The 57,671-nt window shown below is 61.2% G+C and carries 48 protein-coding genes and 1 tRNA gene (1 of these 49 cut by a window edge); 15 read left to right on the forward strand and 34 right to left on the reverse strand.

The features are described from left to right. Positions 1–99 precede the first annotated feature (99 nt). A tRNA-Gln gene (locus QP045_RS00685) sits at positions 100–173 on the forward strand. Positions 174–327: 154 nt separating this feature from the next. Here the strand turns inward: QP045_RS00685 and QP045_RS00690 are convergent. From QP045_RS00690 to QP045_RS00715, 6 genes are all read right to left on the reverse strand, one after another. Then, positions 328–1,431 carry a DNA-methyltransferase gene (locus tag QP045_RS00690; RefSeq protein ID WP_422513026.1) on the reverse strand — a complete coding sequence of 368 codons (1,104 nt, stop codon included), beginning with the start codon at positions 1,429–1,431 and terminating at the stop codon, positions 328–330. 150 nt (positions 1,432–1,581) lie between these two features. Beyond that, a complete protein-coding gene (locus tag QP045_RS00695) occupies positions 1,582–1,863 on the reverse strand; it encodes a hypothetical protein (protein WP_422513027.1) in 282 nt (93 codons plus the stop codon). Between the two features lie 492 nt (positions 1,864–2,355). Further along, positions 2,356–3,435: a hypothetical protein gene (locus tag QP045_RS00700; protein ID WP_422513028.1), complete on the reverse strand. Its 1,080-nt coding sequence runs from the start codon at positions 3,433–3,435 to the stop codon at positions 2,356–2,358. A 344-nt stretch (positions 3,436–3,779) separates the two neighbouring features. Further along, positions 3,780–4,043: a hypothetical protein gene (locus tag QP045_RS00705; RefSeq protein WP_422513029.1), complete on the reverse strand. Its 264-nt coding sequence runs from the start codon at positions 4,041–4,043 to the stop codon at positions 3,780–3,782. Positions 4,044–4,052: 9 nt separating this feature from the next. Continuing rightward, positions 4,053–4,604, reverse strand: a complete 552-nt coding sequence (locus QP045_RS00710) for a hypothetical protein (protein WP_422513030.1) — start codon at positions 4,602–4,604, stop codon at positions 4,053–4,055. A gap of 18 nt (positions 4,605–4,622) precedes the next feature. Continuing rightward, the gene (locus QP045_RS00715) at positions 4,623–5,930 is read right to left on the reverse strand and encodes an ATP-binding protein (RefSeq protein WP_422513031.1); all 1,308 of its coding nucleotides are present in this window, start codon (positions 5,928–5,930) and stop codon (positions 4,623–4,625) included. A 167-nt stretch (positions 5,931–6,097) separates the two neighbouring features. Here QP045_RS00715 and QP045_RS00720 point away from each other — a divergent pair, with 167 nt between their 5' ends. From QP045_RS00720 to recJ, 12 genes are all read left to right on the forward strand, one after another. Beyond that, on the forward strand, positions 6,098–6,604 hold the full coding sequence (locus tag QP045_RS00720; RefSeq protein ID WP_422513032.1) for a hypothetical protein: 507 nt from the start codon (positions 6,098–6,100) through the stop codon (positions 6,602–6,604). Between the two features lies 1 nt (position 6,605). Continuing rightward, positions 6,606–9,083: a hypothetical protein gene (locus tag QP045_RS00725; RefSeq protein WP_422513515.1), complete on the forward strand. Its 2,478-nt coding sequence runs from the start codon at positions 6,606–6,608 to the stop codon at positions 9,081–9,083. Positions 9,084–9,426: 343 nt separating this feature from the next. Further along, positions 9,427–10,365, forward strand: coding sequence for a hypothetical protein (locus QP045_RS00730; protein ID WP_422513033.1), 939 nt, complete (start codon positions 9,427–9,429; stop codon positions 10,363–10,365). Positions 10,366–10,378: 13 nt separating this feature from the next. Beyond that, positions 10,379–10,747 (forward strand): hypothetical protein, encoded by a 369-nt coding sequence (locus QP045_RS00735; RefSeq protein WP_422513034.1) that lies wholly within the window; start codon positions 10,379–10,381, stop codon positions 10,745–10,747. Positions 10,748–11,694: 947 nt separating this feature from the next. Further along, positions 11,695–12,132, forward strand: coding sequence for a hypothetical protein (locus QP045_RS00740; protein WP_422513035.1), 438 nt, complete (start codon positions 11,695–11,697; stop codon positions 12,130–12,132). A 287-nt stretch (positions 12,133–12,419) separates the two neighbouring features. Further along, positions 12,420–12,617, forward strand: a complete 198-nt coding sequence (locus QP045_RS00745; protein WP_422513036.1) for a hypothetical protein — start codon at positions 12,420–12,422, stop codon at positions 12,615–12,617. Positions 12,618–12,641: 24 nt separating this feature from the next. Then, positions 12,642–14,213, forward strand: coding sequence for a hypothetical protein (locus QP045_RS00750; RefSeq protein ID WP_422513037.1), 1,572 nt, complete (start codon positions 12,642–12,644; stop codon positions 14,211–14,213). Between the two features lie 94 nt (positions 14,214–14,307). Beyond that, positions 14,308–14,841 carry a hypothetical protein gene (locus QP045_RS00755; RefSeq protein ID WP_422513038.1) on the forward strand — a complete coding sequence of 178 codons (534 nt, stop codon included), beginning with the start codon at positions 14,308–14,310 and terminating at the stop codon, positions 14,839–14,841. A gap of 103 nt (positions 14,842–14,944) precedes the next feature. Further along, positions 14,945–16,840 carry a GspE/PulE family protein gene (locus QP045_RS00760; protein ID WP_422513039.1) on the forward strand — a complete coding sequence of 632 codons (1,896 nt, stop codon included), beginning with the start codon at positions 14,945–14,947 and terminating at the stop codon, positions 16,838–16,840. Positions 16,841–16,843: 3 nt separating this feature from the next. Then, complete coding sequence (locus tag QP045_RS00765) at positions 16,844–17,263, forward strand: hypothetical protein (RefSeq protein ID WP_422513040.1); 420 nt, start codon at positions 16,844–16,846, stop codon at positions 17,261–17,263. A 31-nt stretch (positions 17,264–17,294) separates the two neighbouring features. Further along, positions 17,295–18,464, forward strand: a complete 1,170-nt coding sequence (locus QP045_RS00770; RefSeq protein WP_422513041.1) for a type II secretion system F family protein — start codon at positions 17,295–17,297, stop codon at positions 18,462–18,464. An 83-nt stretch (positions 18,465–18,547) separates the two neighbouring features. Beyond that, positions 18,548–20,263, forward strand: coding sequence for a single-stranded-DNA-specific exonuclease RecJ (recJ, locus tag QP045_RS00775; protein WP_422513042.1), 1,716 nt, complete (start codon positions 18,548–18,550; stop codon positions 20,261–20,263). Here the strand turns inward: recJ and QP045_RS00780 are convergent, their stop codons facing one another. After that, positions 20,264–20,632 carry a hypothetical protein gene (locus tag QP045_RS00780; RefSeq protein WP_422513043.1) on the reverse strand — a complete coding sequence of 123 codons (369 nt, stop codon included), beginning with the start codon at positions 20,630–20,632 and terminating at the stop codon, positions 20,264–20,266. Positions 20,633–20,723: 91 nt separating this feature from the next. Between QP045_RS00780 and QP045_RS00785 the strand changes: the two genes are divergently transcribed. Next, positions 20,724–21,674, forward strand: a complete 951-nt coding sequence (locus QP045_RS00785) for a TonB family protein (RefSeq protein ID WP_422513044.1) — start codon at positions 20,724–20,726, stop codon at positions 21,672–21,674. Here the strand turns inward: QP045_RS00785 and QP045_RS00790 are convergent, their stop codons facing one another. The 21 genes from QP045_RS00790 to QP045_RS00890 all read right to left on the reverse strand — a co-directional run bounded on the left by QP045_RS00790 (position 21,675) and on the right by QP045_RS00890 (position 49,355). Next, the gene (locus tag QP045_RS00790) at positions 21,675–22,025 is read right to left on the reverse strand and encodes a hypothetical protein (RefSeq protein ID WP_422513045.1); all 351 of its coding nucleotides are present in this window, start codon (positions 22,023–22,025) and stop codon (positions 21,675–21,677) included. It abuts the gene before it with no gap. Beyond that, on the reverse strand, positions 22,022–23,032 hold the full coding sequence (locus QP045_RS00795) for a hypothetical protein (RefSeq protein ID WP_422513046.1): 1,011 nt from the start codon (positions 23,030–23,032) through the stop codon (positions 22,022–22,024). The genes QP045_RS00790 and QP045_RS00795 overlap by 4 nt, the downstream gene beginning before the upstream one ends. 226 nt (positions 23,033–23,258) lie before the next feature. Beyond that, positions 23,259–23,882, reverse strand: coding sequence for a single-stranded DNA-binding protein (locus QP045_RS00800; protein ID WP_422513047.1), 624 nt, complete (start codon positions 23,880–23,882; stop codon positions 23,259–23,261). A 328-nt stretch (positions 23,883–24,210) separates the two neighbouring features. Further along, complete coding sequence (locus QP045_RS00805) at positions 24,211–24,933, reverse strand: DsbA family protein (RefSeq protein ID WP_422513048.1); 723 nt, start codon at positions 24,931–24,933, stop codon at positions 24,211–24,213. Between the two features lie 325 nt (positions 24,934–25,258). After that, positions 25,259–26,065, reverse strand: coding sequence for a hypothetical protein (locus QP045_RS00810; RefSeq protein ID WP_422513049.1), 807 nt, complete (start codon positions 26,063–26,065; stop codon positions 25,259–25,261). 100 nt (positions 26,066–26,165) lie between these two features. Further along, on the reverse strand, positions 26,166–30,158 hold the full coding sequence (dnaQ, locus tag QP045_RS00815; protein ID WP_422513050.1) for a DNA polymerase III subunit epsilon: 3,993 nt from the start codon (positions 30,156–30,158) through the stop codon (positions 26,166–26,168). Positions 30,159–30,199: 41 nt separating this feature from the next. Continuing rightward, the gene (locus QP045_RS00820) at positions 30,200–31,555 is read right to left on the reverse strand and encodes a DNA cytosine methyltransferase (RefSeq protein WP_422513051.1); all 1,356 of its coding nucleotides are present in this window, start codon (positions 31,553–31,555) and stop codon (positions 30,200–30,202) included. A gap of 104 nt (positions 31,556–31,659) precedes the next feature. Next, positions 31,660–32,094 carry a hypothetical protein gene (locus tag QP045_RS00825; RefSeq protein ID WP_422513052.1) on the reverse strand — a complete coding sequence of 145 codons (435 nt, stop codon included), beginning with the start codon at positions 32,092–32,094 and terminating at the stop codon, positions 31,660–31,662. A 140-nt stretch (positions 32,095–32,234) separates the two neighbouring features. Beyond that, entirely contained in the window at positions 32,235–32,615 is a 381-nt protein-coding gene (locus tag QP045_RS00830) for a hypothetical protein (RefSeq protein ID WP_422513053.1), read from the reverse strand. 47 nt (positions 32,616–32,662) lie between these two features. Continuing rightward, entirely contained in the window at positions 32,663–33,016 is a 354-nt protein-coding gene (locus QP045_RS00835) for a hypothetical protein (RefSeq protein ID WP_422513054.1), read from the reverse strand. A gap of 36 nt (positions 33,017–33,052) precedes the next feature. After that, positions 33,053–33,436 carry a hypothetical protein gene (locus tag QP045_RS00840; RefSeq protein ID WP_422513055.1) on the reverse strand — a complete coding sequence of 128 codons (384 nt, stop codon included), beginning with the start codon at positions 33,434–33,436 and terminating at the stop codon, positions 33,053–33,055. A 14-nt stretch (positions 33,437–33,450) separates the two neighbouring features. After that, on the reverse strand, positions 33,451–36,135 hold the full coding sequence (locus QP045_RS00845) for a cobaltochelatase CobT-related protein (protein WP_422513056.1): 2,685 nt from the start codon (positions 36,133–36,135) through the stop codon (positions 33,451–33,453). A 36-nt stretch (positions 36,136–36,171) separates the two neighbouring features. After that, a complete protein-coding gene (locus QP045_RS00850; protein ID WP_422513057.1) occupies positions 36,172–37,659 on the reverse strand; it encodes an AAA family ATPase in 1,488 nt (495 codons plus the stop codon). Between the two features lie 182 nt (positions 37,660–37,841). Continuing rightward, positions 37,842–38,120, reverse strand: coding sequence for a hypothetical protein (locus QP045_RS00855; protein ID WP_422513058.1), 279 nt, complete (start codon positions 38,118–38,120; stop codon positions 37,842–37,844). Next, a complete protein-coding gene (locus QP045_RS00860; protein WP_422513059.1) occupies positions 38,117–38,392 on the reverse strand; it encodes a hypothetical protein in 276 nt (91 codons plus the stop codon). The genes QP045_RS00855 and QP045_RS00860 overlap by 4 nt, the downstream gene beginning before the upstream one ends. Positions 38,393–38,577: 185 nt before the next feature. Further along, positions 38,578–40,230 carry a DEAD/DEAH box helicase gene (locus QP045_RS00865; protein ID WP_422513060.1) on the reverse strand — a complete coding sequence of 551 codons (1,653 nt, stop codon included), beginning with the start codon at positions 40,228–40,230 and terminating at the stop codon, positions 38,578–38,580. A gap of 91 nt (positions 40,231–40,321) precedes the next feature. Next, positions 40,322–44,137 carry a strawberry notch-like NTP hydrolase domain-containing protein gene (locus tag QP045_RS00870; RefSeq protein ID WP_422513061.1) on the reverse strand — a complete coding sequence of 1,272 codons (3,816 nt, stop codon included), beginning with the start codon at positions 44,135–44,137 and terminating at the stop codon, positions 40,322–40,324. A gap of 66 nt (positions 44,138–44,203) precedes the next feature. Further along, complete coding sequence (locus QP045_RS00875) at positions 44,204–46,015, reverse strand: ParB/RepB/Spo0J family partition protein (protein WP_422513062.1); 1,812 nt, start codon at positions 46,013–46,015, stop codon at positions 44,204–44,206. A 216-nt stretch (positions 46,016–46,231) separates the two neighbouring features. Beyond that, positions 46,232–47,776: a sigma factor-like helix-turn-helix DNA-binding protein gene (locus tag QP045_RS00880; RefSeq protein WP_422513063.1), complete on the reverse strand. Its 1,545-nt coding sequence runs from the start codon at positions 47,774–47,776 to the stop codon at positions 46,232–46,234. A 305-nt stretch (positions 47,777–48,081) separates the two neighbouring features. Then, positions 48,082–48,786 carry a hypothetical protein gene (locus QP045_RS00885; RefSeq protein WP_422513064.1) on the reverse strand — a complete coding sequence of 235 codons (705 nt, stop codon included), beginning with the start codon at positions 48,784–48,786 and terminating at the stop codon, positions 48,082–48,084. A gap of 29 nt (positions 48,787–48,815) precedes the next feature. Then, positions 48,816–49,355: a hypothetical protein gene (locus QP045_RS00890; protein ID WP_422513065.1), complete on the reverse strand. Its 540-nt coding sequence runs from the start codon at positions 49,353–49,355 to the stop codon at positions 48,816–48,818. 760 nt (positions 49,356–50,115) lie between these two features. Between QP045_RS00890 and QP045_RS00895 the strand changes: the two genes are divergently transcribed. Next, positions 50,116–51,588: a hypothetical protein gene (locus tag QP045_RS00895; RefSeq protein WP_422513066.1), complete on the forward strand. Its 1,473-nt coding sequence runs from the start codon at positions 50,116–50,118 to the stop codon at positions 51,586–51,588. On the opposite strand, the gene QP045_RS00900 is transcribed toward QP045_RS00895, so the two are convergent. The 6 genes from QP045_RS00900 to QP045_RS00925 all read right to left on the reverse strand — a co-directional run. Beyond that, entirely contained in the window at positions 51,576–52,181 is a 606-nt protein-coding gene (locus tag QP045_RS00900) for a hypothetical protein (protein ID WP_422513067.1), read from the reverse strand. The genes QP045_RS00895 and QP045_RS00900 overlap by 13 nt on opposite strands. 288 nt (positions 52,182–52,469) lie before the next feature. Further along, on the reverse strand, positions 52,470–53,405 hold the full coding sequence (locus QP045_RS00905) for an HpcH/HpaI aldolase/citrate lyase family protein (RefSeq protein ID WP_422513068.1): 936 nt from the start codon (positions 53,403–53,405) through the stop codon (positions 52,470–52,472). Continuing rightward, positions 53,402–54,508 carry a cysteine protease StiP domain-containing protein gene (locus tag QP045_RS00910; protein ID WP_422513069.1) on the reverse strand — a complete coding sequence of 369 codons (1,107 nt, stop codon included), beginning with the start codon at positions 54,506–54,508 and terminating at the stop codon, positions 53,402–53,404. Before QP045_RS00910 ends, QP045_RS00905 begins: the two co-directional genes overlap by 4 nt. A gap of 220 nt (positions 54,509–54,728) precedes the next feature. Next, on the reverse strand, positions 54,729–55,511 hold the full coding sequence (locus QP045_RS00915) for a sucrose-6-phosphate hydrolase (RefSeq protein WP_422513070.1): 783 nt from the start codon (positions 55,509–55,511) through the stop codon (positions 54,729–54,731). Continuing rightward, a complete protein-coding gene (locus QP045_RS00920; RefSeq protein WP_422513071.1) occupies positions 55,508–56,890 on the reverse strand; it encodes a phosphoribosyltransferase domain-containing protein in 1,383 nt (460 codons plus the stop codon). The genes QP045_RS00915 and QP045_RS00920 overlap by 4 nt, the downstream gene beginning before the upstream one ends. Before the next feature lie 24 nt (positions 56,891–56,914). After that, a protein-coding gene (locus QP045_RS00925) for a phosphoadenosine phosphosulfate reductase family protein (protein WP_422513072.1) crosses the window boundary here: on the reverse strand, positions 56,915–57,671 show its 3' portion. It continues 317 nt past the right edge of the window; the window shows 757 of its 1,074 coding nt (coding positions 318–1,074); its start codon lies off the right edge, out of view; it ends in the stop codon at positions 56,915–56,917.

Here is a 57,671-nt window from a genome sequence, read left to right on the forward strand (position 1 = left end):
AGCGCTATCCATAATCCATATGATCGCCGCCATGGTCCGCATCGCACGACAGCAACGCGTCTCGCTCTGAACGACGTCCACTTCGGGCGTCGTCAATGATGCCCTGTCGTCTAGTGGTAGGACACCAGATTTTGACTCTGGTAACGGCGGTTCGACCCCGCCCGGGGCATCCAACGCCTTCCATTCGTGAATTCGCCCTTCCTCTAATCGGCAAGAGCGGGCTCTGAATCCGTTCATCGAAGTTAGCCTGACAAGGTCAAACTCACGGCTTGGGAAGAACGCATTCGGAATGCCCGGCAGGCGTCCACGCCGATGAGCAGCCAGAGGTCACATGAGCTGGAGTTGATCGACAGGGCTGTAATCGATCCTGCGAGCGTCCGCCTGCCAGATCGCGATGCTGTCGTCGGTTACGCCTGGCAGTGGCGTGACAGACTTCATCGAGACGGCGGAAAGCCGCGTCTCGCGGATGTCCTCGTAGAAGAGATCGCAACCACTGAAGGCGCGGCCGTTCTCTCGACAGGCAACGTGGGTGGTGCCGGATCCGGAGAACGGATCCACGACAAGGTCGCCCGGGTTCGAGTAAAGCATCACGGCCCTCCGGGCGAGCTCGAGCGGAAACTGCGCCGGATGACCAGTCTTCTCGCCGTTGTTGTGGCCGATGTTTGGAATGTCCCAGACGTTCGAAGGGAAGGCCCCGAACGGGTGACCGCTGAGGTTCCCCTTGTTCGGCCCCTTGAAAGCGCGCTTGCCAGGCTGTTTCTGTGGAGTTCGGGCGGGTGTCGGGTTAAACACTTCGATGGGCCCCTTGCTCATGACGAGCGCAGTCTCGTAGCGCTCCGAGACCCTGCGCTTGGGGGTCAAGCCGTGCGGCACCACCCAGGCTATACGGCTCTGAAAGTCCAGGCCCGTCCGGCGAAGCGCGTCGTACAGGAGCATGTCCAACGGGACGATCGTGTCAGTCTCGTCACGCGTGGAACCGAGCTGGAGGAACAGCGTGCCTCCCGGCTGGAGGATACGCGACGCCTCCGAGACGACCTGCATTAGCCAGCCCATGAAGTAGACGTGCCGCATCGCGTCCGCGCTCGCGCCGTTTCCATAGGGCTTGCCCAAGTTGTAGGGACAACTGGTTAGGACCAAGCGGGCGCAGTCGTCGGGCAGGGCGTTCAGATAGTCGAGCACGTCGGCTGTCGCGGTCTGGTCGATCAGCTCGAGGAGCATCTCGTGCTGCCGGGCCTTCCGGTCTGCCGCTCGCTCCTTGATACGCGCCTCGTTCTTGCGCGCGCCGGTACGCATCGCCAGCTTCCAGATCCGTCCCCGTGACCACCCATGCTTAAGGCGAACATCGTCATAGGTCATCGTGGCAAGGTCGCCGACGACCTCACGTTCCTTGGCGGTGAGCCCGTCAAGGATCTCAGAGGGAATGTGCTTCAAAGTGCCTCCTCAGCCGGGATGCCGGTCTAGTTTCGTGTCGGGTCGTCCCGCATGCCCGATGCCGCATCAGGAAAGGGGACCGTCCCCAGTGATCTGTTTGGAAGGAGATAGTGAGCGGTGTGATCTGGCGTTCACATCCGCCTCGCGACCTCACCTCGTCGGGTGGTCGTCCGGGTCCGGGAGTTCGCGCCCGTGGAGATCATAGCCGCTCTCCGCAGCGTCGTTGGCCAAGTCCCGCACTGCGTCGTCGATGCCGCTGCTGCCGTCCAAATCCCAGACCCCGAGGCCGCCGAACTCGTTCCTGACATGAATGTAACGGTCTCGAAGGTCTCCACGAAGCGATCGGCCACTGTTGAAGGTGATTTGGGCACCCATGTTCAGAAGTTCTGCGAGTGTCGTTGAGGCGGTGGGAAGCGTCACGTCCTTGGTCATCTTGTTTCCTTCTTGATGGTGCGTCTGGTTGAACTTTGCCTCTCCAGGGAAACCTGGAAAATAGATGCCCTCTGTCACGGGGCGCCGCGGTAAAGCGGAAACAAGGCGAGTGGACCGACCGATGCGCATCTTGGCATGCTGGACCGAAGCGGAGACGCGAACTCCGGAAGGAGCTGAACGTCGGCCCACATGCGAAACCGGTCGCATATGCTTCTCGTTCTTGGCTAGCTGGTCGCGCTAGCTTCAACGATATTCCGGCTAGCTTACTGGAGATCAGGGGTGCGGATGCGCGAGGGGTCCGGCCCAGTTCCGTGCCCACACGGAGGCTATCGCGGCAAGCCATCCAACAGGACGGCTGGGAACGCGGGGAGCGGTGACTTTCGCACCCCTCGTCGCGTGTCTAACCGGCCATGCTCACCGGCACCGGTGGCTTTCGTGATCTTGCGATTGTCGGAGGAAAGCGGAGCGCCCCTCGGAGCCCCGTCGTTACGATCAGGGTGTGATGCCCTCGTCCCGCGCGGTTGCTTCGAGATGGGCATGAACCTGGCTTCGGAAGGCCATCTTGGCCCCGTGCGTCACCGTCTCGGTGTTTCCGTCCACCGGTATTTCTTTTGCATGATCGCCGGCGGTGTCGCGTTCCTTGCGGTTGTCGTCATGGTGCGCGTCGAAGTGAGTGTCGATCTCGACCTTTCGGCCGTGGAGCATCATTTCCGTGTGGACGTCCTGCTCGTCCCACTGGGACACGGCGTTGTCCAGGTTTAGTGCATGCTCGGCGCCGACGATCGCCATATCGCGTGCTTCGGTGTCGAAATCGATCGATTGGCGGCGGCGGCGGCCGGTCGCGAGCAGCGCTACGCCGTCTTGGAAACCGAGCGCCTGGTCATCAGCGGTGGGCGCTTCCTGCGCATCGGCGCCGCCGCCGCCGTCGCCGGAGTGCAGGGAGCATCCTTCTTCGAGGGCAGGATGGTGAGGGGCGCCGGCGCCGTTGGCGATCTGGCGGGCTTCAAGCATGCCTGCCCCGTCCAGAGCTCTCCCTTCATTCGTCTCCGTCCGGGACCTGGAACCATGAAGGACGTTTGCCTCGACAAGCCCCTTGGCGAGCGACAGACCCAGTGAGTTCGCGTTGAACTCCTCGCCAGCCGCGAGCTTGACGATGTCGCCTCCCGGAACGAAGTCGATCGCGTTGACGCGTACGCCGCCCACTTCCATCTCCCCGGCACCGGCAAGGCGCTTGGCGAGGTAAGTGTGCCCCTCCTCGCTTGTGAACTGCTCGAGCGAGATGGAGCGGTCTTCTGCCTGTTCGGACAGAAACGCGCCGACGGGACGATCGAGAAGGGAGCCACCTTCTGGTGGGCCGGAAATGATCGTTGCAGCGTTGGGCATGGCATGGCTGGGAAGCCCGTCAACCGAGCTGCCGGCCGGAGCGGCGCCATGCTCGAACACGCCGGCATCAGCAGTCATGTCGCCAACCGGAACCGGTGACACGCCAAGAAATCCCTTGGTCATCAGTTGGCTGATGATGTCCTGGATCTCGCTCGGATGAACGACGTTAAGCTGCTGCGGGTTGGTCATTGTGGTTCCTCGCGTGCACGCTGCCATTGTGAATCAGGATGGGGACCACCTTTTGGGTGGATTTGCGTCCCCCAGCCCTGACGACGATCAGACGTCGCTCGCACCGGACATACGGCACCGCTCGCTCGCTCCGCATCAGGTGCACCGGGCGCGCCCCGTCGAGAACGATGCCATCGTCCGCTGCAATGAGGCGGTTCGGGTCAACGCTGTGTGGAACCACGAGCAGGATTACGCCTGATGATGCGACGACGAGATCCCAGGAAGCAATCTGGGGCAACGTGATCGAGTGTCGGGACATGCGAGGATTCTACAGATAGCTGCGCAACGGCTACAAGGAGTTTCGCTCAGGTTCCAAGATATTCCCGCGAGACCTTCAGCCGCGCCGCCGGCATTTGCTTACCCGCGTGTTCGTGAGTCGGGTAATCGATGATAACCCAGGCGGTCTGTGCAAGCGCGGCTTCCAGATCGCCAGGCGATAAGGGCTTCGTTCCGAGATGCGGGACGACCGAAGTGTGTCCGACAAGCACGATCTCCGCGCCAAAGGTCGATCGATTGATAGACACAATCGACCCATCACGGACGTCGGTGATGGCATAGACGTGGAGCATACAGTCCTTTCAGTGGCGCGTGGTTGCGACGCCGGCGCAAATTACACCCAGGTAACCTTCGGGTGAAACGGGGAGGATCTCGCAGGCGGGGTCCCTGCCCGAAAGATGGGCATGCAGCCACCGCGGGTCAATTCCATCCGGGTAGGCGGGATGGAAGCAGATCCCATGACCGTCCGTGATGATGCCGATCTGCCGCGGGATGGCGGTCCGGGGCCACCGACGTACGATATCGGCAAACATGTCCAGGAGGTGGTGGGTGATCATTCGGGATACGGCCTGCCCCCTCTCGGGTTTGCCTGGCTCGTACGGTAAGCAGGTCAGAACACCGTCCTGCTGGGTCCAGGAATGCAAGGAGATGGTCCGACGCCGGTCTCCGGGGTTCGAGAGCACCACGGACAGGAATAGCGCGTCCGTTGCATCGATCGCGGCCGCCAGCGGTACCATCGCCCGGGACGCCGAGCGGACGCCTGCGGTCCGCATCTCCGGCAGTCTCTTCCAAACGGAGGGCGCGTTCCCCGCCGCTACTGCCTGCGCCAGCTTCATTTTTTCCCTCTTGTTCATTGTCTGGGGTCTGCGTCTTCAGGCGAGAAAGATTTCAGTGAAGTCGTTGCGCTGGTCGCCAACGATCTTGCACTGTACGAGCGCTGTGCGGCGAGGCCGGATGTTCTCGATCAAACGCCCATCGACGCGCAGCATGCGCGACATCTGCGAGATGTACATCTGGTCTACACCGAGGACGATCTTAAGTCCGACGTTTGCGAGCACGTCGTCGGAGAAGTGATTCAGCGACTGGCTCGCGAACATAAGACCAATGCCGAACTTACGAGATTCGCGCATCAGGATGTTGATGATATGGTCGGGATCTTTGTCGAGGAAGATGCTCGCTTCGTCGATCACGATGTAGTTGTTGGGGACATCCGTCTGGCCTCGCGCTTTGGCAGCCTGCCAGATCTCGTCGAGAAGAATTTCCACGAACATCTTCTGCTCGTCACGCCCCAAAGCCTTGATGTTGTAGCGGTGCACAGCCGCCATTTCATCCAGCGGGGGCGGGGCGTCCTTGAAAATGCCGGACTTGTCGAGGATGTCGATACGATCAAGTACGGTCTCGAGGACCTCGGCGCTTGTGTAGCGCAGGAGGTCGTTGAGCTCGTCGCCCGTCCGGACCGCGCGAACATATTTCGTGTAGGTCTCGATCGCCTTCAGAACGGCCTTGTCCAGCGCCGGATCGAGGCCTTCATCCTCGGTGCCGTGGCTCTTTAGCGCCTTCTTGTGCATCGCGCGCGCGACTTTGTTGAGCTCGTTGAGCGCCGTATTCGCCTCACCACCAGCCCCGGTTTTCAGCTCCTTGAGCTTATAAGCCGTGAACTTCTTGAGATCGGAGATGTTCGGATACACGCCGTGGTGAAGGGAGCGCCCTCGCACGTTGGGATTAGTCAGCGGGTTCCAGGTGCGCCAATCGTTCGCGTCGAAGCCGTTGCGACGGTAAAGATCCTCGAGAAGGCGCGTGAGGGCGGCGGACTGGCGCGGCCCCAAGGTCTGCGAGGTGCGAGACAGCATCGATCCAAACGCTCGGATGCGCTTGTTGACGCCACCGGAGTAGCGGTCAGGGTTGATCTTCAACGGATTCAGTCCGTATGGCGAAGACTCAGAGAATAGCGCGTCCTGTTCACCTGGGATGGTGATATCGCCGTGGACATCAATGATATGCACGCGGGCGCCATAACTTGAGACGACCCCCTCGATCAATTTACGCAGCCGATGCGTTTTGCCCATGCCGGACGATCCTACGACCAGACTATGGCCGTTGATCGCCTTTTCCGGGATCCATGACACCGCTTCGCGCCTGCCGCCTGCCGCGACCATGCTAGTTCCCAGCAGGATTGACACGATCTGTTCCCCATGATGGCCCGCAGTGGACCGGCCTCGCCGGCAGTTATAGGATGATCGAGCAAATCATCCAAATGCCCCATCCGAAAACTACTTTGCGGATATTGCTTCCTTTCCTATAACCCTTGGGCGAGGCCCTCGGTGGGGCCGTTTCGATGGAGTTTCTCGTGAGGACTTATGCCTTGACCGGGGGAGGGCTCGTGGCCGCCCTGTTCCTGTCTGCGACACCGGCTGCTGCACAGCAGAACCCCTTTGTCCCGCCGTCGTCGGGCGGACTGTCCAAGGCGCAGGTCCAGGCGATCATTCGCGCCGAGGTTGCCCGCCAGGCAGCCCAGGGCGGTGCGACGTCGCAGCAGAACAATGCGGACGGTAGCGTCACCGCCCACATGAAGGGGCCGAAGCCACCACTCGCTGCTTCGGGCGGGTCCGCTGTCGACGGTGTTCCAACTCAGAACGGAGGCGTGCCCACCGGCGTCTCGACTGCGGCTGGAGGCAAGCCTGGAGACATGGGAGGGAATGATCCGGTCTCGGCGCTTCTCTCGGCTGGTGGCGAGTTCGTCGGCTGCGTCAGCGCCACTCCAGTCTTCAAGGACAAGGAGGGACGTCGAGCATACTTCACCTCCAAAGAACTAAAGGCCTCCAATGAAGCCAAGAGGATCGCGCGCTGTGGCTGATATGAACCGCGTGCGGCATTTCGCCCGCACCTCCGTGCTGGCAATCAGCATGGCATCCATCGCGATTTCGTCTGCGGCTTCGGCTGGAGAGCGGAATCGTAAGACCTCCACCAAGTTCGCTCAGGTTGTGGAGCCGACTTCGTTTGCTGAGGCTGAACGCGGCTATGATGGCATGTTCGCCAACCGTCCGGCGGTCCAGCGCGTCCGCGTCCCAGGGCAGTTCTTCGTGTCCAAGCCGCGGGACGGGAGCATCCCCGCTTCGCTCATGAACAAGAAGGTCGAAATCGACATTCGGTCGACGACGCCGCGCCTCTCCGACCTCCAGACCATGCTGGAAATCCAGGGCGTGGCGATGGCGATCGACTGGCGATCGCTTTCGAACGTGCCGGACCCCGACGCCAAGGTCGGAACGTTTACTGCCGCTTCGCGCTATCAGGCGCTGACCAATTCTGCCGGCGGCAACTCCGGTGGCCAGAACGGCGGTGGTTTTGGCGGCGGCCTGGGCGGCGGCCTGGGCGGCGGCATGGGCGGCGGATCGTACGGCAACGGCTTCGGTGGCTCTTACGGGGGCTTCGGGGGCGGCATGGGCGGGTCGGGTGGCGGTTCTACGCCGAATATCACGATCGTCGGCTCGGCCGGTGGTGGCTCATCGGGCAGTTCCGGCGGTGGCCAGAACGGGGGCCTGGCAGGCAGCGGTCAGTCCCAGGGACAGGCTGATGAGATCCCGTCGTATCCGAACCCGCAGGGGTCGGGTTATGGCCGGTCGAAAGATGGTGGCGAGGCGGGGGATGACAGCAAGTCGCCTCGCTTCATGGATCGCGTCCTTCCGTTCCGCTACTTCAGCGGCACGGTCGGCGAACTGGTCAAGCGGCTTGAAAACTCCGGTGCGCTGGCAGTGTGGTATGACAACGGTCTGATTGTCGGGGAAACGCGTCGTTACTCCGTCGCGATCATGCAGAACATCGACGTCAGCCAGTCGGTGGTGAACGAGCTTATCCGTCTGGGTGCGCGCGACGTCGTCGGATCGATCGGCGCCGGCCAGATCTTCTATGCAGCGCCCCCGCGCGTAAATGCTGAGATGATCGAGCCGTATCTGCGGCGGGTATCGACAAATCTGTCGGAGATCACGCTCCAGGTCGCGCTGGTGACGGTCGCCATGACGAAGAACGCCGAGCGCGGCTTCGACTGGTCTGCGTTCAATCTCCAGCTGGGGAACGGCACGGCATCGGCCGGCGGCAACGAAGGCAGCCTCACCCGCAACACGGGCAATTTCAGCAATAACGGCTTCCAGGCGACGTTCGGAGTTGGTCTCACCAACCCCCTCTCCGTTGCTGGCGCGATCCGCTTCCTTTCGCGAGTGGGTGACACCTCGGTCACTCAGAACGTCGAGCTCCGGACCTTGTCCGGGGCGCCGGTGGCGCTCCGGTCGGGTGAAAACATCCCGTATGTTCAGAACGTCGGTTCGAACATCGTCGGTGGCGTCGGTGGCGGTGGCATCTCGGGCAACACCCAGACAGCCTCGTTGGGCACCGGCATTACGCTCAACGTGGATCCGCGTTATGATTCCTCGTCGGGCATCGTGACTATGGACGTCGGCGTGAAGCTCGTCGACCTAGTCGAGTTCGTCCAGCTGAGCGCCGGCAACCAGGTCGGTACTCTCTCCCAGCCTCGTACCCGCGAGCAGGGACTAAATTCGATCATTCGCGTCCCGGCCGGGCAGACCACGATTGTCGGCGGTATTCGTCGTGATCAGGCCTCTGACACGCGGACGGCGCCGCTCGGCCTCTGGGGCATCGGAAGCCGCAATCGCGATCGGAACGTCTTCTGGCTCTTCACGATCGTTCGTCCGGTCGTGACCGTGTTCGAGACCAGCGATGTCCCGAACGTGCCCAAGTCGGTGCTCGACACGACAGTGACGGTTAATCCGTCGGACGACCGCCCGGTTTGGCCGAAGGATCAGTATCGCGTCGATCAGCCGGTGATCACGCAGGGCGCAGCGGCCGTCGTCCAGGAGGTTCCGGGCGGCTATGTTCCGCGCGCGCAGGTGCTTGCCCCTGTGGGTGCTCCCTCAACTCCGCCTAACCGGCAGCCGGCAGCCGTCGTAATCTCGCAGCCGCCGGCACCACGGAATGTCGTGGTGGGAGCCCCGTCGTCCCCTCCTGAAGTGACCACAACCGCTGCTGCGCCCGCAAACACGGTCGTTCGGCTTCCTGTGGCACCCAGCGCGACCTCGCAGATCCCGGGTAACCGCGTCACTCTCGACGGGGCGGCGGTAAATCTTCCGCTGGCACCGGCTCCTGCGGATGAACCCCGGCAGCCGACTGTACCCACTCAGCCGACACCGCCTGCGACTGTGGTGCCATCGGGGAAGGTGCAGGCGGCGACCGCCGCGCAAGCGGAGGTTGTTGCGCAGTCGCAGCCGGCCGTTCGGACCTTCCTCCGTCCGATGACGGATGCTGAGCGCAAGGGAAGCAACTGATATGGGTATGTTCAGTCGATTGAAGCCCGACACGGGCGGGCTCGGGCGCGATGTGTCTGATCTACAGGATGAGGCTCCCGCTTCGGTGGCTGTTCCGAAGGAGCCCGTTGTTGCTCCGTCCGGGGACTCCACATCAGCCCCGCCAGCGGCGGATGCAGCCGACACGCTTGAGGCGTTGATCCGCGATACTCAAGACGGCGGCAACGGGAAGGGGAAGGTGAAGCTTTCGAAGGCGGAGAAGGCCGAGAAGGCTGAGGCAGCAAAGAAAGCGAAGGCCGCAGCACGACTTGAGCGGGCTGCGGCGCGCGCGGCCGCCAAATCGGCGAAGGGTACGGGTGAGCCGATGCCCGCCCGCAAGCCGTTTGCGTTCCCCAAGCTCTTCGCCTTCGGCAAAAAGGGTCCGGCGACAGGGGACGAGGTCGATGAAATCGAACTGATTACGGGCGAGCCGGACGCGCGCCTCTCGGGTTCCGTCGTCATCGAGTTCCTCGAGGGTTACGCCAAGGACGACGCGATCGCATGGGCCAAGAGCTGGGCCATGGACAAGATGTCCGTCCCTTCGGAGTGCTACTACTTCTTGATGAAGTACTCCGGCGGATATGCCGTCGAGGTTCAGGAAGGCGTCGGCCAGGCGTACCTGCCGTCGGTCATCAAGCTCGCCACCCGCAACCCGGGGCGGATGGTCGTCGTTCCCATGTCTCGTCGGAAGATGACTGTGCGCTACATCGAGCGCAACGAGGACTTCGAGGCGTACGTGTTGCCGGAAGGTCAGGAACCACCGCTCACCGGTACGGAGCCGCTCATTGCGAAGCGGACGGCGAAAATGAAGGCGGTCCTGAGCAAAAACCTGCACTGGCTTTATGCTGGGGTGGGGACATCTGCGATCGGGGGATTGTTCCTCTTCTCGTCGCTGATGGTCTATGCGTTCGATCCCGGGGCGAAGGTTCCGCCGGAATGGCGCACGACCGCGATCCCGCGTCTGCCTGTGATGCAGTGGAACCGTCTCCAGCCCGACGCGACGGAATCCTACGTCGTGCGCATGGAATTCTCCGAGGGGCAGTGGCGCATCATTCGCCAGGCCGCGGGGGCGACCGCAGAGATCGCCACGCCGGAGACGGGCTTCGATGGTGCGATCGTCGGTGGAGCCGTTGCAGCACCGACGGTTCCTGATGCTGTCGCCGGACTTCCGCCGCCGCCGCCGCCGGGCGTGGTGGTCACGCCGCTTCCTGGCGCCGGTGGCGCCGCCCAGATCCCGCCGCCAAGCGCGTTCCCGGAACGCTGAGGAGTAGATTGAAATGACACCGTCTCAGCGCCGCCTCGTCGGCATCATTCTCCTCGTTTTCGGCGTGGTCTCGCTCGCTATGGGCGGGATGGTGGTCGGGATCACCGCCAAAGCCCGGGCTGCGTCCGCAGCTCGCTTCACGGAGACGCAAGAGAGCTGCAAGACTCGTCTTAAGGCCCTCGGAGGGGAAGTTTCCGAAGTTCCTGGCCGCATCATCTGGATGAAGGGCGATATCGAGCAGGCTCCAGCGCGGATCGGCGAGGCCAGCGTTGCTGCGGTGCTCTGCCCCGGCTGGCAGCTCAAGACCGCTTGTGTGGGGCGCGATTGTGCGGAATCTGGATCGATGCGACTGGTGCTCGAACCCATGAACAGCGGAAGCTAGGCTTGAACCCGCGATAAGTGCCATCTGGCGTCCTACGGAAGGGCTCGGCGAACGCCGGGCCCTTTTTCTTATGCGAGCGATCTCGCGTCCTGTCATGCAGAGGCCCCTGCCATGTACCAGGACTGGTAGCGCCGCTGATCGGTAACCGCACCATTGGAGCAACGAGCCCCGCGGCCGCCCTGCGAAACGGCCATCATCAAGCGCCTACACCCGTGCGATTGTTCAAGCGCGCAGGAACACCGGTAGATGGGTTCGAAGCCGCCTGACAGGCTATGGGCCTTCCGAAGCAGGAAGGATGACGGCTCCGGGCGAACTGGGTAGGGGCGTCGCCCCAACGGGATTGCTGGTTGTGAGACGAAAACAGCAATTCCCCTCAACGCTGAGCGTGGTCGACCGCTGACGGATCTGCCCTCTTCGATGGGGGATACAGCACGGTATTATGTTCGCAACTCCTCGAGGCCTTGGGGCCATTGTCCCGACGGTCGCGGATAGATGGTCGCCTTGTTCTGAGGCGGGGCCCAACCCCTCGGGCGGCTGCTGCGCTACTGTATGTCCGTTCCCGCCCCGTTGAGTGATCGTACCAGCGGCTACTGCCGCAGATCGGAAGCGGCCATGTTGTGCGACGTTTCCCCGATCAGAGCTTCATAGATGGGGCGGAACGCCCTGCAGCAGCACAGCGAGGACATTTCCGCATCCGGAAAACCCACGGAATCCTGCGGGGTTTAGCCGCGCCGCCGCCGTATTTCCGGATGTGAGCAAGGAAAGTACGAAATTGATCGTTGCGCCATCCTGAACTCGGTCATAAAACCCCTCTCAGACAGGGCGCGGTGCCAAGTCAGTTTCGGTCAACATGACCAGCCTAGGGAGCGCGAAGGATCGTAGTTTCAAAGTGATTTGAAACCACCTCTGAACGCCCTCGAAAGCAAAACCCGAAAGAAAGCTTCGAAATGACCACGATCATTCTCACCATCCTCGGTATTCTGCTCGCAGCGGCTGCTGCTCTGATGGTCATCTTCTACGGCGGCGACGCGTTCAACGCTGGTTCGATCGGCGCTCAGGCGAACACGCTGCAGAACGCCGGCACCAACGTGATCTCCGCAGTTCAGCTGCAGCGCGCCGAGACCGGCACGGCCAACTCGGGCGACCTCGACGGCCTGGTCACCGGCAAGTTCCTCGCGGAAGCCCCGTCGGTCGAAGGCATCGGCCTGCTGAGCAAGGACATCTCGAGCGGCGTGTTCACCATCGCTCTCGATCCGGTTGGCGACGCGAACGCCGACGCAGTCTGCGCGCGCGTCAACAAGAACCTGAAGCGCGACGCTTCGATCGGCAAGGACGGCAAGATGGGCTGCGACACCACGGACAACGTCTTCTTCGCAAACCTGTAACCCAGGGGCACGAAACGGGGCCACCTCCCGGCGGCCCCGGGACGAGCTAGGGCTCGTGATGTCCCAATCTGAGCGAGTCCTAGAGGGGCGGCGGTCTGGTCATCCAGTCCGCCGCCCTATTCGCATGCGAGGAGGTGAAACCGCTTCGTTCGTGAACCATTAACTGGGAGCAGGATAGGTCGACCTTCGTGGTTGCCGCCAGCGGAGTTCCATCCTAAAACGTGGTAATCCTCGGGAGTTCCATAACGATGTCGCCCTTTGCCCTCATTCTGCGCTCGACTGTGATAATGCTCACAAAGCACGGCCGGATCGCGGATCTGCTCGTGGGCTTCATCCTGATCGGGGTTGGAGTTCAGTACGCCAGCCCCTGGATCGTGGCTAGCGGCGCGCTGGCGTTCCTGACCTATTCGATCGATCTCAACGGGATCGTTCAGCGTTTCACGATGAAGCGCGTGCTCACCCGCCCGTCGGCCCAGCGCCGCTAAGATTTCTAGGGCCGGAGAGCCTCCATGCTGAACATTGTCATTGGCGTCCTTTTGGTCTCGCTCGCGAGCTTCTCCGGATGGATGCTCATCGAACAGATGTCGCTAACGCTGTCGGTCGCCGACCAGCGGGAGAATATCCGGCGCCTGGACATGGCTGCTGACGCGGTGGCGGCAAAACTTGGGTCGCCCGCGGGGGCTAACCCAGGCGCGATCTATGCGCCTGCCCCGATGGCCGGGTCTGGGGCTTACCCCTACACCCAGCTGCCCGACTGGATTCCGGGGGTGCACAGCACAGTGGCTGGTGTTCCTTTCCGGTATTGCGCCTACGCACCAGATAAGGGGGCGGTCCGGATCTCGGACGCTCCGAACAGCTACCTGCTCATCGGAGACGTCGTCGAGAACGTGAAGCTATTGCCTTTCCAGCCGGCCGGTATCGTGATCTCCGCTGGTCTGAACGGAAGTGTGCCGCCGGCGTGCAACGACGTGGATGTCGTTGAAGGCCGGGTTGTTGTGCCGGGTGGGCTGGCGCGAATTGTCTCTGGTGTGAAGAGCGTTTCGGACGCCCAGCTGACGGACGGGAGCTCCTTCGAAGTGTGGGCGGCGCCCGGCGCGGCGGGGAGAGGAACCAGTCCCGCAGATCCTATCTCTCTCACGGCTGCCATGAACGTCTGGAAGTTGAAGCTTCCCAAGTCGATGGTCATTCACCTTCCGGCCGGCGCGGTCTTTGCGGACGAGGGCGGCACTCTCAGCGGCGCATTCAGCATGGGCAGCGAACGAGCCGGGACAGTGCGTAGTTCGAAGCTCACGATCGCTTCCGCGGGCGGTTCTGTCATCTGGGCCGATACGGCGTTCGACCCGCAGGGATCGCTTGCGCTTAGTGGCGTGAGCATGCCGCAGACAGTCGTCGTGCTTGGATCCTTCAACTCGGCATCCTTTCAAGGGAGCCAGGTCAAAGGCGTCCGCGTCGCTTCGGGTTCTTCGGCTGCCTTTAACGGAAACGCGACCGTCCAAGGGGATGGTCTTGTCGTCGCTGGAACCGCGACCGTCGAAGGAGGCCTTGTCGTTTCGGGGACTTCGTCGGGCAGTCTTATCGACGTCCAATCGAGCGGTAGGCTGATGCTGTCGGGTGCGACCTTGAGCCTCGCGAATGGTAGCCGAGGCATTGAACTCCACGGCGACCTTTCGGGCGGCGGGACGATCTCGGTATCCAGCGTCGGGGCGGCTGTCGCGCTGCAGGACGGCTCACGTATGGCTTTCGAGGGGACCATCGGAAGCGGTGCAGGTTCCTCGACGTTGTTGGCTGAAGGCGCTCCCGCTTTCATTAGCGGTCGAGGTACGATTGGAGCGGGCGCTAACGGCTGTTGGAACCCAACCGTTGAGGTGGGCGGGTCGACTTTCCCAACCATCTTCGGCGCCTCTTCTGCCAGCTCGTCTGCGCCGACCGGTCTGGTCCAGCCCGCCCCGCCAGCGGCAGACCCTGAGACCGGAACCGTGAAAGCTCCGGCAATGGAAGCCTACGTTCAGCAAACGAATACGTACACGCGCGCAGTCGCAGCCAGCGCTGGTAACAAGTCGCGGTGGCTGTGCGGCGTATGACGGTTTCCCCAGGCGAAATGATCAACCTCGTTTCCGTCAGAGGTGATGCGGGTGAACTCCCGCTCACGACGAGGCGGCATGAAAGGAATACAAAATGACTACCGTGATCCTTTTGATCATCGGAATCCTTATTGCCGCAGTCGCGGCGCTGATGATGTACTTCTGGGGTGGCGACGCGTACAACGAGTCCCACGTAAAGGCGGAGGCAGCGCGACTGGTGACCGAAGGAGGCCAGCTCGAGAGCGCTGTGTCGCTCTATCAGATCCAGGAGGGCGAGCTCCCAGGGGATGGCGTTGGCCTTGATGACAAGGCGATGCAGGACCTGATCTCGAAGAAGTACCTTACGCATCGACCAGCCGGCGCCCGGGACAAGGACGGCACCCCCCGTGTTTGGACGGTTGACTATGACATGGGTATCATCCGGACGACGGTCGGGCCGGCGGAAGACGGACAGTCGGTCGGCGTATGCCTCCAAGCGCGTAAGCAGCTTCGTCTGGCTGCGGCGTCCACGCCGAGTGGCGTCTATCAGTGCGACGGATCGGACTACCCCGGAAACCCGGGGGGCCTGCCTGGCCGCGAGCCTTGCTGCATCGCGTCCAACGTTCCCGAGCTTGCTCCAACCAGCTGAGCATTATTGGATGGACCGGTTTCAGTCTGGTCCATCCATCCATATATAGGCTTTCTGTTCCACATGCCTGAGTTCGGCATGGGCGAGATATTGGGAATCGGTCATGGCGAAGAAGGACAGGGAGCTTGCGCTCCTCACGATGGCGGGCGCGGACATGAAGCTCAGCGGCGACGAGCGACGTTCGGAGGAGCTCGTCTGGGCCGCTGAGGACCAGATGCGTTTCGGCATCGAACTTATGGACTCCAAGGAGATCACTCGCGAGCAGCTCGAGGCCGCGATGTGGGCCTCCGCGGTCAATGATGACTCCATCGGCAAAACGCTCGTTCTGCAGGGTGTCATTCGCCAGGAGCGTCTGATGACGCTCATGGAGAAGTTCGACTACGCCCAGATCTCCACGGCAATGCAGTACAACGTGCCGATCGACGACGTGTCGATCTTGCACAGGGAACGTGTTGCGCTGTTCGGGATGAGCTCGAAGACGATCTACCTGGCATGCCTGGGTAACCAGCGTGTCGTTCGTCACCACTTCGAAGCGCTGTTCCCGGAGCACAACCTTGAGTTCCTCGGAATCCGGCCGCAGCAGATCGAGATCTTTCTCTCGAAGACTGATCGCCTTCCAAAGAATCCGGAGCAGCGTTCGGGTTCGGCCGACGGACGCGTTGAGATCCAGCGATTTGTTCCGCGCGAGACGGATGACGCCGACATCCTCAACCTGATCGTGAACCTGGCCGGCATCCGGGGCGGCTCCGACATTCATATCGAGCCGAAGGCCAAGAGCTACTCGATCCTGCTGCGCATCAACCGCATCCGGCGTATCATCCACGAAGGGCCCCTTGGCCAATACAACACGCTCCGCGCGCAGGTGAAAGAGCGGGCAAAAATGGATCAAATGGAGCATCGTCGCCCACAGGATGGCGCGTACTCGCAGGAGATCCTTGGCCGCATGTTCGACCTCCGTGTCGCATCCTTCCCGTTGGACGGTGGCTACGAAAAGATCGTGATCCGGCTGCTTGACCCGGACAAGGCGTCCAAACACCTGACCGATCTGGGCATCAGAGACGTGACGCAGTGGCGAGCGGCCTGCGGCCATCCGCACGGCCTCGTGTTCGTGGCGGGCAAGACCAACTCGGGTAAATCCACCACGCTTATCTCTTCGTTGCGTGAGCAGGATCGTATCGGCAAATCGATCTACACGATCGAAGATCCGATCGAGCATCGCGTCGAGTTCATCACCCAGATGGCGGTCAACCGCGCCGAGTCCGTTCAACTCGACTTCAAGGCCGGCGTGCGCGCCATGATGCGCGGCGATCCGGAAATCATTCTGGTGGGCGAAATCCGCGATGAGGAGACGGCGGCAGTGGCAGTCTCCGCGGCGGAGTCAGGTCATCTCGTGTTCTCGACCCTCCACGCTGGTACGGTCCGGGAGTCGATTAGCCGTCTGCGCGGCATGGGAATTACGGACGAGATGCTCCGCCCGATGGTTCGCGGGATCTTAGCTCAGCGCCTTATGCGTACGATCTGCAATCATTGCCGCAACAAGGATGGCACGGGCTGCCCCATGTGCTTGCACACCGGGTACGGCGGGATGACGGTCATCTCCGAGATGGGGTTCTTCCCGTCGGAGGGCCACTTCAATCGCATGCTGAAGGGCGAGGTCTTCTGGGACTCCATGTTGCGGGACGCCCTGGAGAAGCTCGACCGCGGGATTACCGACGAGAAGGAGGTATATCGCGTCTTCCAGTCGGAGATCGAGTATCTCAACGAAGATTACGCCGGCATCGCAGACATGGCGAAGCGGGTGCTTTCAGTCGTCAGGAACGAAGCGCCCTCGCGAGTCGAACGTGACAGTGGCATCGGCATGAGTGCAGAAGACTTCAAGGCACTTGAAGACGCAGAGATGATGCAAGCGGAACTGCGCAAGTTCAGTATCACTGGCACCGTGCCGACGTCGATGAATCCCGAGGTTTTGCTGGCCGACCCGAACCGGTACGGAGACTGATCCATGTCGACGATCCTGCTGACGATGGTCGGGATCCTCTTCGCGGCACTGAGCACCACTGCATGGTTCGTCTATTATGACGAGGACTCCGGGTGGGCGGTCGAAGGTGGCCTCAGTGCTTCGCATGGGATCACCTCGCTCGAGCAGATTGCAGCCTCGTACGCCGCGGCGAATGGGGCGCGACCGCAGAAGCTTGCAGATCTCGACGGAGTGGACCTGCCCGAGCTTCCGAGGTTCCCAGGAGCCGCGTGGGAGATCGCAAACGGGCACGTCTGCTTGAAGGGCACTCACGGTACGGCGGCGGACAGAGCACTGCTCCACGGAGCAAACCGCCTGAAGCCGAAGGCGATGATCACAGGTGAGTGCGGCGGAACGACCCCACCGAGCGAAGTCGTGGTCCTGTCATATCCCCTCGCGTCCTGACCGGCGCTGGTTACGAAACGGAAAATAGAAAATGCACGTCACGTGGCAGGCCCGGATCAGAAAGGGGCATAGTGTCGAGGAGATCACGGTCGTCGGGGCGACGATCGATGAGGCTCGGCGCGCAGCAGCTAACGAGGGGCAGGTCATCTCGGTCCGCCCGGCTAAGAAGAATTTCCTCAAGGTCGGTATGAGCCGCCACGAGCGCTATGTCTTCCTGATGCGCCTCGCCACGATGATCGGCTCCAAGGTGCCTCCTAACGAGGCCCTGCGCATGATGATCTCCAGCTTCCAGGGGCGCATCGGTGAAGCCGCGAAGAGCGCGTATCCGCTCGTGGTGCGCGGAAAGGCGCTTGGAGAGGTTCTGAGCGAGGATGCCAGAAACTTCCCGGGGTCGATTGGTCTCCTGATCAAAACGGGCTCTGCGAGCGGCAATACTGCAGATGCGCTGATCGAAGCTGCGGAGTTTGAGCGCCATATTGGCGAAGCGACTAAGAACACGATGATCGCCTTAGTGCGGTCTTTCCTGTATATGCTCATCGCTTTGGCTCTGCTCGTGGGAAACCAGTATTTTATCATCCCTAAGATGTTCGACTCCCCGATCATGAGGATGGGAAAAAAGATCGACATCGATTTGTATTTATCGGTGGGTTTCTGGACCATGGTGCTCACGATAGGCATCATGACCCTACTGGTATCTCTCATCTTCCTCGCTACGTTGGGACGGCGTGCCGCACCGGATAAAGTCGACAGCTTTATTCTAAAGCTGCCTGTTATGCGCGATCTCGTCATCAGCCAGGACAACTATGTTGGCCTATTTCGGCTGGCTCTTCTGATCAAAGCAGGTGTGCCCATGGGCGAGGCGCTCAACTCTTGCGCAGATTCAACCCGACCCGGCGCGCTTCGCGAAGATTTCCGGCGTGCCTACCGTGGAATGCGGAAAGGGGAGAAGTGGGCTCTATTCATGAAGACTTTGCATCCGACTGACAGGGCAGCCCTGGTGATGATGCCCGACAACGATGAGCTTGCGAAAAACCTCAATTACATCGCGGATATGTCGAAGGCTCTTTACCTGCAGCGGCTAGGGATCATATCTCCGGTTATGGACACCGTATCGGCTGGCCTCATCACGGTCGCGGGTATCGTTGTTCTCTTCGTCACCACCGTGCCGCAGCTGCAGCTGGTATCTGAAGTCATGAGCTAATTGGGGAGCTCAACGTGACTATCTTGGCACCTTCCGCAGACGATATCCCCTACATCTCACCGCTTCCGAAGCCGGCGGGTCGCGTGCTCGACGGGCTGTCGGTCCGGGAACGCACGTACCGCCTGAGAGCGGGTGAGGCGAAGGGCGCGGCGATCGCTGATGTTATGGAAGTTCGAGGGCTGCTTGATGACGCTGAGCGCTTTCTCAACCCGCGCATCGACCGCGACATGCCAGACCCTTCCATCCTCAAAGACATGAACAAGGCGGCAGACCGCATCGCGGACGCGGTGCGGCATGGCGAGAAGATCGTGGTCTTCGGAGATTATGACGTCGATGGGGCATGCGCGACCTCCATCATGGGCCGGTGGTTGCGCCAGGTCGGCGGCAACTTCTCCATCTATATTCCGGACCGAATGAAGGAGGGCTACGGTCCTTCCTCACCCGTCTTCAAGCGCATTGTCGATGAAGGCGTCGATGTGATCCTGTGCGTCGACTGCGGCACCGCCGCGGTCGACCCGATCGCAGAGGCTACGGAAGCCGGCGTCGATGTGGTGGTCGTTGATCACCATAAGCCCCCAGTGGGTGATCTGCCGCCCGCGATTGCTATCGTGAACGCGCACCAGGCGGACTGCACGTCCGGACTGACGATGCTGTGCGCCGGCGCTCTAGCGTTCATGCTGTGCGTCGCGGTTCAGCGCGAGCTCCGACGTCGGGGCTTTTTCGAGGCTCGGCCAGAGCCGAAGCTGCGCGATCTGATGGATGCGGTTGCGCTGTGCACCGTCGCGGACATCGTCCCTCTGATCGGCCCGTCTCGGCTGTTCGTTGCCCGGGGACTGGACGTGATCGCCAAGTCGCCATCCGTGGGGATGGCTGCCCTCCTCAAGGTCAGCGATTGCAAGGATCTGAACGCACGAGCGCTCGGCTTCGCCCTGGGACCCAGGATCAACGCCGGCGGGCGCCTGGGAGGGGGCACGATCGATGCCGACGGAGCCTTGGGCGCCAACCTCCTTCTTTGTGACGACCCTCAGGAAGCAGAGCGCCTCGCTAAGAAGATCAACGAGATGAATGTGGAGCGGCAGGCAATCCAGGCCGGCTGTGTCGAAGAGGCGGTGGTGCAGGCCCGGCGCCAGGTCGAGGAGGGCTGTCGCGCTATCGTCGTGTGCGGGAAGGGATGGCATCCAGGCGTGGTCGGCATCGTTGCCGGCCGCCTGAAGGAGATGTTCAATCGTCCTGCGATCGTCGCTGGCTTTGACGGCAAAGTCTACAAAGGGTCCGGACGTTCGGTGCCAGGCTTCGACCTCGGGGACGTGGTGATCGAGGCGCGCAACCGCGGCATTCTGGCGAGTGGTGGTGGACACACGATGGCGTGTGGCGTCGGGTGTCTGCAGGAACGATGGGATGAATTTCGCGAGTTCCTCGAGAAGCGCACAATCTACAAGCCGGAAGCGATCGCGATCGACCTGGAGATCCCAGGCGATCGATTGAACGTCGACGAGATCGAAACGCTGTCACAGCTGCAGCCGGTTGGAATGGGGATGCCCGACGTGGAGATCGCCGTTTCTGAATGCACCGTCTCATCGGTCAGGACGCTGTCCGAAGGGAAGCATGTAAAGCTGACCTTGAAGTCCGGCACGAAGGTGGTTGAGGCCCTCTGGTGGAACGCTCTGAGTGATGGCTATGTGGAAAAGCTGATGGACCTGAGCGGGCGGCGAGTGGTCGCCATCGGACGGCCTGATGTGAACGAGTTCCGCGGCAGCAAGACGCCTCAGCTCATCCTTTCAGACGTTATCGCCGCCTGATCAGATTGTCCTCTCACGGCGACGCGTATCGGACGCGTCGCCGTTCCTGCCAAAACGACGGCTACGGGTCTGTGCGAGGCGGACCTGGTCGAGGATCATATAGAGTTGGCGCTCCTCTCGAGTGGTCAGCACCCCATCGGCCGTCGCGGCGATGGCCGCCTGGCGCAGAGCACGAGGACCGACTTTAGCGATATTGAGGATAACATCGCGGCGCGCGCCTTCGACCAGCTTGCGGTCGGTTCTGGCCTCCGCGATGAGCGATCCCAAGCAGAGTCCTGCTACCATTGATACAAACCCGGCGGCCATCACACCTGCGCCACGAAGGGTGTTCGGGCTCCAGATTTTCATGATGTTCGGGTGGACGCTCATAGCAAAACGGCCCTGTTGGGTGGCGCAAAATCTGACCTCATCCTAAAACATTGCCAGGCCTTATTCCACTACTTACCCCAAGGTATCCGAAATGGCGTACGTCGATACGGTTGATCATCAGGCGAGGAAGTTCGGCGGTAGCGCCACCGTGTCGATCTTCGCTGTGGCGATCGCGGGCTTCTTCCTCGATGTTACCTTCCTTCCGGACACCCCAAAGCTGCCGGAGCGGGAAAAGCCGCTCGTGATGTTCCCCGTCGCTGGTGCGAAGGAAAGGAAGTCCGAGCTGAAGACTTTCGATCTCCCAGAATTGGTGAAGGCACAGCCTGAGCCGAAGCCCCAGCCGACGCCTGAGCCGAAGCCACCGGCTGAGGAGCAGGTTGCGAGCAAACAGGATGAGAAGAGCGAGCCTGATGCGGAGCAGGCCCAGCCAGATGTGACACCTGGCACCTCAACCATCTGGACGCCGCCGCCCCCTAAGGTGGCGCAGGAAATCGCCGAAGCGAAACAGATGAAGAAGGTCGAGCTGCCGAAGCTGGTCGTCAAGGATGATGCGTTCCAGCAGAAAATGGACGTCAATCGTCCTCCTCGGCTTGTTCAGGCGCGCGAACAGCGCATGGACGACAAGGAAGTGCTGGCCGCCGTCCGAGGCCTGCAGCTGCAGGTGACGTCGGCTCCCCGTCCAGCAGCCACCTCGCTTAGCCCCCAGCCCGCTCTTGATGATCAGGGCACACAGGACGGAACGGTCGCGATGCGCTTTCAGGTGCTGGCTGACGGCCGGATTTCCGGCTGCTCCGTAGTTGTATCCAGCGGGTCGGACGTCCTCGACCGCCGTGCGTGCGATCTCGTTGCTACATTCGTCTACGAGGCTGGCACGGACGAGCATGGGGAGAAGGTCGAAAAGACGATGCTCGAAACCGTCGAATGGCTCGGCGGGGATGCGAAGCGTGTATTCGGCAGAGGCGCTAGCGACGATGCTGTCGTGCCAGCCAGGGTGACCCCCTCGGCCACGTCGATCTATCGCAATGCGACGGTACGTCGTTGATCAGTTCAAGCGGAGACGGCCCGGAACGTCGCTCTGAAGGCACAACGCGATATCCAGCGACACCTCCCACTCCTTTGGGTCATGCGAGGCCACGTACACCCTCAAGAAGCGAGGGCCCGTGTCTAGGTCAGCCCTGATCCAGTAGCATGTCCCGTCTCTGGCGACGTGCCGCATCATCGCTTTGCTGGTCATCCTGCACGCCGCAGATCGCCCATACTCGGCGAGGATCTCCTGCATGTCTGCGAGAAACTGATCCCAGGGATAGGGTTCTACCGGCGTATCTACGGGGTAGGGTAGTGGGAGGTTTGCTGTCAGGACCGGCCCTTCGATCGTGAAGGTCGTGATGTTCATGCAGGCACACGCTCCTGGGCGGTAACGAGCCGATGAAGCGATGTTCTTGCGGACAGGCTGTGCGAGATGTTGCTGGGGTCGACGAGCGATGCTCCTCGGACCTGCGGCTGGTAGGTCCCGACGATGCCCGATCGAGTGCTGCCGTTCTGAACGATGGCCAGCGCGTAATCGCCCTTATCCGGCAGGCCCGATGCGGAGTAGAGGAGCTGGCCGTCGGGCATGGTGATGGCCTGCGGGACGTCAGTGCCGGCGGGGAGAGAAATCCGGCCGGAGTCATCCACATCGTAGACCACCGATGGCATGCTCGTCCCAGGCACCTGGTAGGACGTCTCCGAGGCGTTGGCTGCGACGCCATCTCCGTCGCGTTGCGAGGCGAGATAGCCTTGGAGGAGTCCCTGAGTAAGATCGAGGATCACCCTGACTGCAGCAGCCGTGTCACCGTCCTCAGCATCGCGCAGGAGGTCCTCTTCACAGCCCGCGATGCGGCACAGCGTTGTGGATTCAAGGAATAGATCCGTGCGCATAAGGCGCAGGAGCGCGGAGGCGTTCGTCTCTTCTTCCCGGCGATCGAGTCCCAGAAAGCTGAGGATGGCTGGCGTAAGTTCGCTCTTCCGCCCTTTGGTTTCGATCATGTAGAGCGTGTGATAGGTCAATCCAGGGATCGCTTCGGCGAGCTCATGGCGGGTATAGTTGAGCTCGTCCCTTCGGCGCCGGATCCGTTCGCCGAGCGAGTCCTCCCGCATCAGCGAGCTGAGGTCTGGCCGCAACAGCGTCTCTTTGGCTATGCCGTAAAGTTGGGCGAGGGGCTCGAGGTAGCTAGTCCTCTTCGAGACGTCGTTCTCGATCTCACTGAGCGTGGAGCGGTTCAGCCCAGGAATCTTCTCGACCACGTCGGCGCCTGTAAGCCCAAGGGCTTTGCGTGCCGCTTGCAGCCGCTTGCCAAGGGTGGGCTCGAGAAGCGCCTTCTGTAGCGCTTGTGGCGCTACCTTCCGCGCAGTCTTGGTCATGGTCTTCTCCTGACACTTGTCGAGCCAACGTGGCCCGCTCGATACTGACATCCCGAGCGATACGCCACCGGTACGCATAGCAACCCACGAATGGCCGATACTGAAACGAAAAGGGCCCGCAGCGTCAACTGCGAGCCCCCCGAAGGCATGAATTATAGCCGTTGACCTATGCAGCGTTGTCTGACACTGAGAGTTAGACAATGCCGCTAAGTCATTGATTTTGCATCTAAAAAGGCACGTCGTCGTCCATCGCGGGGTCGAATCCACCGCGGCTTCCGCCACGCGAACCTCCGTCATCCCGTCCACCGCGGCCCCCGCGGTCGTCATAGTCGCGCCCGCCACGCGAGCCGCCGCGGTCGTCGTAGCCACGCCCGCCACGCGAGCCGCCGCGATCGTCGTCGGGCCCACCGCGCGAGCCGCCGCGGTCATCATCGCGCCCACCGCGCGAGCTGCCGCGGTCATCTCGCGAACTGCCTCCACGCTCTTCCCGCTCCTTGCGGGTGGTCTGGATCGAAACGTTCCCCTTGAAAGGGCCCACCTGGATTTCGGTCGCCCAGGCGTCGCCGCCCTCCTTGCGCTCGTACTTGCGGATCTTGAGCGTGCCGTCGGCGATGAGGACGCGATCGCCCTTCTGCGCGTACTCGCTGAGGTACTTGATCTGCTGATCGCCAAAGACGTTTACGTCGATGCCGAAGCTCTCTTCGACGACGTTCCCCTCACTATCCTTGTAGGAATCGTTGAACATCACACGAAGCTTGCAGACCTGACGGCCGCTCCTGCCGAGGTCCCGAAGTTCGGGCTCGGCTGCAAGATTGCCAATTCCGTTGAACTGATTGTAGCTACGCGCCATCTGACCTGTCTCCTCTAGCGCAAAGTGGTTTCCTGCCGGTCGGGCGCTGGTCAGGCGCTCCTCGCGGGTGGGGATTCGATGCCATAGCAGGATGGTACGGTCAAGCGTTAAGAACGAAAGAAGCACACTTTTCGGATGGGACGACGCATTTAAGTTCTTTCGCGGGTTTTGTCGGAGACTGGGAGAGCGGAGGGAGATGTTAAAATGGCATCTCGCGTCACAGCATGGCCGGACGTCTTTCCCTCACGGGGAGTGCTCGCTTGGATCACAAAAGAAGTACGGCCGGAGCGCGAGGCCCCGACCGTACTCGACCGCCGAAGGTCAGTGATTACTTGATAGACTGCTCCAGAACCGACATCGGCACTGCACCGGGGTATGCGGCGGTGGGGGTGACGAAGAACGGCGTTCCGTTGACACCGAGGTCTTCAGCGATCTTCACCTGGGCATCCAGGACCTTCTTGACCTGCGGACCATCCATGTCTGCCTTCGCCTTCGCGAAGTCCAAGCCGGCCGTGCTGGCGAGCTTCTTCAGCCCCTCGTCGGTCGCGTCGATGCGGCCTTCGACCGAATAGAGCGCGTCGTGCACCTGCGGGAACTTGCCCTGGAGGTCAGCCGCGAGAGCGAACCGAGCAAGGACTTCCGACGTCGGGCCGAGGATCGGGCGCATAAGGATCACGAAGCGGACGTCCTGACGCTTCTTCGCGGTCTCGTCCACGCCGGCGTGAGCCTGCTTGCAGAAGTGACAATTGTAGTCGAGGAACTCGGCGACGGTGAACTTCGCGGCCTTGTTGCCGATCACCGGACCGATGGCCGGGTTCAGCTTCATCATCGGGCGAATCTTCTCGGCCTTCGTGCTGAGCTCGGCGGTCTGCGCCTGCTGCTGACGCGCCTGCATCGCCTGCATGGTCTCAGCCACCCACTCGGGGTGCGCCAGTAGCACCTTTCGGAACTTTGCGTCGAATTCCGGATCGCCGGAAGCCGAAGTCTGGGCAACGACCGGGGTCGCGGCAATGACGGACGCTGCCATGATAAGCGCAATCTTCTTGAACATGTGAACTCCTTGAGGGGGCAGCAACATCTGTGTTGCTGAGGGTTATAGGATGGGACGTAATTTCCTGCAAAGGGCACTCGAGCCCGTCCAGCGAGCGTTCCGGAAAACGTCTTTACCGGGTCGGCACTCTATCGTCGCGGCTCACGCCGGCGATGCTCGCTACTGTGGCCGGAGCCGCGCCAGTGACGATGTTGAGGTGGAGGATGCGGTCTTTGGGAGCCTCTAGATGCCACTCGCGGTGGTGAGGCTGCTCGCGCCGGATTATGATCCAGGCGGCTGTAGGCGGCCGCGGCGGGTGGGCCGGTGGCGTTCGCCAGACGGAGGTTTACGCCCGCTTGCGGCTCTCGGAGGGGCTGCGCATGTGCGCCGTGAACTCCTGAACATGCTCGGCGAGTGAGCGGCTGTCAGGAGAAGCCTGGAACATCGCGCGGTGCTGTCGCCGGACGATTGAGGTGGGAAGGTGCAGGACAAGGTCCATAGCCTCCGGCTGAAGAAGCTTCTGGATTTTCATCACCGGCGAGCGGTACTGTATCTGCTCTTCCGGATCGTCGTCGTCGAAGCTGTAGATATGACAGGTGGCTTCTGCCGTCAGGGGCGATTTACCCCCTTCGTCGACGAAGTACGGAGTCATCAACGGCAGGTGGTGGATGATCTCAACCTGCTTGCCCGTTTCGGCGGCGATCACGTTGGCATAGAGCTCCATGGCCTGATGCCAATGCGAGTAGTCATAGTCGCCAGCGGCGGCCGTATGCGTTCCGAAGGCCCCGAGGAAGGCGTCAATCACGAGTTCCGCGGTAACCTCCCCCTGGAGGTGGCGACGGCCAAGGCCCGTAGGGATCATCGCCTTCTCGCCTGTGTCACTCCATGCTACCGTCTCGGGCTCGCGGGACGTGACCAATCGCCCAGCCTCAACGTAGGCGTAGGGAATACAGGCTTCCAGCGACATTACACCTGACGCGAGGATCGTGATGTTAAGGTCGACGCCTTCGCAGGACGTCTTAAGACCGTACCGGACCTCCTGACGCGCCTGAGGCTGCATGCGTTCGAGAAAACGCCGGTCTGGCAGATTGATGAATTCTGCGTTCTTGATCAGTTGGCTACGCGTCGAGGCGTCCTCTCCGGAAGATGGCATCCGTTAACCCCTTTCAGGTCTAAGCGTGTTCGCTATGGAAGAGCGGCCGCCTCGTCCCCTATGATAGGGATGAGGTGACCAAGACGTAAAGAGCATGTATTTAGGTTTCCACGGATAATACGCCCTCAAGGCGACCGATTTCGTCCATCAGCTGTTCGCTGACGTTGATGATGGGTGGCGTAGCCGTCCACATTCCCTCGCGCGGGGCGACGAGGACCCGGTCAGGTCCCTCCTCGGCCAAGGCGAGTAGTGCGCGGAGCTCGTTCTTCTTGAAAGCCTGGTCGACGCCGATGCGGATGGTGCGTCCCCCCATCATCTCCTCGACAGTTCCCATGACCTCCTCAATCCGGAGGCGACGTTCGCCTTTACTGACGTACGCGCTGACGCGCAGGCACAGCAGGGCGCCAGGCTGTATCCGGGGAGCCCCCTCTAACGTCTCTTCGCAACCAACCGTCATCGACGTCATTTCGTCCGAGATGAGAGCGGACATGTAGGCGTTTTTGCCCTTGCCCATCTTCACCTCATCAACCATGCAGGCGATCGCTACCGGCATGTATTCGATCAGATCTGCCACCACATTGGGGGTGAAGATCCCCTTTGAGGCGAGCCGTGCGACGTAGTTGTCGAGCGGATGTGCGGAGAGGGTGAGGCCGAGGGCTTCTCGTTCGAGCGCGAGCACCTCCTTGTCGTCGATCTCATTCTCGCGGAGGTTGTTCTCGACCCGCATGGCCTCATCGTCGTCGAACAGCCCGACCTGGCCAGCCTTCTTTGCTTTGGCCTCCTCGGCGATCGCGGCGAAGCTGCCGCGGATCGACTGGATAGCTTTCGCCCTGCTAGGGAAGAAGGCGTCCAACGCGCCGCAGGTAGCGAGCTGCAGCATCTGGTTCTTGTTGGTCACTCCCCCCATTTTGTCCACGAGGTCTCGATAGTCATCGACCCCCTCGGAGGCGATCCGAACCAGGTTGTTGACCACGGCGCCACCCAGACCCTTCACCGCCCGGAGCGACCAGACGATCTGACCAGCGTCGTCGACCGTGAACCGGTCAGCGTCGGGTGCAATGCGCGGGGGCAGCAAGCCGATACCAAGGCGCCTGGCTTCGTAAGCGAGACGCACGATCCTCTCCTTCTGATCCCCCTTGCCGATCGAGGAATCCATTGCTGCGGCGAGGAAAGCCGCCGGATAGTTCGCCTTCAGCCAGGACGTGATGTAGCCCAGCAGACCGTACGCGGCCGCGTGGCTTCGGTTGAAGCCATAGCCCGCGAACTTGTCGATGATGTCGAAGAGCGCGTTCGCTTGTTCCTCGGGGATCTGGTTGACCTCCCAGCAGCCCTTCACGAAGGTAGCGCGCTGCGCGTCCATTTCGGCCTGGATCTTTTTACCCATAGCGCGTCGCAGCAGGTCAGCCTGGCCGAGCGTGTAGCCTGCAAGTACCTGTGCGGCCTGCATCACCTGCTCCTGATACACCAAGATTCCGTAGGTGTTCTTGGCGACGTCATCGAGCAGCGGATGGGGAGTGCCGAACGGCTCGATGCCCTTCTTGCGCTTCGCGTACATCGGAATGAACTCCATCGGGCCAGGCCGATAGAGCGAGATCATCGCTACGATGTCTTCGAAGTTGCCGATGCGCACCTCTTTGCAGGCGCGCGTCATGCCGCCGCTTTCCATCTGGAAGATGCCTGAGGTGTGACCGGCGGTGATCTGTGTGAATGCAGGCTCGTAGTCGAGAGGCACGGCATAAGGATCGAGATCGATGCCTTTGCCGGCAAGGATCACCCGGGTTCGTTCGATCAAGGTCAGCGTCGAAAGGGCAAGGAAGTCGAACTTCACCAACCCCGCCTTTTCGACGGACTTCATGTCATATTGGGTGACGATCTGGTCGGGCTTCTCCGGGTCCGGTGCGTCCAGGGCGGTGATGTCGGCGATGTTTCGGTCCGCGATGATGACGCCGGCGGCATGCATCGTCTTGGACTTCGGCGTCCCTTGGATGCGATAGGCGAGCTCGAGCGCCTCCTTCGCCTCCCGGGTCGTGACGACTTCACGGATCTGCTCAGACGCCATGATGTCACGGGTCAGCATGCCCTCTTTGTCGCCGTCATCCTTGAGCATGATCGAGATCGCTTTGGAGATACGGTCAGTCATGCTGTAGGGCAGCCCCAACATGCGGCCGACGTCCTTGATGGCGCCGGAGGCCTTCAGGGTGCCGTAGGAGCCGATCAGCGCTACACGCTCGGCTCCGTAGCGCTCGCGGACGTAATCAACGATCTCGCCGCGCCGCTCGTCGCACATGTCGATGTCAAAGTCGGGCAGTGAAACGCGATCAGGATTGATGAAGCGTTCGAACAGAAGATCCATCTTGATGGGGTCGAGGGCTGTAATGCCCATGGCCCACGCCACGATTGAGCCGGCGCCTGAACCGCGTCCCGGACCAATGGGAATCCCCTGAGCCTTGGCCCACTGGATGAAATCGGCAACGATCAGGAAGTAGCCTGAGAACTCGAGCTTCGTGATGAGGCCCATCTCGTAGTCGTAGCGATCATTGTAGACCTGATGCATCCCCGGATCGATATTCCGCAGGTGTGCGTCGAGGCCGCTTCGGGCCATCCCGCGGATAGCTTCATCTTCCGAAACGCCGGAAGACGCCTCGAATGTGGGAAGCATAGGCTTTGCGGCATCCGGCGCGAACTCGCACAGGCTGGCGAACCACGGCGCGTTGTCGAGCGCATCCAAATGGTCGGCATGCAGCTTTCGCATCTCTTCCATGTCGCGCAGGCGCTCGTGATCGTTGTCGGTTGGGTCGTAGTTGGCGCCCGGTTCCAGTGCCCGAACCACCGCGACAAGATCCTCATCGCCTTTCGAAGACCGCGCAACACTGGTGGCGATCGTGGGCAGGGAGAGCTGGCGAGCGATTTCGAGCAGCCCGTGCTCTGTCCTCAGGTCAGGAGTGCGCGCGTTCCGATCAATCTCGATCGCGAAGGCACGAGGGAAGGCGTTGGAGAGAAAGCGGCAGGCCTTCAGCGCACTTTCGGCGCCCTGGGTTCGCAGGATATGTGCAATGGCCCCGTAGGTGCCGCCGGCGAGGACAGCGATACCGTCGCGGTGCTGCAACAGCTGGGAGCTGGTGATACCGCGCCCCTTGTTCTCGACGTTGTTGAGGGTGGTCAGACGTTGGATGTTCCGCCAGCCTTCCGCCGTCATTGCGTAGAGCACGAGCGGTGCGTTTGGCCCCGTCTGTAGGGGCAACTCGACGCCGACCATGGGGACGAGGCCGCTCTTGCGGGCGTGGGATGCGAAGTCCAGCGAGGCGGCAGTCGTAGAGCGATCGGCGAGGCCGACGTGGGTATAGCCGAGCCGCTTCGCTTCTTTCACGAGTTGGGCCGCATTCAGTGCGCTGTTGAAGAGGGAGAAGTGCGTCGTTCCGCGGAGGAAGGGGACGATGCCATCGACACGGGGCGCCGTCATGACCTCCGGACGGTCGCCGAGGTCCAGCTTCTCTTCGGCCGCGGCAGTGGCGTTCTGCCCGCGGGGTTGCTGGCGCGCGTCTCGCACGGCAGCCTGCACGGCCCCAATCATCAGCTCGCTTTGCTGAACGAGATGGCGGTAGACCTGCCCGAGAATTTCGCAGTCTACGATGGCCGAGTGCTTCTCGCGCTTGGACGTGTCGATGTTGTAGCGGTTTGCCAGGACGTCGAGGCTGACTTTCTTGCCGGGGAAGCGATCGCGGGCAAGCTTCAGGGTGTCGATGATCTTGTTCTCGATCATCGCCCGGTCCAGCCGGTCCAGTTCGGCCTTCAGCATGCCGAGATCGAACTCGGCGTTGTGAATGACGATGGGATCGTCGGCGATGAAATCGAGGAACTCGTCAACCTTGTCTTCGAAGTGCGGCTTGCCGATCAAGAACTCGTTGGTGATCCCGTGAACCGCGATCGCGGAAGCGGGGATCTGACGGCCGTCTGGATCCAGATAGGTATGGAACGTTCGGCCGGTCGGCTGCATGCCGTCGTACTCGACAACACCGATCTCGATGATGCGATCGCCGTCAGTCGCGTTCAGACCGGTGGTCTCCGTGTCGAACATGAGTGTTCTGTCGCGCATCTACTTTCCTGTTCTATCTTTTCGTCCGCGGAGGCTGTCGCTCAGGCTGCAAGCGGCAGGCTGAAACTCTCGTCGGAGTACGGGGCTACCGCCGCAGACACGACTGCGGCAGCTGCCGGGGGAGCTACCGAATTGCCGACCATCAGCTTCTTCTGCTTGCCCGTTAGTGGCTTGCCATTGGCGATGAGGTCGATCTGATACTCGCGACCCTCGAGGAAATCGCGGTTGAACCCCTGCAGATCGAAGAGTTCTCGGTCGGTGAGAAATCTGAAACCGATATCGGAAACGACATAATCGTTGCCGTGGATCGTGACCACTGCGAAGCGATCGCGCGTCGTGATGGTGCCGACTGGCTGGCGGAGGTCCTGCAGGACACCGCCTTCGGAATAGTATTTGATGGCGTATGCTGACACTCGGATCTCCGCGTGGTGAGCACCGCTGGCGCAGATGGTGGCCAACGGGTCCCCCAGCGACGACCCCACAGCGTTGTTGCGCAGCCTCGTCATGTAGGCGAGCACCAGGCTCTGGTTGCATGCCTTGCTGGTGAGGGTGGACAGCGGCTGCCTGACATCACGCCCAACCATCCCGGTATTGTTCTGGGTGAGGAAGGCCGACACCAGGTCGACGTTGTCGTTCCGGGAGATCTTCGCCTCAGGAGGGGCAATGTAAGGGTCCGGATCGTTTACGATGAAGCGCTCGAACCCCTGAAAGATCCGCTCCATGGTCGCGGGCACCAGGTCCTTCTTGCGGTTGAAGATCGACGGCGCTTCCTGGCTCCAGTCCAGGAAGTCAGCGGTGCGCTTCCAGGGGCGACCTGTTTGAGGCCCGTGCGTCGGCTCTGGCCACCGAATGGGGTGGCCGTCTCGGCGGGCTTGCACAAACAGGCGGTGGCGAGCCGTGGGCGCGCCACAGTCCGCGGCATTCAGACGCGTCCAGTCGATGGAGTAGCCGAGGTCGCGAAACGCTTGGACGAACGCATTCCAGGTCTCTCCTTCGCGTTCCCGGATGGGATAACCGTCGGCGTTGAGCGGCCCCCATTTAAGGTACTCGACCACGTTCTCCATGCAGACGACGACGGGGCGAGTGGCGCGAACCCAATCAAGGACGCGCCAGCCCATCTCGCGAAGCTGCCGCTCGGCTGGCAGGGCGTGCCGCCCGCGCGAGAATTGCGTACAGCTCGGGCTCGCCCATAGCAGGAAGACAGGGCGACCCCGGGTCGCCTTGATAGGGTCGGCCGTTTCGATGTCCTGACAAATGTGGCGGGTCTTCGGATGGTTCACCGCATGGAGTGCGACGGCATAGGGATTATGGTTGAGCGCAAGGGACACGGGCCGGCCCAGAGCCTTCTCGATGCCGACGCTAGCGCCGCCGCCGCCGGCGAACAGGTCGATTGTCATGCCGTTCTCGTACAGCCACTGGAACTCTGCCTCAGAGGTTGCCGGAGTGAACACATGGCCGGGAACTGCACCCGCCTTGTCTTTCGCGAACTGGTGGAGCATGCTTATGCCTCCTGAAAACGGGATGGGCTCACGCTCGGAAGCGGGAATTCGGGATCGCGAGCGAGGATGGCGTGATCCCGCCGCCCTCCGGTTTCATCACAGGTCGTCTCGAGATGAAAACCTAGACTGAAATACCACTCGAGGAGGGCTTCTGCGCTCGCGTCCACAGCGCACCGAACCGGCAGGCTCCAGTCGTCGGCCAGGTCAAGCAGCTCCTGAAGCACGTTTGCCCCCGAGCCGCGGGGAGCGGATTTCCGCTCGATATGGCCAAGCCAAAGTTCTTCCTCCTGAATGTCCACCACCAGTTCAACACCCCGGGCCCCTGCGTCCTTGAGCAGCTCTTCAAGCTGTTCCTGGATTTCGCCTTCAGGGGAAACCATCCGTAAAAATGATATTGTAGGATGTTTTAACGGGATAGCTACGGCTGGTTGCGGCATGATTGGCCCTCTCCTGGTGGACAGTCCGAATTGCGAAACGCCCCGAACCGCCGTGGTTAGCGGCTGATCGAGGCGTCTGGCGGATTGAGGATCCGCGTCAGTTGTCCGGGGGGTTGAAGACGGCGTCAGAGCGCCGAGCGTTAACTTGCGGGGCGTAAATCCGAGATCGCGATGGACAGATAGTTCTGACCCGCGTTTTCGCCGGTCTGGGTCTGTTTGGTCCAAGCGGCGATGCGCTGCTTTCGGCCTGCGACTTCGATCGGACCAGTCTTGACCGGATGACGATCCGAAGTGGCGCGCTCGTTATCGTAGAGCGCTCCCGACACCCCATTTGCGGTGACGCGAAGGTACTCCTTCTTGTTCTTGTCGTTGGCCGGCTCCGCGGTGACGTCGTAGGTGACGCCTCCGAAGTTGAAGCTGCCACTCATGGTAGGGGCACCGGGTGCGTCGTAGAACAGCGAACCCATACCATCTTTGTGCGTGAAGGCCTTTTTGGCCGGGGCGGAGGGTTTTTTAGCCATATGCGCATTATAGGATGGCACGGCTAAATCCGCCAAGGTCTCGCGCCTCAGGCGAAGATGCGCTCCGAGCGAGAGACCTTCAGGGGAAAGCGGATCTCGCTGAGGCCATCTCCGACTGCGACATCCTCGCTGCCTCCCGCCATGGCGGGGTATCGCCCCGCAGGTGCGACATAGCGCGCATGGATCGCGGGAGCGTGATCACGACAGACTTCCGACAGGAAGTCGTAGGTGATCGGATTGAACCGGTCCGTCTCGATGGGGCGTACGATGCCCTCAGCGGCGAGCGCATCTATCGGGCGCCGGCGCATCACGCATTTGCCACTCCGGTCGACCACACTTACGTTGACGTGGCAAAGCTGGTCGTACTCCGTATAGACCGCCTCATCCACGTGCAGCACCATCCACATCTTCCATTAAACCTTTGTTATCGGCCGCTTCTAGGCCATGATCCGCTGGCTGCGCCGCGGTGCGAGCGCGGGCGCGATACCGGCCATTGCGGCGTCATATTGCTCGAGATCCGCAGGGGTTGCGAGGACCACGCCTCTGCGTCCTTCGTCCCAGCGGATCCGGTGAACCCGAACCCCCCATTTCGCTACCCACTTCGAGATCTCATCAGACAGGCGGAGATCGTGTTGCGGGGCCACGGTGTCCTGCATGTACCGCGCCCCCCGGATCCCGGCGACGTAGGCCTTTGCTGCAACAGGATCTATGCTCTTCACCGCGTCAAAAGCGGCGTTGTGCACGATCCTGAGCATGACGTGCTCCGAATTTTCCTTCAGCTCGATCAGGGAGACAGGCCCAGTCCCTACGTCGAGCGTCATGAAATGAACGATCTTCAATGTAAAATCTCCTGAACGATGCTGGTCAGAGCGTGGGGCAACTGGTCAATGTTGCTGACACCGTGCGCGAGCCGGCACCATTCCCGCATCTCTACAAGCTCGCGTTCGCCGCCTATGGATAGCCCTACAACGGAGATGCCCATGGACTCGGCGACTTCGCGAGCTTCCAAGGCTTCCACCGGATCGGACGCCCCGCCGTCCGAGACCACGATGACGATCTTTCTGTCCTCCGGGCGAGCGGAAAGCCTTCGCAGAGCATCATAAATCGGGATAGCAACGGGGGTCCCCCCGGTCATGACCTCGGTCATGTTGCCGAGCGAAGATGCTGCCATTGAACCCTTGTGGTCGAACGTCTTGTACTGGTACAACTGCACTTTCCCGCTCATCCAGTCGCTGGTGAAGCCAGTTAGTTCAATCGCGGTCTTCGTACCGGCGACCGACTGATCGAGAACAATCGCCGACTGCTGGCAGACCTCTAGCGGATGCCCTTTCATGGAGCCCGAGTTGTCCAGAAGCACAACGAGGGCAGTGTTGATCTGGATCCTCTTCGCCATCTGGCGGTAGATGGAACTATCCCCCACCGCCATCCCGACCACGCGCTCAAAGTCGAGATCCCCGTCTTCCCGTCCGCGAAGAATGCGGGTGGTAGCACGCGATTGCAGCAGGCGCCTCACGACACCGGCAGATCGCTGCGCCGGTCCCCCAAGGCTCGCCCGGATGTGCGCGTATCTGGCGGCTCCTGCCTTGGCTACCTCGTCCCGGCGTATCCGGCGTTCGGTGTCAGTCTCCTCCGGATGATCGTCGTCCTGGGCTATCTCCTCAGGAGTGACAATTGTGCTGTCCTGCGGTTCGGCTGCGTCGACTTCTTCGAATTGCTGCATGATTTCGTCGATGTCGAGATCGGCGGCTTCAGGCTCGGCTTCATCGTCAGCATTCTCGACGTCCACCACGGGTCGCGTCGCGCACGACTGTTCTTCCTCGTTGATGCTGTCGTCGAAGTCGAGCTCCTGCTCCGAGAGGTCCTCCGGGTCGATCGAGGCGTCCGCGCTCCCAGATGCATTCCCACGCCCTGCATCGGCGCTGTCTCCTGCAGGGCTTTCGCCTCCCTGGTTGTCTGAAGACGATGAGGTAGCATTGTCTGCGTTCCCTTGCGTAGCGCCAGCTTCAGTCGGAGCCGTACCGGACGTGGTTGGTTCGACCTCCGGCTCCTCAACTTCGGCACTTGGCGTCGCGTCGCTTGCATCTGACACATCGTTTGCCGGCTTGTTTCCAGCATCGGATCCCGGGTTGTCGGTCGCCTCAGGTTCTTTGGCGCCGTCGTCACCAGCCGGATCGGCGACCGCACAGTCGGAGGGGTCGGCGGCAGACTCTTGCCCGTCGGCTGCGGGCGCACCTGGGGCAGCCTCACCGCCGGCTGGATCACCGGCGTCACCCTCATCTTCTCCGGCATCACCTGAATCTTCAGGGCTCTGGTTCTCGTCACCCTCTGCATTCGATGCGTCCAGAGCGTCAGAGTCTCCAGTACCGTCCTCTGGAGGTGGCAGACCGGTGTCGGCAGCATCGTCGGTGGCGCCACCTTCGCCCGTCTCAGCTTCTTCCGTCGTGCTCTCGGCGTCCATTTTGTCGCCTGGCTGCTCGTCCGACGGGTGAGCGGATTGGTCATCGATCGCGGGCAGCTCAGTGTCGTTGCCTTCAGCGTCGTCGTCAGCGCCGGCGGCGCCATCTTCGCCCGTATCGCCCGCTTCCCCCGTGCTTTCCCCGTCTGCGTCGTCACCTGGCGGCTGCTCTGCAGGATCAGTAACTTCTTCGTCAGCTTCCGGAGGCTCGGGGTCACTGTTCGTGTGCGACTCTAGGTCCGTTTCCGCACCGGGATTGTTCGGCTCCTCGTCCGCGGCATCGTTCGCTTCCGATTGCGCCATCTGGCGGTATAGGTCTTCAACCATCTGCTCGGCGAGGGCCAGGGAGTCGTCGTTTACGGCGACCTTGGCGAGTTCGGGGCCCCAGCTCTCTACCCAAGCACGCAGGGCAGGATTGATTGCTTCCAAGGCGAGAGCAGGAGCGGGGGTCCGATAGCCGTTCAGGGCGGCCGCGAACCAGGTTACAGCGACTGCGCCGATGTAGAACGGGTTCGAAAGCTGCGCCGGCCTGTATTCTCCGTTAGCCACCCGCTCCATGAACTTTTTGGCGGAGTGGTCGCGGGTGACATTGATGTAGCCGAAGAAGCCCGGATGCTTCGGCTTGCAAACCTTTTCGATGCGATAATCCTCAATCGCGTTCCAGAAGGCCTTTAGATGTTTCTGCCGCCTTGTGGGTTTGAACTCAGGCTCGTTTCGATTGGGGAAGATTTTGTCTAGAAGCGCGAACTCGGTGTAGAGTTGGTGGCATATCTCATGCACCGTATAGCCGAGAATGATATGCTGCTCGCGGACGGTAAATAGCCAGTTCTGCGGAATTCTCGGAAGAAGCATGAAATCTTCGCCGGTGGCGGCACCCGAGCCGCCATAAGCGTGCTTAATCGTCTTGCCGGTGATGCCGCGGACGACCCCTTCGATCACATGACGCAGATGGTAGCCTGTGATGCAGCGGCGACGTTCGGGGATCGGCACGTCGCGGAAAGGACGTCCGAAGGTATCGGTCACGACCTGACGTCGTTCTTGTTGGACGACACTTAACATGCCCATGGGCACTCCTGTTTTCTGTGACTTTGAGGAGCCGAGTTAAACGCCCGCGGGGTCGAGGAACGGTGTACCATCCTGCACGATGTTCACACCGATCTTCGTCGCAGCATTCGTCTCAATCAGGCTCTTGTCGGCTTCGTTCGCACGATTGGCCATGATCATACGCACACAGTCTGCAAGAATGAGCTTCCGCTGTGTCTCATCCCTAGTCATGGCGGATAGGAAGGCGTAGCGACGCGCCGTTTCGATCTGGTCGGTCAGCGAACAGCTCTGGGACATGAGCGCCCCCTTGTACTGCTCACGAATGTACGCCGCGATCGTGGTAATCGCGTCGACGGCGAACTCGTCGATCCCCGGGAAGTTTTCCTCAAGGACGGACTCGTCTTCCTGCTTGCTCTGATAATCCATCTCGACCCACTGGGTTAGTCGGCGACGGGTGGCCTCGGTCATCTCTTCGCTGGCCTGGTAGAGGCCGTCGAAGCTGCCGCGGCCCTTCGTGTTCGAAGTGGTGAAGACGCGGTTCATCTCGTGCATCGGGATCACGCGTCCGCCGTCGTCGAGCAACGTCAGGCCATCGCCGGTATAGACCGAGTGGATCGCATAGTGGATGTCTGCAGCACCTCGATCGACCTCGTCGAACAGGATGATACCAGGCTCCTGGAGGGCGCGAGCGATGATGCCGTCGCGCCAGACATCCTGCGGTCCATGCGGCGTCGGCATGATCCCGCGCTGGCCGATGAGCTGATTACGGCTGATTCCTGCGTCCATGGGCACGAGCGTCACAGGCATGTTCACCGCGACACCAATCTGCTTGACGAGCTCCGTCTTGCCGCAGGCCGTGGGGCCCACGAGGTTGGTAACGGTGTTGGTCGCCAAGGCGTAGAGAGCCGCATGCAGGTCAGGCAGATTGTACTGAAAGCGGATCTTCTTCGGGATCCGAGGGTGAAGCTTACCCCCCTCCCATGACACGACCGGAATTTCGAAGTTGAACATGTAGGCGCGGCTGTTGCCTTCGAGCCAGGGCATGACCTCGGTGACGTGCTTCATTGCCACCGTATGGCCGAGGAGCGGCTCCGCCGGCGCTTGGGTGGGGTAGCGGAGAACCGCGGGTGCACCCATGTTCGGAGCGGCCAATATCGTCTCCCTCACCGGCTCCGGGATGATCCCCGGGAGACCATCAGGGGACGCGTCACCGGAGTGCGAGGCGATCAGCAGTTCGCGACCTTCGTTCAGCGTGCTCTGAGCCTGAGTGGAGCCCGTGGCCGCCTCGGCTTGGAGGACCGCCGGTGCAGCCGGCAGAACGGGAGCCCGGACGGGCTGGCTGATCGGAGCAGAAGCCACACCGGTCGGCGGTGCAGGGACGGGCGAGTTGCGGTTGACATAGGCTCGCTCGGCCAGATCCGTCGCGGCGGCGCTCTCCAGCCCGATTTCCAGCGAGGCCTCGTCGACTAGCGTAAGGGCGTCGGTGTAGGACATTCCCTCCAGCGCCAACTGAAGCGCGATCTTTTCGATCGCCGACTGGGTCAATGGAAGGAGCCGATCGGAGTCATGCGCCGAGATGCCGAGCTCGCTTGCTCGCTGCATGGCGAACGTCTCAACGGCGGCGGAGATAGTCGCGTTATCGTAGGACATGAGGACATTCCTTGAGCAAATGCAAAACGCCGCGCGGAAGGCCGCGCGGCGTCAGTAGTTTTCGAGGGGTGTTGTGGTCAGTCTAAGGAAAGACGGACCAGATCTATGGGGATGGTCGGAGGGGCAAAATCCTCGCCGTCGCTTCCGACGATATAGGCAGGAAGAGGCACCCTCGGATGCCTACCAATCGAAGCGGTGATGGCGCCAGGGTCGAACAAGGCCTCATCGTCGTACCAGATGTCGTTGACGGTATCGAAACCGAGCATCGCCCAGACGATATCTGGTGTTTTCCAGGACTCGATCGGAGCGTCGATTTCGTCGACTGTCAGATCCCTGTTGATCCGATAGGCCTTCATGCGGAGACACCTGCCATTTTTCTGATGTTTGATATTTCCCGGCCAGCTTCACCGGGAAAGCCGGCCTGAAGGCAGCGCCCCTCGTCCCTCATCGCCTGTTCCTTCGTCGCGTATCCGTGAACTTCCGTGACCGTGATGCCGCACTGGCGCAGAGTATCGTAGACCACTCGCGCTGCAGCTTCGTCGGCGACGAGCAAAGTGCGCATTCCGGCTTGGAGCATCTCTTTCGCGATCTCGCGAGCCTGCTCAGCCAGCGGCGGTTCTGGCAACATTCGCAAGTCACCGTAAAGAGGGTCTCTCGGCACCGAAAGCCACCGCAGGCCTTCCGGAATGCGTCCCGCCCGGCGCACTATGAAGTCTCCAGTGCTCACGGGACGCCAGCAGATCATACGCCACGGGTGAGAGTGCCCGTTCTCGTCTATCCGACAGTCGAGGCCGGCGATCGCTACATGTGGGTCTATCGCTGGCATCCGGCATTCATTCCAATGTGCTGTCCCTTGGGGATGGGAGGCAGTGTCATCATCCTGACCATATTTGTGATTGATGCACCATTGCGGTTGAAGTCAGCGTGGAGGAGGGCCTCTAGCCGGGAGACGCCTTGTCCGCTCCGGCTGGTCATCTGAGCAAGCGCGCGTTCGTTGGTATGGATGTGAGCCCTCATCCAGTGCCCAAGGCGATCTGGCGATACAATGCCCTTACGCACCTGACCGGGGATATCGAGTAGTTCGACCTTGTCGCCCCGCTTCTCATGGTGCGCGGTCGTCACGGCCACATAGCCTTTAGCTGTCTCGGCGGCGTAGATCAGTCGTCCGTCGATCGAGGTCCCGAAAACCTGGGGAGCATCCGGAGAACGGGCTGGCATGGGCACCCAGGGTGAAAATGCCCGTCGAGATTTCCCCGGCAACAGTTCATCGCTCGGAACAACATCGCGATCGATGTCACCGCGCAGGCTTTGAAGTCTCGCGATCGCCCCGAGGTCGCCATGCATAAGCGTCGAGGCCCCTAGGTCGACTAGGAGGGGAGCTGTCTCGCCATGTGCCCTTTCGATGCCGCGGGACGTTCGCCCGTATATCTGACGGAGCTCCTTCTCACTGGTCTGGTATTTCGTCAGGAGAATACCCCGGCATTTTGGAACGTCCCAGCCTTCCGAGATCATGTCTACAGACAGGAGAGCCTCGTATTCGCCATGCTTGTAAGCACGCATGACCTTTTCAACATCGCGGATCTTGCTGTGCACGGTAGATGCGCGGATTCCGCGCCCCCGAAGCTCCTCGCAAAGCTCGTTAGCCTCCGAGATCCGCTCCTGAAAGCCTAAGCTCTGACGACCGGAAAGGTGCTTCTCGTACATGTCTGCACAGAGTTCGATCCAGTTGGCCGGCAGCAGTCCACGCATGTCGCGGGTAACGCCGCCCTCGATCTCAGCCGACCTCGGGTCCGCACGGTGTCTGTTGACGACATCGGCGACCGTGCTGCGTTCGTCGTTCAGCAGGTAATGTGGGCGCACTGTTTCCGGGACGACCACGATACCGGCCTCAATGGCCTGCTCGAAGGTGGCGACATGATGATCCGCCTTCGCGAGTTCAGGATGGAGTCCCTTGTGGAGTTCAGGCGGTGTGGCCGTGGCGCCAACCACGATCAGGTTCGGGTTGCTCTTTTTCATCCTGTCGATGAGGGCACAGTACTGGATGTGGTCCTGGGTGGCGTGATGCGCCTCGTCGATGACCAGAATATCGTAGTGCGCGAGCTTCTCTAGGTTCTTTTCGGATGAGGCCGTCTGGATACTGGAGAAGACGATACGGCCGCTTTGGTCGATATCGCCCTTCATCCCCAGGGTCGTCTCGCCTTGCCGGCTGTCGTTCCACCGGTCGTAGTTGTCGGCCCCTTGGGTCACCAATGCAAGGCGGTGTGCCGCCACAAACACTCGCTTGTCGCTGCCGGCCAGCTCATTCGCCAATCGCGTGTACATACGGGATTTGCCGGCTCCAGTAGGGGCCTCGATGAGGGAGTTTCGACCTTCCCTCGAGCTGCTGACGGCACGCGCGATCAGGTCGTCTTGAAGAGCGGTTGCTGCTCTCTCGATTTCCTCCCTGGTTCGTACCTGCAAGGCCATCTACTTTTCCCTTCGGGGCGGGACTTTCCGGATGGGAAGTATGACAGGTGATACGGGGCGACCGCAAGGGCTGCCCCGTGTCTTCCTGGCTTTACGCTGCGAGGGGAAGCGGCGAGGCCGACAACGCAGAGTTGGCTGGTTGAGGTGCTGCCTGAACATTGGCAACACCCTGCACGGTAAGCTCCGATCCGACGGACAACTGCTGCACCACTGCGACCGCGGTAGCGCGTGGGATTTCCAGTTCATGACCAAGAGGTGTGTCATGAACCAGAATGCCCATCCTTTGCATTGCCGCTCGCTGTTCTCCGGTCTGCTCTTCATCAGGCACCAGCAGTCGATAGCCGCTCGTGCAGCCGACGATCCGCCAACCGTTGTCGATGGCGATCTCGGCACCCTGGTCAACCTTGCTGAGCATCATGCTGATCTGGATGGGCTTGTAGCCCGCCTGGATGCCGATGTCCTGCAATGTCTTGCGCAGGTCCGTCGAGTGGATGACGCGACCGACGATAATACGACCATCATCGGTCTTGCAGCGCTGGAGACCGAAGTTGCGTTCTGGAAGCTTGCTCCAGTTATATAGGAGCGAGCCGGTCAGCATGTGGATATCCGAGACCCCCTTCATGTCCAGGCGTTCCTTCTCCAGGTCCCAGAGCCGCTCCGCCTCGAACATATCCTGAATGATCTTCCAGGGCTCATGCCTTAGCATCTCGATCGAGCGCGTCTCGGTTCCGCGCGGGGAGAAAGTCTCGACGATACCCGTCGAACGTTCGCCGGTTATGGCAAGCATGACCCTTCCGCTTACGCGGTGACGCAGGAACAGCGCGCTGCTTGCACGCTTGCGACGGGCATTTGCCGCCTTTACCGATGCCGCCATGAAGGTGATCGGCTTCACATCGTCCTGACGGCGGAGACGGACATAGGTCGTCGCGCCGCCGCTGGGGTTCACGACCCGACGTTCGTCGATGACCTTGATTGACGACGCTCGGATGGTCTCCAGACCCTGGTTGTATTCCCCCTTGCGCACCGCCTCCGCGATCTCGCTTTCCGTATGTCGGGCCAATGTGTCGATCAATGCCCGCTGGTCACCGTCAGTGAGCAGCGCAATCTTCTCGATCACCTGCTCGATCTGCTTGATCACAGACTTGGCGGTCGTCTGCCTGCGCTGAATCTCGTCCTCACTGAGCGGTTTGTTGGTGAGACGATCCGTAGTCGCGACCTCAAGGTTCAGATCCTTCACCAGGCTCCCGTAGGTGACTGGTGCCAGCTTGCCCGCGATGACGTCGTCCAACGTGCGGGTCCAGCCGAGCTGTGCATACCGGCCGCGCAAGGGGATGCGCTGTTCGAGAATGGCGTTGGTCTTCGCTTGCTGATGACCGCTGCTAAGCGCTCCCAGTTTGGACAGCTTCTCAAGCGTGCGGCTTGCGTAGATCATGTGCGCCGGGATGTCACAGCGAACGATCTTGACGATTGGGGCGACAACCTGGCCGGAGCGGTGCGTCCGCCCGATGCCTTGAACAGCCTGATCTGCACGCCTGCCGAGTTCGACTATGTAGTGCACACGCCGCATCTGGTTCGCACACTCCGAGGATGCATGATAGCTCCGGCCGCTACCGCCCGCAGCGAGCGAAAAGACGAGAATCTTTTTCTCGCCGCGCAGGAATGCGTCGACATCAGCGTCCTTATCCTTTGGCGACCGCTCCTCGATGTGCCACCCGACGACCTGCCCCTTCTCGCGGTGGGGGAGTGCCCGGTATTTACGACCGGTCATCTCGGCGATCATGGAGGCAGGAAAGGCCTCGTAGAGCCGGTCGAGAATGCCATGCCGAGGGGAGAGGTCGCGCGCCAGTGCGATCACCTTGTTCCGAAGATCGAGCGCCTTCTGGTTCTCGATCTTTTTCCCGTTGTCGTCGAGCAAGTAAGCCGTCTCGAGCACGGGTTTTCCGGTGGCGTCAAACTTGGGCTTTCCGGTCTTCGCGTCCACCGCCTGAACGTATTCAACCTCGTGGACGTTCATCAACTGATCGATGCGCTGAAGCACGCCCTTTTCGAAGAAGTCTTCCTCAGGGACGTAGGAGCGGCCGTTTGCGATTTGCTCGAGCCGAGCCGCACCCGTCATAGCGATCTGGATTACGGGTGCGCGACCTTCTGCAATGTCGCGGTGAATGCTGTCCACGAGTGATTCAGTGACGAAGCCGGAGAGTGCCTGCTCCACCGCCAAGCGCTTCATCGTCTGGTTCATGGTCTTCGTTCGGACGATCTCCTCACGGGGCCGGCGCCCCCCACAGAGGCGGCTTGCTTCGTCCATAATCTTGTCGACTTCCTGCCACCCACGGACCAGGGCGTCGAAGCTCTGGCGCTGGACGGGGGTCATGGCATGCTCCAGCTCCTCATACTCGACCCCGTCGAACGACAGACTGCGACTGCAATATCGTCCCGCCGACTTAAGATCGATGCTGACCTGCTCGAGTCCGGCTTCATCGAGGCCACGCATCGCTTCCAAGAAGTGCTTGAGGCTACCGAATGGGGCATTATGCCCCCACAGGCCTAGGCGCGCGGCGTAACCCAGGTTGAACACGTCGGTAGCCATCGTCGCTGACATGTAGACCACCCGCGCATCGGGCAGGGCTTCCTGGATCTCGACGCCTCGCATACCCTGCTGGCTCTGGTTGGACCCGAAGCGGACTTTCCCCCCTTCGTGCATCTCGTCTTCGACAGCATTGCGCATGTTTTGCGCCTCATCGAAGATCAGGAACCCGTGGTACTCGCCTCGCGTCCTCGCCCAGGAAAGCAGAGCCTCGTACCGGTCGTCGTTACGGATGAGGGCATAGCTAGTGACGATGACCGCATCGCGATCGGGGAGTTCGCCTCGAGCTTCATAATGACCATGCCAGACGATATCGCGCGGCTTTCCGCCGAGGGTTTCCCAGGCCTCCTGGATGTGGCGGTAGTGGTTTTCTCGTTCCACGACGATCACATGGCGTCTGCGCCCCCGGTGCCATTGGTCGAGGACCATCCCCATTGCGATATTCGATTTGCCGACGCCGGTTCCGTCCCCGACGATGAAGCCTCCGCGCGGCGCTTTGTCCCACTCGTTCCCGCTCGGCGCCCCGCCTAGGTATTTTTCGGTGGCCTGAAGGCCGTAGACGATAGCCTCGAACTGGACGTCCGAGATCATGCCTCGCTCGATTGCAGCTACTGGAAGGAGCGGACGATACGTCGGCTCCGGGTAGGCGGTTGCAGCCAGGGGAGCTGGCTCGATGACCTGATTGGGGTGGGCCTTCAGCTTGTCGCTGTAGATCGTGCTGGCGCGCCAGGGATCGTGCACCGAGTCAAAGAGCATCACGTCTTGGAGGGGGGCCGGCCCATAGGAAAGTTCGACGTTGGCGAGGCCCCCGGAGTTGCGGACCGCAAGGGAGTCGATTTCGGCTGCTGCCGCTAGTCGATCCGCAACGTCAATGCGACCCGGTTGAGACGCGTCGGAGAGCACGATAGAGAATTCACCGATGCTGATCACACGGCATCCCTCCTCGGGCTCCGGGCTCCCCTCGACGATCCGAACTTGGCAGGTCTCGTCATCGCCAAGGCTGATCCCGCTCGAAACGATCTGGAGTCCTGCGGCTTCCAGCAGGTCCACATACGGTCCGGGCGCAGCGCACGCATCGAGCTGTGCGACGAGGCGTGCAGCCAGAAGCTCCACCACGATGCGTTCATCCGCCTCCAGCCCGCACAGAAGGCGGAGCTTGTCGACGCGCGCAAACCAAGGCCCTGCAGGCTTCAGGACAGGGCTGAGATACTTCCGCATAGCCCGACAGGCCTCGCGGAACGCCTCCCGACGCTCGGCGACATTCACGGCCTCGATCTTCTGACCAGAACGGATCGCGAGCAGATGCTTGCTTGGCTGATTCATGGGTTTCTCCGGTAAGCTTATTGTCTGTTATGCGAGGGCTGGGGAGGAGGACCTCCCCACGCGCTTTCAGGCTTCCACGTGATCGTCAGCGTTGATGTCGCCGAACAAGTGGTCGCCATCGTCCTCGCCGAAGGGGGAAGCGATCTGGTTCGGTCGACCACCCCCGAGAAGGTTCGGAGCCCAGGAAGTGATGGCAATCCGTTCCGCGTCATCGAAGCGGGCCCCTTCCTCATGGGCATCGTCGATGTGCTGAAACACGGTCTCCACCATGTCCGGCTTTTTCCCTTTGACCTTGGTCGCCAAACGAGAGGGCAGCAGGTCAGTGGCAAGGGCCTTGAGCTGCTCGCTCGACAGGGTCGACAAGTAGGTGCGGTCCGGCGACCAGACGGCCGAAAGCGACACGTCTCCAAGATCCGAGGCCACATCCAGAAGGCGGTCGATCCCGGTAAGCGAGGTCGACACCCGGGTGGCGATAAGAACCTGCTGGATCGCCAGCAACTGGTCTCGCTCGCCCTTCAACAGAGCCCGCATGTTGTCGTCGTAGCTTGCGTCGGGAGCCACGCCGAGGGCTCGCAACTGGCGGCTCATAGCCTCCAGGTGGAGGTCGACCGCGGCGCGCGTACGGCTTTCGGGATCAATGTCGCGCATATCCGAGAAGCTACGGCCTTCCACCAGTTTCGGAGCGCTTTCCGAAAGCAGGCCCAGGATCGTCACGGCGAGGCTAAGCTTCGGGTCCGACCCCATCAGCATGGCCTGGACGACGAGAGCGCGGTTCTTTTCCAGGTAGGTCGTCGTCGCTTTGTTCTCGAGGATGGCCGTCGCTCCGGGCGCGGTATCGCCGACGATCGGGGGCAGGTCATCGGCGCCTTCGCCGAACAGCGCGTCACCCGCCTGCGCGTCTTCGACGGTGTCAGCCGACTGGATGCGCGCTTCCGCACGCAAGGCGAGGCCGCTGTGCTCCACTACCTGGCCGGTCTGGTGCCGCACGAACACCACTTCGCCACGCTCCTTGTCTTCCACACCGTCGATGTACTGCCAACGGTCGAACGTCCGGTCCGTGAGAACCGTGACGCGGCTCCATCCCTCTGCTTTGCGCTCATCCACGAGCCGCGCGACCGCGATATCCTGGAGGCGCAGGAACTCTGCGGTCGGAAGGTAGGACGGTTCTGCGACGTCGAAGATGTCCTTGCGGACGAGCGAAGTTTCGACCTCCGAGATGTCGAACAGCGCGTACGCCATCGACACAAGCTCGGTGGAGAGGCGGCGCTGAACCTCCATCGCGTTGCGATAGCGGTTCGGATCACTCTCGATCTCCTCGAGCATCGCCGCCTGCTCGTCGGCCGATGCCACCGTCATCGCGCTCGCCCACTGCAGGTCACGCTTGTCCTGAAGGACCAGGTCGCGCGCGCGGGGATCCAGCTTCGCGTACGACAAACGCTGTTCGACAGTACGTGGCGTCACTCCGTAGGATGTCGCGATCTGCGCTACCGTCTTGCCGGCTTTGAACATGTCGTTGAACGCGATGAACTGGTTCATCGGGTGCATCACTAGATGGAGATTCTCCGAAGTGGCCACATCGAGCGCGTCGGCGTCGTCTCCGAGATCGGTGCGCACTAGGCAGGGCACGGGGCGATCGGCTGGCCACCGCCCGAGATCAACCAGATGCTGGACCGTAGTACGGCGGCGATCGCCCGCGATGACTTCGTACATACCGTTGGCGCCGCTCTTGGCTCGGACGATCAGCGGGAGGAGAACGCCCTTGCTCTCGATGCTTGCTTCAATGTCGCTGTTCTGATCCATGAGCGTCTGAGGGCGAGGATTTTTGTCCCACCGAACAAGGTTCGAGATCAGGATGCTCTTGTTCTTACCGTTTTCCATGTCTTCCTCCGATTGATCTTTTCCCGCCCGAACTTTGGCGCGGATATGCGAACGGCCGCGAATTGCTTCGCGGCCGCTATGGATTTGGGAATGTCGCTTGACGTCAACCGAGACGCCGCGGGTGCGATCGGTCGCCGGTCAGATCATTCCATTCTAACACGAAAAACGGCCGCCAGATCGTTCCGGCGGCCGTCTCAATTGTTGCTAGTCGTAAGGTCAGCCGCGCGCGCTGGGCCGAGAACTCTTTTTCGAGATATTCTTCTGACGGCCGAACTTGGTAACCTCACACTCACGCGGGCGGCGTTTTGCCTCGTGGCAGACCCCGACAGCCTGTTCCTGCGTAACAGGGCCGAAGACGAGTGCGTACTGGCCGGTAGCGGTCTCAAGAGCGGCGGGGTGCAACCCCTTGAGCATGTCCCACCCAGACCGGACGCCCGCCCAAGATGCCTGCATCTTGCCGACGCTGGGATAGCTCGCGACCTTTACGCCGTAGGCCTGATGGGGGAGGACGATCTTGGATGCGTCCAGCACTGTTGTGGTTGCAGGCAGCGATCGCGGGCGAGCGCGCAGAGTCGTGGTTTCAGCCTTGTGGACACGAGATACTCCGGTCTCGAACTCCTCCGGCGGTATAGCCCGCGAGCTCTGCGCCGCCGCAGCATTCGCCATGGTCGCAGCCATGGCTACTCCGACGGTTGCGGACGCTACCCGGCGGAGCATTGCATTCCGACGGGAGGGCTTCGGAGGAACAGAAAAGAGAGGAAGCTCTTCGAGGGCGTACATCGGAACGTCAACACGCTCCGCGTCGCTCTCTTCGTCGGACACATCCTCGACGATGGTGGCAACGGCATCATCTTCCGGCTCCGGCAGGATGCCCAATGAATCCTCCAGATGGAACTCGACCGAAGCTGCGTCGACGAGCGACAGATCGAGGGCGGTCGGGCTAAGGCGGATGTCTCGGCCGTTCTCGACCCATGCCAGCGCGACATACTCATCCCACACAGGGTGATAGCCGTCGCTGCAATCCTCGGATACGTGAGCGGTGACGAGGTAGCGGTTCAGGGCGCCAGGCTGGCGCGTCCTGCCGTCCTTTGCCTCAGCTTCAGCTAAGGCCTCAGGGTCGGTGTAGATCCTGGCAGCGATCTGACGGACGCGTTCGCGGGTGATCTCATGGTCCGTCGCGATGACCTCGAGCGTTTCCTTCTGGAGGAAATAGCGCACAAACACCTCGCGCTCGCGAAGCTTGTTGAGGCGATGGAGACGGAGGCCGGAAGGCGTAGCCAAGCGCCCAGTGCGACGCCCTTCACTGCGTCCGAGATAATGCGAGTACGCACGGTCGATCTGCTGATAAACCATGCTGACTTCGAGGTTGCTGAAGATAGCGTTCTGCGCCTGGGGATCCTCGATTACGTCGGCGAGCGTGGAAGTGCCCCCGTCGTCCTGCAGAGGGGTGAAGAGGCTAACATGCCGGACGGGCACGATGGTCTGGATGTTCCGGGATTCCGGCTTCATCTTGTGCTTGAGGTCGCCGACTGCGGCGCGCATCTGGTTGTAGACGTGCGTCGAGAACGAGCTACGGGATGGGTCGAACGACCGAACGGCAGCAAGAATGCCCATCTGGCAAACCTGGGCGCAATCCTCGCCCATATCCGTCATGTATTTCTTGCGAATGATCTTGCCATAGCAACTCTTGAGCATGCGGTCGAGATTGCTTATCGCGAGATCCAGATCTCGGCGTTGGCGGCGATTGATCTCGCCACTCATTGCAAGTCTATCCAGCGCCTGAGCCGAAATGGCCCAGGAATCCAAGCTCGCTACATGCATCTGACCGAAAATCCCCAATCTGATTCCACAACGGCGCTTGTCCTTCGCCGCTGCGGTATCCTGAAATAGAGCTAGATACGTGGGGAACGCAAGATAATTTTTAGGATACGCAAGGGGGTCGGCCGGAATGGAGCCCCCGCTGCGCTGATCCTGCTGTCAATACACAAAAAAGGAATTCTGTTGTCCCATAAACGTCCGCTTCGCCGTGGAGGCGCGCATTTCCGCCCTGTTGACCCGGGGTAGCGTTAGTTCCGTTGGCGGCGCGCGCGGAGGGTTGTTCGCACCCAGACGACCCAGCACGCTACGAAGAGGATCAGGGCGACCGCCTCGCTCGCGGCCAGGATCGTAACAAGCGCGTCGCCTGCCGGATGCCCTAGCGGCAAGAGCCCCGGTTGGTCTTGCAGGTAGATAAGCGCACCACTGGATAGCGAAACCATACCCATGGCCAGCCCGATCTGCATGAGCTTGAGCCTCAGCCTTTCCCTGGGCTTGAGGGGCTTGGCTCGCATTCCTTGTTCTTCGTCATCCCATTCGGCTCCGGGGACTTCCTGACGAAACCTGCTGAGGTCTTCGCGCGCCATCGCAAGCATGTGAGGGCGACCACTTGAAACGATCCGCACCAGAACCTGTGCGGTGGACGATCCGGAGGGGATCATCGACAGGACAATAGCAAACGCGATAGGAAGGCTGATCGCCACCTCGAGAATGGAGGGATCGATCCCGAGGATAATCCCCAGAATGCCCGACGCCAGGCCGAACAGGAACCATATGGACCGTCGCGAAGGGCGATTGTAGGGCGCCACGACGCTGACCGACGTTAGTTCGTCGAGGGAAATAGCCCCGCTTTTTTCGTCGAACATGTCGAATGCGCCGTGGAACTGGCGGAGCTCCCGTCCATCCTTGATCAGCCGGACCGGGCTATGCCGTGCACTGACGAGATCTATTTTCATGACGGAGTTTGTAGGATGAACGTCGCGATTCACAAAGTCCGTGAAGCACTCCTTCTTCCCAGTCGGTAGCGTGTCTGGGCAGCACCGAGAACATAGAGAACGACGTTCTCGCTCAGGAGGTCCTCTAGCCGGGCCGCCGCGGCGACCGCCTCATTGTGAAGACGAACCAGCCTTGATTCCTCATCGCCTGAGGTTAGGCGCGTCTCAACGAGGTCGAATATGTCCTCCGCCAGGACCCCGGGCAACGGCCCCCAGCTTAGAGCCTCATCGCGTGCGAGCACCATCTCTGGAACAGCTGTGATACCTTTCTGGGCGACTGCGAGGCTTAGCGCTCGCATCCGCTCGCGGCGGCCTTCATCCATTCGGACGACAGCATTTTCAGCGAAGTCCGGCTCTCCCAACCACAGCAGTCGCGAAAGCAGGAAATAGAGGGTTTCGACAGCGATCTGTGAAGGCCCAACCAAGGGGTGATTACGGACAATCCACGATGTTTGCTCGTCCTGGGCTTCATAGCAGTCTTCAACTGCCTGCTTGAGATCGGGATAGCGATCGAAGGTATCAAAGTTCATGGGCACCTCCTATGTGGCCGTGCCGGGCATCGCCTGCTGATAGGCGTATATCGAGATCCTGCACACTGTGCCTGGCGTCAGAAACTTGAGTGCGGCTGCCCGGATCCGCGCTGCGTCTCGATAAACTGCCTCACCGTCGCCGGCGTGTGAGGTGCATCGAAGGGCAAGGGCTTCTACGACATCTTCTTCCATTTCCCGAGAAATCTTACGCGGAATTGGGGCGTCCGCCGCGACGAATGTCGGAAGTTCGCGCAAGAAGCGCATCATCCAACCGCCTCCCACGGGGAGATGTGAGAGGTGCTGTACCTGAGCACCGAGCGCGCTTGCGAGTAAATCGTCTGGCAGCAGATGAGGATGCATGGTCCAGACGCGATCCAGCAGGTGGAGAACGCATGCGCCTCCTTCTTCTGCTTCGTTCGCTCGTCTAGCCAGGCGGTCCATCATTCCATAGTAGGATGAGCGCGCGTTTTTTTCAATTACGGCGGGAACCGCGGCGTTGCTGAGTCGTTACTGTCAAACCTTGGAAAGAGAATGGCACCGCGTGCGGGCCGCCCGTCGTAAGACAGGCGGCCCGCTTCGTTATAGCTTGCCGCGATTGGCTTTACGCTTCTACCATCCCATCCTATAAATTCCGGGCGCCTGAGGAGGATGGACGAGAGTGTCGTTGACGTTGAGGGAAAGAGAGGTTCGCGAACTTCTTAGCCGACACAAGGCGAGGATCACGGCAACGGAGCGACCCTTGCGGCGCTCTCGGGAGGATTTGCTCGTCGAGTTCATCAACGACCATTATCCTCGGTTTCGTGAGATCCGGCTTGAGCTCGCGCGTGCCAGGGTGATGCGCATGCAAAGCGCGCGCCTGTCCTCTGACGCCAAGAAGCACCGGCTGACCCATGAACGGAATGTGGAGAGCCTAACCACCCAGCGACATCAGGCGATCCTTGAAGCCGCAACGTGTGAGGACTTCGAAAACTTCGTTGTCGAGCAAACCAGCCACTACGAGTGCGACCTGGACGAGTATGATCTGAACCGGAAGCTGCTGGACGCGATCGACACCGTTCTCGCGCGCACGGAAATTCCGGAGGTCGTGGTCGATTCAGTGGCCCCCGCCATCATTATCTCGGCCGTAGAGAGCCACGAAAGCATCCCGCCGAAATTGGGTGATGTGATGCTGCGGGCGCCACAGCCTTACCACGGACGCCCCATTTTCAAGGAGCGCCAGCCGTCGAAGACCGGGCTACCTGTCTCCATCCTCGGGTTGATGGTCGGGCTGATCGTCTCGATGGATAGCGAGGAGGGCAGGGACGCGCTGTCTAAGGGCGCGATCGCCTCGAAGGGCCGGCTGTTCATGCCGCTCACGGATGAAGGTTGGCCGCAGAGCGGTTGTGACTGGGACGGATTGAACGACTATCTCCCCCTCGCTGCTCGGCGCTTCATCATCCCGTTGCTTCCTGATCTTATCCCGTCGTCGTCATGGGGATCGAGCTTGGCTAACATGCTTGTCCCGTCGAGCTGGGGGCGCCTCCGTCACGAAGCGCTCGACCGCCGGGCGAGGAGTTGCACTGTATGTGGCTCCGGCGTCGACCTCGAGTGTCATGAGATATGGGAATACGCCGAGCCGGTCGACGACAGGTTCTACGGCCTACAGCAACTCAAGGAACTGGCTTCGGTCTGTTCGAAGTGCCACACGATGTACCATATCGGCCGCGAACGTGTGCGGGGCACAGGTGCAGCAGCGGTCGAACGCCTTCGCCTGGTAAACCGATGGTCGCATGAAGAAGCTTCCGCAGGCATGACGTTCCTGGATGAGCGCTTCATCAGACGGTCCCGGCGTATGTGGGCCCTTGATCTATCAGTGCTCGCCGGCACGCGGCTATCGGTCCGGCAGAATTGGCGCCTGCAGCCTGACGGCTGGATCGAGCACGTGGGCGAATTCGGAACTCAGGCCACGCGCATCCTTGGTGTGCTCTGGCATCAGGGCTCGCGTACCGACGTGTTCGATCCCGTTCCTCCGATCCATCTTGTCGGCTGGGATGACAAGGTCGACCCCGCAGATCTTGAAGAGGAAGAGAAGCCTGCAGCTGCGTCGTCTTCGTCGACAACCGGGTCAGGTGGAGGAGTGGAGTCCGAAGAAAACGAGGAAGAATCGGAAGAGGCGGAGAATACGTTGGACCTTGGCGCCGCAATCGCTCCGACGCCTCGTTCCTTCACCTTCGAACCGGCCTACGGACGCTGATCAGGGGAGGGCACCGAGAGCCTTCTCCGGTCGCCCGCTCCGAGCGCGGGCTCAGTCTCGACCCATTTCTTTATCCGCAGAAGCGCTTCATGGGATTCGAGACCGAGTTGCCGCGCCCGTGCCTCAAGGTCTGACATGTTGGCTCGCGGTCGAGCTGCAATCCATGAAAGCAGTTGGGCGTCCTCGCGGGCGAGCCCGGTCCACTTCTCAGGCCCGTATTCAGGTCGCGCATAACGCAGGACGACCTGACGGGCGGGGATCAGGCCGGACACAGTGCGGCGTCCGTCCATACCCTCGTTGTCGAGCAGCATTTCAAGTTGTTCGACGATGACGTCGTAAAGCGTGCCGTCTGCGCTTACCGCGACGTACAGCGACTTTACGATCCGATATCGCGACGGAACGTCGTGCTTCCACAGGTCGAGGGGGCGAGCGCGAAACTCAGGCGTTCTGAGCATGTAATGGTAGTGGGCGCCAAGGATCGACCGCTCGGCTGGCGTGAGCCGTTCAAGGCTATCGGCGAGGTCGACGATGCGCTCCTTTTGAGCTTCCCCCGGCTCCCCGATTGCACGCCCGATCTGGAATGCGTTTTCCATAAAGGCTACGGCCCGAAGCAATGAGGCACTTGGGAGGGGAACCGCTGTCTCGTTCCGGCCGAGGATGAGGAGATCAGTCTTGCCCCCTCGGGCCACAGGCCCATCTTCCCAGGGGATAGGCACGGGAACGTATCCGCGGGCGGCGAGAGCTTCCACGTAAGACGTTGCGCTAGATGCCGCAGCCTCTCCGATCGCCTGAACGAGACTGTCGACCTCGACGGTCAGCAGGCGCAGAGCCTCTGAGGGGGGCGCCATGTCTTTTTCTTCCCGCATGTGCCTTCTATTCCATTATGCGACCGCGCGCAGGGCGGCCTCGGTAACGCCGTAGTGCTCGGCTCGCTCGATGATGTGCGTAGCCCACGTTCGGTGTGTCTGCGGTTCGCACATTGCCCCATGCGACTTGAAGACCGCGGCGGCGTCGGCGGCGAGAATACGCCGCGCGTCCTCGAGATCTTCCGGCGAGACCCGGTAGGCGGCGTGAATCGTCTCGATCTGACTGGGATGGATCGCCGTCTTGGCGATCAGTCCGTGCTCGAGATCGCGGTCAAGCTCCTCGCGAAGCAGTTCCAGGTTGGCGAACATCTCAAGCACCGGCGAACTCATGGAGAAACCGTACGGGATGAAGGTGCCAACCAGAGATGCGATCACAGGCCCCAGCGGTCCTTCATAAAGCGTGCGGCTCCTGGACCGGCGAGCCCCCAGGCAAGAAAGCAGGTCGTTGCCGCCGATCCGTATCGCGAGAACGCGATCGCGCATTGTCTGGAGCTTGTCTCGAAGGCGCTTCATCTCAGCCGGATCGAAAGCCTCTTCGGTCTCGACCGTAGGCATGATCAGATGGTTCGTGCTGTTCAGGCTCTCCGTCCAGCGATCCAGTGTCGAAGCGGTGATTTTCGGAAGGACGAAGCCATCGACCCAATCGATGCTCCGCATCCGCATGAGGCGCGCGAGCATTTCGGGGTTACGCGGCCGTATGAAGGTCAGGACGGAGCTGTTGCGATGCAGTGACATCGCATTAAGCGTACGACCGAGCTGATGGATTGCCTGCTCGACCTGGTCATCCCGGATGGCGTCCTCCAGGCAGAGGACGACGGACTTCAATTCAGGGATCCGCGCCCCTGAGATGAAGTCGATAGCGTCCTCGCGCAACGCCGGCATGTAGAGCGTGGCTCCGAGTTGCAGAGCAGAAACTGTCGATCGTGCTCCCGTCATCGCGATCTCCTTCATTCAGCGGAAGCAGACCGGATGACGGTCGCTGCTCGATAATGGGTTTCGACCGGCATGCGATCGATGGCGATGCCCTTTTGACGCGCCAGGTGCACGAGGTGCTCCACCGCGACATCATCAGGATCGCTCAAATACAGCTTGTCTGGCACACGGCGCAGTACAGCACGCGTTGCCTCGGCGATCCCGGGCTTGATGTTGTTCTCATTGCTGACGCCTGAATCTGCTCGAATTGCCTCGAGCATGCGGATGCAGGCTTCCCTACGAGGAACCCGGTCATACTCCAGCCAGTTCGACGCAGCCCCGGGGTGAAGGAGCATGAGATTCCAGATCCGGTCGAGGAAGTTCTGAGACACATCCTCGTCGGCAAGATGTTCGAGATAGACTGTCCCGTGGAAGTCGTCGGGTCCAATCTGCTCATTGAGCACAGACCGACTGATCAGCCCAGATACAATCCCGTTGAGGATACCTGATGGAATGACATAGTCATCGCCGCTGGCTGCCAGATCCGCACAGCCGGCCGGATCAGCGACGACCGCCAGCGTCGGGCGGACGCCCAGCATCATTGGGCCGCGCTCGCTATGCAGTTCACGAGTGATCGCCCCTTTCCCCGTCCAGCCATCGACGAAAACGATGTCTGAGGGCGCATGATCGCGCAAGATGCGAGCGAGAGCATTCAGGTCGACGCCACGATCCCGAATGATGCTGATGGAATAATGTCGCGATGCGTAGCCGGTCAGCTTTAGATGACGATGGATCAGCGCGCCTATGGGAGTGCCAGCGCGTGCGAGGGAGACGACGGCGATACCAGCGGAGCCGGGTTGTGGCACAACGGTCCGGGCGATTGCCTTGGCAAGCGAGACGAGATCCCGCGCCAGACGGATGCCGTTCTGGTCCATCGCGCGCTCATAAAGATCGAGGTAACGCGAGTCAGGAGCCTGCTCGATGGAGATCATCTCCGAGTAGTGGCGCTCACCCGACTGGATAAGACGCTCCTTCTCCTCGACGTCTGTGTAATCGACGGCCAGCGGCTTGAGTAGGAAGGTGACATCCTCCGGCGAGTAGGAGCCCGAAAACACGGGGGAAGGGTCGTTCGGTGCTGTCATCTGTCTGCCTTGTGGAGAATATGGGTTGTAGGATGGGATGGCGTTTGCCGAAAGAGGCGCAAAGGCGCGACGGCCGTGCGCCTTCAGGCTCGCCCTCCTTGCTTGAACAGGCATGCCCTCGTCGCGAGCCGGCGGGGGGCTCGCGGATTCCCGTTTCGGTTGAGGGGTGCGCTTAGAGCGCGTCACCCGGGGCGCATTGGGGGACCGTTGGTGCTCTCGATCAGAAGTGATCGGCTGAAGCGGCCCCCAGAATTGCCGCGATCTGGCCTCGGGAGGGCGTCATCAGATAATCGCATAGCCCCATGAAAGGCAGGTCAGAGGTGCTGTCTCCGAAGCCGATAACCGGACGCAGCGGGTCATCGTGCCGGACGCCGGCGAGCAGATGTTCTACCGCCTGCCGCTTCCCGAGCCATGACGGCATGAAGGCAGCGTTGTTACCGTTTCGATGAAGCTTCCAGTCGCCAGGCAGAAGCCGCGCGAGCTCTGCAGCGACCTCGTGCAACCGGTTGCTGGGATGACCATCAACCGCATAGTTCTGTTTGACCGAGACGTAGAGGTTCACGCCCTCCTCGGAAACCATCCAGTAGCGGAAAAGGTCGCCGTGTTCTGCGAGGCGCTCTTCCAACATGCGATAGGCTTCTGACACGGGAACCGGTGAAGCGGTGTCCAGCGACGAGAGATGTTCGGTCCAGGCTCGCTCCGGAGAGCCCTCTTTGTCGAGGATCAGGCCACCATGCGAGCAAATAGCCCGCCCACACCCTTTCAGAAAGGTGCGGTCCAACACAGCCTTCGTTCGGGCGGTGACGGGAACGACCTCGCCAGCCGCGAGCCAGCCGTGGAACAGCGATTGAAGCTGCGTCATGTAACCGGAGACTGAGCCGTCCTTGAGCCAGGAAGCCGGCGTCAGTGTTTCTCGGTCGATGCCCTCCGGGATCTTCCTCAGGGTCTGGAAGAGCGTATCATCGAGGTCTGTCAGAACGAGCGGCGCAGTAATCTTGTTCATTGTTTTCCGTTCATCAGCTGGTTCACCGCGTCGATCGCAGGATCTAGGTCCCACTGGTAGACCACGCCGAACACTCGAGTTGTGCGATCGCGCAGGTTCGAGAGAACCTTTACGTCGCTAGTGGTCCTGCCGACTTCACTTACTACGACTACGTCATCGTATGTTGGTGTCAGCGCGTTGTAGAGAAAGCATGGAGCGCCCGAGCCATACGGATCATCAAAATGCGCCGTGTCACCGATGGCGCCGCCCTCCATGACGGGGCTTCTGGTGATGGCCTGGATTCGCACGTCGTTGCCTGCGTCGGCAAGCTTCTCGGCGAGCAGGAGCGCGGGATACGTAAATTCGCATTCTCCCAGCACCAACACCCGTCGGCCAGTGAGATCATAGAGAAGCTCGCGTTGCGGTGGCACACCCTCGTGAGGGTCGCGGATGCCGTAACGGGCGGGTGTTCCCGACTTTGGGGCTTTGCCGTGGCCATTGCTTGAAGCGGCGAGTGCTGCTCGAGCTACGGCTTCAGGGTCAGGCGTCCAGGTAAGCTTGCCAGCCAGGAGATAGTGTCGCGTCGCGGGACGAGGCATACGGTCGAGGTACTCGCCTCCGCTCCAGTCTGTGAGGACAGCGGTCTCGATGCGTTGCACGGCCGGCATAACCTTGAGGAGGGCAGTTGCCGATTCCAGAAAGGTGTTTCCGGTTGAGCATTCGTCATCGACAATGATGAGGGTGCGCGCGGTGCGATACACCTCACGCATTTCTGCAGTCCGCGGCTGCAGAATGAGATGCGAAGTTGCGTGACTGTGCGCCTCTTCGAACGCGAGGAGGGGCGTGTTCCAGTCAACCTGGCGGGTCGACTGGACATAATAGACGTCATCGCGGCCCGTGCCGCCCACGTAGCCTGCATGCACTCCCTGCCCCAAGGCAGTAGCCGTCTCGGCCATGCCGACAATCAGAACGGGCCCGGGAAGCTGACTGGGGAGCATGTCGGACAGATCGTTCATCGCCTGCCGAAAGTCCGACGGGCAGGCGGGGATGTGCCGCCCTAGAACCTTCGAGACAATGAGGAAGCCTCGCTTCGGGTTCGCGCGGGCGCCGAAGTCGCTCAGCCGCTGGAGTGGCCAGTCTTCGTGGTGGCTGTGGATGCTGAGATGCAGATTGCCGCTCAGGAGCGGTACGTCGACCTCCTCATAGACCGGCGTCGCTTTGAACATGTCCAGGCCCTTCTGCAACGACCAGCCCCGGTCCGTGCAGTAAGCCGCGAAAGAGGAGTAGCCGTCTTCTTTCGCCAAGGCTTCGAGTGCGGAAGCCTTGTCGTGAGGGCTGACGACAACCGCGACCTCGGACTCGTCATTTGCGGTCACGATCCGCATCATCGCTTCTTTCATCTTTATTCCTTGATCATGTCCAGCTTAGATCGGACCCGCGTTTTCTCCGAAGGCGCCTTTGGGTAGCGTCCATTCGTTGAGCACGATCGGTTCATTGTAGTCAGTCGAAAGGGCGACCTCGACCATGCCGGGATCTAGGTCGAACGCAGTACCATCATCCGCGGTCTGCTCAATCGTCACACCCCGGCGGATGGTGTGGCCGAAGCGACGTTCGAGCTCGGCGAATTCTTCGAACCGATCAGGGACCATTTGGCGTAGGGTGGCGAGGTGGGACTTCCCCGAGAAGATGCAGAACTGGCAACTCGCCCGTGACCATCCAAGATGGTAGCACGGATGGGGATTGACCCGGTGTCGAGCGATGATGTCCCACACCTGCTCCTCGGTCCACCCGTGAATGGGGCGCCAATGATGTACCGTTCGCCGAGCGATTGGACCTGGAGCGTGATTGCGATGAGTTTCGAACGTCGCGTACTTCGAACGTGACGGGGACTCCTGCGCGCGCTCGCCTGTCACCACCAGGATGCGCCGCCCCTTCAGTCGGGGCTGTCCGGCGATCGCCGCAGCGAAGACATCGATCTTGCCGACGGAGGAGCACCACCTGGTCATCAGGTCCGCACCAAGTGCCGGCCAGCGAAGGCGCGTGGAGATCTTCCCGTTTGTTCCTCCGGCCGTTCCGATCCCGTTGGGGGTTTCGAATGCTGCAGGCGCGAGCCGATCGTTCTCCTTGAGAAGTTCGCGCTTCAAGCCGCCTACGCGCCAGGAGTGGTAAATCTTCAGGCCG

It is taken from the genome of Sphingomonas sp. 3-13AW, assembly GCF_049311085.1.
In the GTDB taxonomy this organism is placed as follows: domain Bacteria; phylum Pseudomonadota; class Alphaproteobacteria; order Sphingomonadales; family Sphingomonadaceae; genus Sphingomonas.

What these genes read in the sequence shown, in the direction of transcription:
- QP045_RS00695 (WP_422513027.1), bottom strand. Translation starts at nt 1,863, where the DNA reads ATGACCAAGGACGTGACGCTTCCCACCGCCTCAACGACACTCGCAGAA.
- QP045_RS00700 (WP_422513028.1), bottom strand. Translation starts at nt 3,435, where the DNA reads ATGACCAACCCGCAGCAGCTTAACGTCGTTCATCCGAGCGAGATCCAG.
- QP045_RS00705 (WP_422513029.1), bottom strand. Translation starts at nt 4,043, where the DNA reads ATGCTCCACGTCTATGCCATCACCGACGTCCGTGATGGGTCGATTGTG.
- QP045_RS00710 (WP_422513030.1), bottom strand. Translation starts at nt 4,604, where the DNA reads ATGAACAAGAGGGAAAAAATGAAGCTGGCGCAGGCAGTAGCGGCGGGG.
- QP045_RS00725 (WP_422513515.1), top strand. Translation starts at nt 6,606, where the DNA reads ATGAACCGCGTGCGGCATTTCGCCCGCACCTCCGTGCTGGCAATCAGC.
- QP045_RS00730 (WP_422513033.1), top strand. Translation starts at nt 9,427, where the DNA reads ATGCCCGCCCGCAAGCCGTTTGCGTTCCCCAAGCTCTTCGCCTTCGGC.
- QP045_RS00735 (WP_422513034.1), top strand. Translation starts at nt 10,379, where the DNA reads ATGACACCGTCTCAGCGCCGCCTCGTCGGCATCATTCTCCTCGTTTTC.
- QP045_RS00740 (WP_422513035.1), top strand. Translation starts at nt 11,695, where the DNA reads ATGACCACGATCATTCTCACCATCCTCGGTATTCTGCTCGCAGCGGCT.
- QP045_RS00745 (WP_422513036.1), top strand. Translation starts at nt 12,420, where the DNA reads ATGCTCACAAAGCACGGCCGGATCGCGGATCTGCTCGTGGGCTTCATC.
- QP045_RS00750 (WP_422513037.1), top strand. Translation starts at nt 12,642, where the DNA reads ATGCTGAACATTGTCATTGGCGTCCTTTTGGTCTCGCTCGCGAGCTTC.
- QP045_RS00755 (WP_422513038.1), top strand. Translation starts at nt 14,308, where the DNA reads ATGACTACCGTGATCCTTTTGATCATCGGAATCCTTATTGCCGCAGTC.
- QP045_RS00760 (WP_422513039.1), top strand. Translation starts at nt 14,945, where the DNA reads ATGGCGAAGAAGGACAGGGAGCTTGCGCTCCTCACGATGGCGGGCGCG.
- QP045_RS00765 (WP_422513040.1), top strand. Translation starts at nt 16,844, where the DNA reads ATGTCGACGATCCTGCTGACGATGGTCGGGATCCTCTTCGCGGCACTG.
- QP045_RS00770 (WP_422513041.1), top strand. Translation starts at nt 17,295, where the DNA reads ATGCACGTCACGTGGCAGGCCCGGATCAGAAAGGGGCATAGTGTCGAG.
- QP045_RS00780 (WP_422513043.1), bottom strand. Translation starts at nt 20,632, where the DNA reads ATGAGCGTCCACCCGAACATCATGAAAATCTGGAGCCCGAACACCCTT.
- QP045_RS00785 (WP_422513044.1), top strand. Translation starts at nt 20,724, where the DNA reads ATGGCGTACGTCGATACGGTTGATCATCAGGCGAGGAAGTTCGGCGGT.
- QP045_RS00790 (WP_422513045.1), bottom strand. Translation starts at nt 22,025, where the DNA reads ATGAACATCACGACCTTCACGATCGAAGGGCCGGTCCTGACAGCAAAC.
- QP045_RS00795 (WP_422513046.1), bottom strand. Translation starts at nt 23,032, where the DNA reads ATGACCAAGACTGCGCGGAAGGTAGCGCCACAAGCGCTACAGAAGGCG.
- QP045_RS00800 (WP_422513047.1), bottom strand. Translation starts at nt 23,882, where the DNA reads ATGGCGCGTAGCTACAATCAGTTCAACGGAATTGGCAATCTTGCAGCC.
- QP045_RS00805 (WP_422513048.1), bottom strand. Translation starts at nt 24,933, where the DNA reads ATGTTCAAGAAGATTGCGCTTATCATGGCAGCGTCCGTCATTGCCGCG.
- QP045_RS00810 (WP_422513049.1), bottom strand. Translation starts at nt 26,065, where the DNA reads ATGCCATCTTCCGGAGAGGACGCCTCGACGCGTAGCCAACTGATCAAG.
- dnaQ (WP_422513050.1), bottom strand. Translation starts at nt 30,158, where the DNA reads ATGCGCGACAGAACACTCATGTTCGACACGGAGACCACCGGTCTGAAC.
- QP045_RS00820 (WP_422513051.1), bottom strand. Translation starts at nt 31,555, where the DNA reads ATGACAATCGACCTGTTCGCCGGCGGCGGCGGCGCTAGCGTCGGCATC.
- QP045_RS00825 (WP_422513052.1), bottom strand. Translation starts at nt 32,094, where the DNA reads ATGCCGCAACCAGCCGTAGCTATCCCGTTAAAACATCCTACAATATCA.
- QP045_RS00830 (WP_422513053.1), bottom strand. Translation starts at nt 32,615, where the DNA reads ATGGCTAAAAAACCCTCCGCCCCGGCCAAAAAGGCCTTCACGCACAAA.
- QP045_RS00835 (WP_422513054.1), bottom strand. Translation starts at nt 33,016, where the DNA reads ATGGTGCTGCACGTGGATGAGGCGGTCTATACGGAGTACGACCAGCTT.
- QP045_RS00840 (WP_422513055.1), bottom strand. Translation starts at nt 33,436, where the DNA reads ATGACGCTCGACGTAGGGACTGGGCCTGTCTCCCTGATCGAGCTGAAG.
- QP045_RS00845 (WP_422513056.1), bottom strand. Translation starts at nt 36,135, where the DNA reads ATGGGCATGTTAAGTGTCGTCCAACAAGAACGACGTCAGGTCGTGACC.
- QP045_RS00855 (WP_422513058.1), bottom strand. Translation starts at nt 38,120, where the DNA reads ATGAAGGCCTATCGGATCAACAGGGATCTGACAGTCGACGAAATCGAC.
- QP045_RS00860 (WP_422513059.1), bottom strand. Translation starts at nt 38,392, where the DNA reads ATGTTGCCAGAACCGCCGCTGGCTGAGCAGGCTCGCGAGATCGCGAAA.
- QP045_RS00865 (WP_422513060.1), bottom strand. Translation starts at nt 40,230, where the DNA reads ATGGCCTTGCAGGTACGAACCAGGGAGGAAATCGAGAGAGCAGCAACC.
- QP045_RS00870 (WP_422513061.1), bottom strand. Translation starts at nt 44,137, where the DNA reads ATGAATCAGCCAAGCAAGCATCTGCTCGCGATCCGTTCTGGTCAGAAG.
- QP045_RS00875 (WP_422513062.1), bottom strand. Translation starts at nt 46,015, where the DNA reads ATGGAAAACGGTAAGAACAAGAGCATCCTGATCTCGAACCTTGTTCGG.
- QP045_RS00880 (WP_422513063.1), bottom strand. Translation starts at nt 47,776, where the DNA reads ATGAGTGGCGAGATCAATCGCCGCCAACGCCGAGATCTGGATCTCGCG.
- QP045_RS00885 (WP_422513064.1), bottom strand. Translation starts at nt 48,786, where the DNA reads ATGAAAATAGATCTCGTCAGTGCACGGCATAGCCCGGTCCGGCTGATC.
- QP045_RS00890 (WP_422513065.1), bottom strand. Translation starts at nt 49,355, where the DNA reads ATGAACTTTGATACCTTCGATCGCTATCCCGATCTCAAGCAGGCAGTT.
- QP045_RS00900 (WP_422513067.1), bottom strand. Translation starts at nt 52,181, where the DNA reads ATGGAAAACGCATTCCAGATCGGGCGTGCAATCGGGGAGCCGGGGGAA.
- QP045_RS00905 (WP_422513068.1), bottom strand. Translation starts at nt 53,405, where the DNA reads ATGAAGGAGATCGCGATGACGGGAGCACGATCGACAGTTTCTGCTCTG.
- QP045_RS00910 (WP_422513069.1), bottom strand. Translation starts at nt 54,508, where the DNA reads ATGACAGCACCGAACGACCCTTCCCCCGTGTTTTCGGGCTCCTACTCG.
- QP045_RS00915 (WP_422513070.1), bottom strand. Translation starts at nt 55,511, where the DNA reads ATGAACAAGATTACTGCGCCGCTCGTTCTGACAGACCTCGATGATACG.
- QP045_RS00920 (WP_422513071.1), bottom strand. Translation starts at nt 56,890, where the DNA reads ATGAAAGAAGCGATGATGCGGATCGTGACCGCAAATGACGAGTCCGAG.